Genomic DNA, 48,635 nt, shown 5'->3' with positions numbered 1-48,635 from the left:
CGAACCCTGCAGATGCAGACTTGCAATGGTCAGGCGCTCTTCAGGCTGAAGTTGCTGGTACTGAGTTCTTTCGTGCATCGCAACACCTTATACGAAACAGGTGTTGCACTTCAGATTTGAGGCCGCCCTGCAAATCCTGGAGTCGACGCATCGGCATGCGCTTTCTGGAAGCGCACCATGCTCGCGTAGAGCGTGTCTTGCCCTCCACGGGAAAAGCCCATTAGCATCACGCGGCTCGCGTCGACATGAGGGTTTTTGGAAATAAGGCTGAGCGCGCGATACGCGTCTTCTGTCTGGGCGAGTCTGCCAAGCTGACTCTGGTCATTGATTGTGTTTTCTATGCCTCGGCTCGTGAAACTGTCGACAACGAAAGTGGCAACGCCCAACGACAGGAACCACTGCTCCCAGTCCGCTATCTGGCCGCCGATACCCCCAGACGGGTGCAGCAGTATGACGGCGGGCAGCCTGTCGGTCCCGGATCGAGGCAGCCGCAATTCACCGGCTATCGTCACGCGCTTGCCGTCTTCGCTTCCGGCCAGAAATTGCTCGTCTGTGAGCGTCATCGACTCGAATGGAATGACTTCCATTCGCGCCACCTGCGCGTAGGGGACGCGCGGAATGCAAAGGAGCACAAGGACTAGCAAAAGGAACGGCAAGCCTCTCACACTTGCGAACATGGCCGTCTCCCATGAGTACGGACAGAGTTATTTATGCAGCGTTATAGGCGGTCCGGGCAGGAATGCAATGCAAATGACAGAATTGTCGTGATACGACAGACGGTGACGGCAGACGGCAGACGGCAGACGGCAGACGGCAGACGGCAGACGGCAGACGGCAGACGGCAGGCACTTTATCGATTCGCCGGGTCGCGCATGTCCAGAAAGTCGAGGATTCGAGTCGCTTTAGCCGTTCGGAATCACCGAGCGCGGTCGGCGCGCGAGCGTAGCGCCCATTTCACTTCGCCGCCCCCAGGTTGATTCCTGAGCGGGAGAGGAGCAAAAACGCGAAGAAAGCCACCAACAGCTGTTTGGCCTGAATGTCGTCGACTCCGCGAGCAGGAAGAAAAGCTCAAGCAGTATCAGCACGTCGACGTATTGTTCATCAGCCTGACTATTAATAAAAAGACCCATAAGTTTCTCAACTTACGGGCCCGTTTTTCTCAGGTTATGCGTCTACCTACACACACACCTGTAGCGAGACCCATATGGTGAGATTTTTGGCCACGCCAGATAAGACTCTGCGGGGCGTGGGCGGCATCGGGTGAGATTTTGGGAGGCATCGCGTGAGATTCACTTCCTCACGGCCGCACCTGCCTCACCAACCTGAGTCTTCTTCACGAAGTTCTCCCATCACCATCCCCCATCATGTGAACAAGAGCGTCAGCGCCCAGGACTGCCACCTCGGTATCGCTTTTGCGCATAGCAATGCGCTGAACTACCGCGCGTCGCAGTTATGGTTGCGCTTCGAGGTAGGCTTTTGCCTTCTCAATATGGGTAGCCAGCACCCAACGAGGGGGCTGCGCTGGATGGAAATCTTCCCGTTAAAGTCACCGAAAATGTCCTGAGCCTCTTGAGATAGCACCTTAATAGGCTGGCCAGCGATATTTGTCGACATTGCACTGATACAGAGAGCTTTCTTCAAAAGCCGGCTCCCCGGGCCTCCCTGTACCAATACCAGACGGTCTTTCTGCTTCTTGAACAGTTCACCATGCATGACGTGAAAGTTGCCACCGCAACGTCGGCGCACCTCGTTTTCAGGTAAGTCAATGGCAAGCCCTGCCCACTCCACGACGAAGTAACCCACGATGTAGAGCGCTGGTGCGCGCTCATGGTCCCAGCCCGATAGGCCGGCATAGAACGCCAACAAATCCCCCTTCTGGAGTCGACGCAGTCCGGCCTTGGGCGGAGTCGGGTCTCCGTACGTGAAAGACTCGAACTCCGGGTCGACATGCATCGCCAGGCTTTCGACCGTATTCCACCGGCTTGTCGGAAAGTAGGCTGAATAGGGCAAGCCCTTGATTCCCAGTGTGTTTCCGTAGGTTCGCAATCCGACGCCGGAACCATCAGGGATGGGGATGAGTTCGAAGGAGCCGTCGTCAAATAGAGGGCCCTGGATGCCGCCTGAGCCAGAATCCACGCCAACACGCAGCAAAACAACATTCATTTCTGCACCGCCTCCAGGTCGTCGAGGATAGAGGTCAGAGTCCACTTTCGATACGGTCGTGTTGGCCCTGGACGGCGCCGGCGCACCAACGGTCGGGTCCACACGAAACTGAAGTTCCGGTCACCCACCAGCATTACGCTTTGCCCGCCGCCGACGCCAACGTAGTTGACGTCGTCCTCCCATCCAGCGTCCTCGGCCGTACTCCGGTGGGAATGGCCCACCATGGGCGATAAATATGCTGCGGGCAAATATCTGTCGTTCCCGGCGACCATGTCAGAAGCTGGAATCATCAGGTCTCCAAGCCGATGTCGGGTCGAATCTTTGGCATCAACCACCTCTGACCTGCCTGACTGACGGAAGGCCTGGACCAATTCTGCCTGCGACGCATAGGCTTCGCCTACCCGCATGAAATAGACGAGTGACTGCTGTTTCCCGAATGCTTGGTCCCAACTGGTCAGGCCAGCGACCCAGACACCCCGCTCCCATTGCTCTGGGGTCAGCGTCGCACGCATACCGTGCTTGCAGGTGCAGAGCGTGATGAGCCCACCTTGGAAATTAGGTGCACTGCCCGTCTGCACGTACTCGCCGTTGGCTGGTCGAACAGAGCGCACAACATAGGCATAAACATCCTCATCCGATGCGCCGACTTGTGCGATTCGCCTGCGCCACTCTTCGATGGACAGGTCCGTGGCAACAGACGCGACGCTATCCATCACCATCCCGTTTGACCGGTTTGGCCTGCAAGTAGACTTTAGCGGTGAGGTTGATAATCCGGGGGTGCTGCGAAGCGTGCAACAGGCGCCTTTTGCCATAAAGAAACCTCGGGTACCAAGCAGTCGGTTATGGTCGGCGTCGTGTGAGGCAGACAACAACACCACAAATTTTCGCCATTCTTATTTGGTGCCGGATAGCGGTGCATTGCCACGTCCGCCGCCCGACGGACTGCGTGTCTTACTTGGCCAGTTTCCGCCCTGAAAGCCCGTCGGTGGTCGGCTACTCCCACTCGAAAGCGCCTCTGGGCTTCCGCTTCGTCCTCCGCCTGGATTGTTTCCGACGCCGGCACCTTTTCCGCCACCGCCGCGCTTGACCATGATTTCCTCCTCATGAAGTCGGCACGCACCGACAAGAGGCCGTCTGCGTCATGGAGACTCTGCTTCGAATTGCTCGTCGGCTTAATGCTAAGGTTTCGAGTTCTGACGACGTCGCCATTCCTTTTGCTGCAAAGGTCTCGGATGGCCCAAATCAAGTTTGTCTGGTATTCGATTTCATCCGTGGGTTCGCAGATTCATGGGTTGGCGGATTGGCAACACGAGCCGCGCCGTCCGAGTATCGAAACTGCCATGGCCAGCGGGTGGGCTATTTCGGGACAAATACACTCAAGTAGACCTTGATGATTTGTGCACATATCGACGCGTACGCGAAGCCGGCGACTTGGGCGCTCAGTTCGAAATGAGCAAAAGTGACGAAGGTGTCAGCCACGTATTTCCGTTGAAGTACCAGTCGCTTCAGCGAACGCTTTGGTAAATCAAAGACGAGCTCACTCATCTTGAGGCTACGCCACGCCTTCACGCCGGCGACGGGGGTGGTGAAAAGCAGCAGCGCAAGCACGAAGTTAGTCACGAGCGGGTCAGCGCGATGACGGAAGGGTGCTACTTCGGTCGCGTAGGTCTGAACTACGCTACTAAGGAGTGCGATGCCAAAGTAGAGCAACCCGAGGACGGCCGCGCCGGTTCCGCCAAGAAAGACAATTGCCCCAAGGAGACGCTTACGGACGTTCTTGCTGTATTTCCTAAAAGACCGTTGACTCCGGATAACAAAGAGCGGCGTGAATCCTGCAAAGGCCGCGATAACACAATCGATGGCCGTGACGCCCGTCTTCACCACGAACCAAGCTGCAACTATGGCCAAGGACCTCGTGAACAGTTCCCAGCCGAGCTTTCGGTCCTCGCTCATGAGGCCCCAGTAGTCTTCAGTGATGCCGCGTTTCACGATTGCTGTCATTGGTCTTCGTATTTTTAACTGCTCTATTGTGGGAGTTCCGGCACAAGGGGAGGCCCGGGGCTTTCGTCTGGCCGCTTTGAGTTGAGTTGAGTGCGCGTTACCCGTGCGGACGATTTACTACACGGGCATTGTCTGCCCTGTGCTTGGGGCCGTCGCTAACCATCGGTTGACTGCACCGCGCGGCAAGTCCCGTGCGGAGAAACGGATGGCCCTACGCCTTCCTCGACGTTAGTCTGACCCTCGAGGGCCCGCACTAGCGTCTCTATCGACGTAGCCCAGTACAGGCGCTCTTGCTCAAGACGGAGGCGCTGCCCCCAAGTACCAGCGCGTAGGTTGTCGTACACGTGCCGCTCTTCGGCCGTCAGCTCATCAAAGGGGACATTGGCACACAGCGAAGATTCCTCCACCCAAAGCGGGCGGTGCGAAACCAGTGTCGCTTCGTCCATAAGTACCGACCGAAGCTGAGGCATGACTCTGCGGGCGCGGTCTAGGATTGCAAAGCCGTGAGTGTCGATGTCACCCCAGTAGACAATCTCCGGCCCTCGCAACCATCGCAGGACATGCAACGCGCTCACCGCATTACCAAGGCGCATGATTGCCACGGTACCTGGAACGTCCGGGAGTGCTACGCCCGTCTCAAGATTCTCGACGATAACCACTGCCTTGGGCTCAATAGGCAGCGTCGCAAGTTCACCTATAGGTGCCTCGATGTCACAGAGGCCGCCGACTCGTTCGCGCAAGGCTGGGCATAGAAGTCGGATTCGGACCCTGTGCGCAGGCTTCCTCAGGCCGCACAAGGCATGGAAGTCGCTGTCGTCGACAGTGACTTCGCGCAACGACCGAAGGAGCCCCGCCACCAGGCCGGTTCGCTTCTCCAACCACTTCGTGTCGAGCCCTTCGACAGGAAGTTGTCGGAGGTAGAGTCCGGAATCGGGATTCGCTTCCAGCCATGTCAAGAGCGTTACCAGCCGCTCGAAGTCTTCCGGAGTGTAGTCGGCTAGCACATCGAACTTCGATGCCAAGACCTTGCTTTGTGCGAGCACTGGCCAGCGATTCAGCATCTGCTGGTAGCGCTCAGTTGCCGTTTCCCAGCGCCTGGCCTGACCCACGGCAGTCGCAACGGCAGTCGCATTCGCGAAGCTCAGGCTTACAGGAAGGCGATGCCTGCCAAACCGCGCGAATTGCCGCTCTTCAAAGATAACTTCACCCGGACCGCTTCTCGACTGCCAAGCGAAAGCCCATGTGCGGACCGCCGAAGCATCCTCGGCGATGTCTTTGTCGGTGGGAGCACCCAGCGCGACGACCAGCGGCCAAGCTCCCTCCCCAGCAAGCCAGTTCTCGTGCTGGTTATTGAAGCGACGAACAAGGAAGTCGCGCGCCGACTCAGGAGACAGCAGTTTCTTCGGCATTGCGTACGTCCTGAGTCAACTTCAAGCGATTGGACTCGCTGTCGTACTCGATGGGTATGACGGCAGATTTCTTGCGGTCCTTTATATGCACGAAGCATGCTCCCCCGATGAAAGGTTCCAGTGTCATCACGGATTTCAGAGGGGTGGCCACAATCATCTGGAACCCGAACGCCTTGAAGATGTTCATCGCCATCGCAGTGAACTCTGCATCGGCTTTATCGAAAGCTTCGTCGAGCACCACGGTGGAGTAGCTCGGAAGCGCACGGTCCTGGCCGCCAAGCTGATAGCGCAGGGCGGCCGCCAGGCAGGTAGCAGCCAGCTTCTGGCGCTGTCCGCCCGACTTACCTGCGCCGCTGCGGTAGACCTCCACCTCGACGTCGTCCTCGTCAAGCTCGCGAGCAACGAACTCCACGTGCTGCCTGACGTCGAGCACCAGATTTCGCCAGTTCTTGTCCACAGTTTCTTGGCTGGCGAGGCGCTTAACCAAGGCAGCCAACGTCTTGAAGCGCTCTTCGGCCAGGTCGCGGTCGTTCGAGAACGAGTGGCTGAGCGACTCCTTCAAGCTCGCGCGGAAGAGCCGCACATCCTCGAGCGACTTGTCGGTCGTTTCGATGACGAGGTGCGTTCCCGGGTTGAACGGCGCTGTCTCCAGGCTCTCATTGACCAGTTCCATGCGCGAGCGAATTGCCGAGCGCTCCTCGTCGAGCTTGGTAGCCAGGAGAGTCAGGTTCTGGTCGCTCTGCTCGCGTAGCAACCCAAAGAATCGGTCTTCGAACGCTGGAAGGTTGTCATCTTCCAGCCGCTTGAGCTTTGCCAGATAGTCGTCGGCGCTGGCCAGCGTAGCGTCCAGACCACCAGCAACCGAAGGCCACAAGCGGTTGAACTCTACGAAGCGCTGGACGATAGCATTACGCAACTCGCCCAAGCGACTCTCAATCGCACGCAATTCATTGCTGAGGCCGCGGTCCACCTGCCCGTTCACCTGGTCAAGGTTATCGAGAGTAGCCTCTTTACCGGTGGCCGCATACCGAGCTGCGATTTGGGCGGCGAAGGCCGGTGGCCTGTCAGAGGCGGGCCACAAACGAGCCAGCTCGGCCAGCTTGACATTTAGCTTCTCGATGTCGCACTTGATGGAGCGACCTTTGGCATCCTCTTCGTTCTTCTTGCCAACGGCCCTGGAGTGAACGTCCTCCTGCGTCTTGATGCGGTCATCCAGGATGGCAAGGTCCGGCCTGGCGTCCCGCTCCGCATTGAGGCGTGTCGTCAAGTCGTCAATGCGGGCCAGAAGTGCGCCGACGTCGACGTCGTTCCACGTCAGGTTCGACAGGTTCTGGCACTGCAAGAGCTGTTGTTGCTGGAGGACTTCTTCATCCCCAATCTTGTCCAGAGCCATCCGCAGTTCAGCGATGCGTCCGCCGAGCTCCGCTGCCTTGTTTTTGTACAGAGTGAGCTTGTCCTTATTGTCGAAGCCCAGTACCCACTGGCTGCGGTCGTTGACCGAGTGGCGGTCGTTCTTCTCGTGCCGCACCGTGTTGTGCTTGACCAAGCCCTCACGGGTGACGGCACGAGGGGCATTGCGGAACGCCTGTAGCGTATCGGTGCATTCAAGGTCGTATGAGTGCTTTAGCTCTTCCCGCACCCATTCACCAAAGCTTCCCTGCGCGAAGTTGAGCTTTCGCACTAGAGAATTGGGACCGGGCGTGCGTCCGGATGTCTGCTGGACAGTCCGAAAGTACACCAGTCGCTCGCCAATGTTGCGCTCGTTCAGGTACGCCGAGACCGCCGGGTAGAGCTTCTCATCGACGAGGATGGAGCGCGCGAAACCGCCGAGGACGCGCTCAATGGCACCCCGCCATTCGCTCGAATCAGAACGCACTTCCACCAGTTCGCCCGCGAAAGGCAGCTTCGCCTCGGGTATCGAAAGGTCGCGGGCCATGCGCTCACGCAAGTCCACGAGCCGTGCCGGAAGGTTGGACCTTTGACGCTCCAGGGCTTTAACCTCGGCCACCGCCGTGGTGAATTCTTCGCTGACCTGCCGATGGTCTGCCTTGAGCTGGTCCTTACGGTCCTCTACTTCCTTCGTCAGGTCGTGAGCCCTGAGGACACGCTGTTTGGCAGCTTCGACTCGCTGGACGAACCAGACCACGCTGTCAGGCATCGCCCATCCCATGACTTTGCACGCGACTGCCGCCTGGTCACGCTTGTTCATCCGGACGAGTTTATCTGCCTCCGCCGCCTTGATATTTTCTTCGAGACGGACCAAGACATCGGCCCCCATTTTGAGCTTCTGACGTTGTAGGTCCGTCAGCTTGACGGACTCGTCATCGGCAATCTGCGAGAGACGTTGGACTTCCTGCCGCGATGCTTCCCCATCGACCTCCAGCTCTGCAATCCGCTCGTCCACGAGGACCTTGCGACGGTGCTCTCGATACTGGTCAATGGCAGTCTGGATTGCCTGCAGCCCGTTGCGGTCGTTGTTGCCATGTTCAAGCTCCATGTGCTCTTCCCGCGCCGGCTTGAGCATCTGGATTTGGTTGCGGGCAGCCACTACCTCGTGGTGTGCCTCGTTCAGTTCCCCGAACTCGTTGATTAGGCTGGTGGCGATGCCGAACGTCTCAGGCTCATCCAGCATGAAGTCCCGCAGGAACACGTTGAGGTCGCCGAGATTCTTCGCCGACTGCGTCTTATGCAGAAGGCGGAGGGCGCGCTCGTTGTCGATGTCCAGCATACGACGAAAGCGCTCCTGATATGCGCTGAATTCGGTGTACACCTTCGCATCGAGCAGGTCGTGTTTGAAGCGGCGGGTGTCGAACTCGTTCTTGGCGAAGAACTCCAGCTCCTGAATCTCGAACTCACGCTCGAGGGTGAGGTACAGCCGCTTGGCGTCGCTTGACGCCGTGGTGTTGCCCTTGACCCATAGGACTTGAGCGAGCACGACCACCCGACCTTGTCCATCGCGGTAGGTCTCTGCAATGGCGGACCAGGTCGTGCCGCTGCGAAGGTATTGTGAAACGTATTCGCCACCGTCTCCCGTTTGCTGCGCCCAAGCACCCCTGAGGTAGGTCATGGCGCTGCGGTCGCGCCCATGCCGCTCTGCTTCACGCGCTGCAACGTTGAAGTCCAACCACTTCGGTGGCGTCAGCAGCGCCGCGTGAGCGTCCAGAACCGTCGACTTCCCCGAACCAGACGGCCCCACGAAGAGGTAGCCTTCCTTGGGGATTGGGAAGTCGAAGACGTTGGAGAAGGTTCCCCAGTTGAACGTCTGTATGCGCGTAAGGCGGAACTGGTCACCGCTGCCGTCCAACAACACGGGCTGGTCGACGTTCATAGCGAGTCCTCCTCGTTTTCGGCACTGCTGGCCGATGCATCGTCTTCAGCGGTGTTGCCCTCGTCCGTGTTTATCGCGTAATGCGAGGACGCCAGAGCGGCATAAGTTCGTGTCAGGTCTTGAATTTCTTCGGCCGAGAAGAGGAGCTTGAGCGTCGGTGAGACTTCGTACCTCTCACCAGAGCCACGAACGAATTGCAGCAGGCTGAGCTTCTTGGCCTTGTCGACGGCGTTGACGATTTGCTTCTCAAATTTTGCGTGGTCGGGGTTGTTCCCCCGTTCGAACACCGACAGGTGTTCTTGCATGTCATCGCGCGACACGACAGCCCGTTCGCCCTGCGCGTCGGCCTGGGTCAGGCGCTGTCGCAAGAAGAGCAGCAACGCTGTATCCAGGAAGGTGAGCGATGCCTTGCGAAGAAGGATGGGGACATCGATGTCCTCGGAGACGACCTGCCGCGTGAACGCGACTCGCTGTTCGTGGTCAATGACGACCTCGAGAAAGAGCTCATGCATGCGAGAGCGGACGACGGCTTCATCGCGAAGCAGCACTGGCCAGAGCTTTGACTGGCGCCGGGCGTCCACGGAAGGGCCCAGAAGCAGTTGCACCAGTACCCTCCTGGTATCAATTGGAAGCGAACCGGTGTCGCCTCGGAACGTCGCAGTGTCAGCAACTGGCGCATCGGGCGCGAGCTCGTCGGCCACGCTTTCGTCGGTGGGGTCAGTCAACGAGTTCAAGATAGCGCTCCCTCAAGAAATAGATGGTCGGAATCTTGGCGCGACGCTGGGTCGCGTCGTCGCCTTCCCATGAGACGAGCTCGGTGCCTTCCGTGACCTCGCCGTGCTTGGCACCCAACGCCACATAGCCAACGACGCTGCCAAGACCTTGTTCCGCTGGAAACTCGGCCAGTGTTTGACCAATGGTGACCTGCGACTGGCGCTCGAGAATGGTCCGCAAGTGGGCTTTGAGCGTTCGAAAGTCGATTTCCGACTGTCGCACGAGCTCGCTCACGGTTTCCAGGTCCAGCTCAGAGGGTTCCGCAACCCGCATTGACGAATCGGTCACTCGTTGCGTGGGGTCATAGAGCACCCACTGTGATACTGACCGGATGCGACCGCTAGACTGCATGAGCTCGAAACCAATCTGCTCATTAGGGCGAACTGCATTCTTGGCGGTGAGCGCTGCCTGCGTTGCTTCTTTCAGTAGGCCGTGCAGGCGCCGGTGCTCAAGAAACTCGCGGCTCTGCACGAAGCTCTTGAGGCTCCGTGCAAAGTGCTGCAACACGTCGTGTACCCCTCGTCCTTCGTTCAATAGAGCGCCCGTTAGCCCATGCAGGAATTTGCGTTCGTGCGATTCCAACTGTCGCGCAAAGGGCCGGCTCGTCACTTCGTCCAACGACTCTCTAAGGGTGGCGGCTTGCTCGCTGTCTGTCAGCAAACGCCAAAACGCGTTGAAGGTGCGACCAGCATCGCTCTCGCCGATAAGGTCAACGCCAGCAAAAAGCTGTTCAAGCACGTCGCCGCGGCTACCTTCGTTCTCCATCAGGCTCTGCCGCAGCCCCCGGTTCAATCGCTCGAACTCGTCTCGGACGCTTCGGAAGTCGGCGGCAAGCTCTTGGGCCAAAGCGATGACTTCGCGCGCGCTCTCGATGGCACGGTCCGGGGGCAGAACCTTCGCGCCGCCACGCTCGACATCAGCGATGGCCGTGTCGATACGCTCGTGTTCAGCGCGCAGCGCTGCCAAGCGTGCTTCGGGGTTGGTATTGGTCTCTTCAGCCAGTCGCGACAGTTGGTGAATGACCACTGAAAGCCGACTCTCTGTGGCGGTCGTTCTTGGCGTCAAGAGTCCCGTGACAAAGCGCACCGAAGTAAGCGCTTCGGCCGACAATTCGTACTCTTCTTCGGGAGCCCCGATGGGAAACCGGCGCGTCAACCAGCCTTGATTGAGCCACTCGGAGACGTACGCCTGGGGTGTCTGGGGGAGGTCTTCGCCGGTTGAGCGAAGCGAATCGATGTCACGACCGAGGCGCTCATGAAGCACCGAACTTGGTAACGCTTTGTCAGTACCCGCGAAAAGCGACTGGAGCAAGGCAATTATCACGGGTGCCTTGGTGGCTGCCAACAGGCGCCAAAGGGGTTGCTCGCGCAGATTGCGCAGGGCCGCTGCGCCCCGAAGCGCCTTCACGCCCATCTCCCAACGAAACGGTAACCAGTGACGCTATCCACTTGGACCTCCGAGGCAATCTGCTGGAGCCACTATACGACTAGTTTTTATACGAGTCTAGTTTTTATTCATACATATTTTTACTACTCGTGAGAGAATTCTGATGATGCCCGAACGCTTGCCCACCACATCGGACCCAACAGGGTCATCCAGTAGCCGCGCCCCTGGTCGGTGGAGCCAGGACCGTCGCCTGGAATTCATTGACTTTCGACTTCGGTGGGATGGCCGTCTCAACCGCAGTGACCTGACAGAATTCTTTGGCATTTCCGTGCCTCAAGCGTCGCTAGACATCGCTAAATATACGGAACTGGCGCCGACTAACTTAAATTACGACCGCAGCTCCCGGGTCTATATAGCGTCTGCCGACTTTAAGCCGCTGTACCCGTCGAGCGACTCTGGTCGCTATCTCAACGAGTTGTTGTCGCACGCTTCCGGGCTGGACTCAGAGGAAAGCGGCTTCATCACTTGGGCGCCTCCGGTCGCAACAGTGCCACATCCTGGTCGAACCATCCGCGTCGATGTATTAGTCGCGCTTCTTCGAGCCATTCGCGAGCGCTGTGCAATACGCGTGTTGTACCAATCGATGACGCGCCCACAGCCTTCCCCACGTACGATTTCTCCGCATGCCCTTGCCCACGATGGCTTCCGCTGGCACGCACGCGCCTACTGCCATATGCGCAACCAGTTTCTGGACTTTGTTGTTGCGCGCATGCTGGAAGTTGACAGCTTTGAGCCGGCCGCCGCAAGTCCGGACGATGATGTGAAGTGGCACACCATAGTGCCTTTGGTATTGATTCCGCATCCCGAACTGAGCACGTCGCACAGACTTGCCATTGAACTTGATTTTGGAATGGAGGACGGGCAAGTCGAGTTCCATTGCAGACAGGCGTTTCTCTTCTACGCTCTGCGACATCTGCGACTAGACCTTGAAGGCGAAGCCAAACCGGAGGCGCAGCAGATTGCTCTGAAGAACCGCTCAGAAGTTGAGGCGTACATGTTGAGCGAAGGTGCGTTTTGACGCGCCTTCTGCCGGACATCAACGTTGCCGTTCGGCTCCACCCGACGAACGCATCGATGCCGGACTACCACCTGTTGACACATCTGGATTTCGGGCAACCTCGCATCCACCTCGCCGACCAGAGCCCCATCGAGCTTGAGAGTCATCGCTTTGATACGCAGGACTTCCACTTTGGCGTGGCTGAGCGCGACCGTCTAGGGGGAGTAGCGTAAACGCGCGGCAACAGCCCGGAGAAATCCGGATGGCCCCCCGTCTCCCAGATTGAAGTCATGAGTACAAGCTCGTGGAACAGACCTATAGCCCGGACGTGTTGAATCTGGTGGTCGCGAAAGGATATCTCGCCAAGCACCTTGAGAACGAAGCTGCACGGCAGTACGTTGCGCAGCACCATCAGAACCTGATGGTGGAGTTCGAATCAATCATTGCAACGATTTCTTTGCACCAGCAGCAATTCAGCGCGGTCCCCTAACGCCTTGTCGCGAATTCAGCGCCCCGCAACGTCCAAATGAATCGAGGTCCGTCAACGCCAGTTGACAAAAATCTCTCGTTTGAACTCCGACGTTTGCGCCGATATTCAGCGCGCGAACGATGCAAAACTCTTTCGGGCGGGCTGACCGCATGGCAAATTCATTTGCAGCCGTGCTAGTATTGTCGCGTCATGGGGCGGTAGCTCAGCTGGGAGAGCGTCGCGTTCGCAATGCGAAGGTCGGGAGTTCGCGCCTCCTCCGCTCCACCAAATTTAATCCTGAGTACAGTAAAGGCCGGAACTCTTTATCTGATAAGGATTTCGGCCTTTTTACGTTGAGCGTCGTCCAGCCACATCTGGTGGCAATCCAGCGCGGGTGGGGGCAGCATAGGGGCATCGGACCGCTGCCCCCTATCCCCCGAGACGCTCTCACGGACATCGCCAGCAGGAATGCAAGGCCTGGAGCAAAATCCAGCGCCTCTGGGACGGTGGCGGGCTGTATCTGGAGGTGCCCGTTGGCGGGTCAAAGCTCTGGCTGCTGGGTGTCGATGACGGCTCAGTTGCGAACGCACTCCTGAGCACCGCTTGAGCGATGGTTCTGCGAGCGCTCAAGTTCAAAAGCGTATGGCCGGGCATTGGCGATTCGCAACGAGTCAAACTCTGCTCTGGTCAATGCCCCGACAAGAGGCTCAGGTAGCGCGAATCGACATTCTCATAGGTCGTCGGGGACAACCATGCACGACCGCCAGTGTCGTTCGCTACCTTGTAACTCCACGTGGCTACACGCTGGACAATCTCTTTGTCACCTGAAACGCCAGCGAGCAGTCCGATTTCGGCGAGCTGCTGCTCTTTGAGTACAAGACGTTCGAGCCAGCGCTCCAGGTGTGGTCTCGCCGCGAGAGAGTCAGACTTGCTGCGATTACAAACTGGATGAGCCAAGACGAAGTTGTTGGCTAGGTCCCTTGAGTAAAGCGAGAATGGGACGAAGTGGTCGACGTCTACGTTCGTGAGTCCTTCCCCGCAGTAGAAGCAACGTGAACCATCCAGCTTGCGCAATTGGGTGCTGATGACGGCGAGCGACTGCCGCGAAGACGAGAAGAGAAAATCCTCAAGGTCGTCAGCGTTCCCAAGAATGGGGTGATTACGGCGATTTGCCTTTATGTGCGCGACCCATCGAGTCCGCGCCATCTGCTCCACGAGGGTATAAAAGCGACGCAGGCAATAGCTGACGCCCGGCTTCAGCGTCACCGAGCCTCTTGACTGCCGCTCATACAGGAACGGGTCAGTCACCCCGGCAAAGTTTTGAAGGTACGTCAATGGCTGCGCGGACACTACGGATGCTACCTTCGACAACAGTGGCCCATAGCTCGGTAAGCGGGATGCTTGTAGCGCTGATGATGCTGAGGTGCCTGCTCTGAATTCTGAGATTGCGTTCAGAATCGCGGCTTGGACCCCAAGATTTTGAACCAGAACACCGGGCTGGCTGCCCACACGACCAGTTCCATACGGGGTCGAATGTTGCCAGTAGAGATAGACGAACCGCTCTGAAATTTGACGGGTCGTCAATGTGAGTTCGGCCCCGTCGTCGGCGCCGTGCTCGACCGCCAATTCTGCGAATGAAATCAGAAGCGCGAATTTATACGTCGCGGTGAAGTCGCCCTCGGCGAACAGTCGTTGAAGCTTCGCGAGGAAAGCTAACTGCACTTCCGGCGATGGTGGAGGTGCGTTGAAACTCAATCGCGTTGGCTCCAGTAGTCGGCCTTTGCAGGTAATACCCACCGAATGCCGCCGCGCGGGTCTGCTACATCGCCTGTGAAACGAGGTATTAGATGAATGTGCAGGTGAGGCACGGTTTGTCCGGCAGCCGGACCGTCGTTGATGCCAATGTTGAATCCGTCCGGATGGAGGGACGCGAGTGCATATCCCTTGGCGTGGTCCAGAAGGGTAAGAAGGTCATCACGCTCTTCAGCGCTCACCTCGAAGAATGAACGAACGTGGCGCTTGGGAATGACAAGACTATGTCCAGGTGAGATGGGAAACCCATCCAGAATCCACATGGCATGTCGGTTTTGACCCACGATGCGGCCAGTCGGAATCTCGCAAAATGGACAGGTCTGTGACGACATCGAGGGATTCTTCGAAGACTTGATGGAACAGCGCATTTTACCTACTTTACTGTTGCCGCGGACGTGCCAAATCCCCTCAGACCTTCAACGCAGACCACTAAGGATGTGCTGCCTAAAGTGAGCGTCGAGCCGCTCGGCTACGGAGACGCCACGGCAACCGACCGACGGTCGAACGGCCAATTCGTGTCATCAGTACAATTGGTCCGTGCGAGCAATATGATGCGAATGTTCAATGAATATGCTGAACTAATCGGAAACCTACGCAATTGAAAGATAAAAACCGCGACCTGACATCCGACACCGCTTTAACCGAAGCAATCACAGCCTGTATGGCGCCGGCTACCGCTGCTGCGAAGTCGTGGTATCCGAGGCTTAAGGCTCACCTCGGCCGAGTGAAGGCTGCGACGCGCGCCGACTTTGCGAACCGCGATTTTCTGGATGAGTTGTGGAGCGACGAGTCAGTGTCCTCCACAGGAATGGGGAGCGTGAAAGTCGCACCGGCGCTCGATGACCCGGAGTTCCGCCAGTGGTTCAGCCAAGCGTTCACCGAGCCTCTGCCAGAAGACCCGACGCAGGCCGAGGCGCAGCTAACTACTCTATATAAAGAGCTTGTGCGTCGACTAGGGGAAAAGTGCGGACGCGTCGCACGTCTGAAGCTTAATCGTGTAATGTGCGCAAAATTCCCCGAATATTTCACAACGCTGGCGGATGTCGGTGCGCTCAAATTCCTTCACCGGGCGCTGGGCGGGGCCTCAAGCGACCATCCAGTCCATGCACATATCGCGATTAAACGCCGCCTCGACGCACTTCTCGGACCTGTCGCTTCTGACAATCCAACCGGTGAACTCGACCGACTTTCGTTGCCGTGGTTTCTCTATGAACATATCGCAGATGAGCCAGAATCGGTCACTGAGCCGTTGTCTACGGGCGAAATCGCTTCCTCGACGGACGGACTACACCCATTACCGGCATCTCTCAGACGGAAAGGATTGACGGCCATCAAGGGCAACTTCGGAACGCTCCTGGAATTTGTGCAAGTGCTGCAGGACGGCCTGACCCGAGAGGAGTTCGCCGACGAGGTCCGACGAAGTAACCCAGACCTATCGGAAAATAGCCTTGGCACGGTCATTAATACGGTCGCTAGGGAGTTCGATTTGTGCGTCAGAGACGGTGACGTGTACCGCCTGAATGCTCGCGGCCTCAATCTGCTGGAGACCAGGGACCCGGACGAATTTGCCGACCACCTGCTAACCAAGATTCTCGGCATCGACCATGTCATAAAGGCCCTCGCACACGGGCCCATCGCTCTTGTGGACCTGACGGAGAGCCTGAAACGGGTGAACCCGGGCTGGACGTCGGATTTTATGCCGCGCTCAATAATTGCATGGCTGACGAGTCTCGAAGTTATTCAACAGAGCCCCACGCGCAAATGTTCTCTTACGGACCGCGGAACAACGTGGGCGAATAAAATCACATGGTCCCCCGAAGCACTGCAAATCTTCGATTTGCCAGTACCGCCGACGCTCGATGCTGTTAGCGCAACTGCCGAAGCGCCTCTTTTTGTTGAGGTCTTACAACGACTTGAACTCATCAATCAAGGTCGACTGCTTTTACCGACAGATTTGGTTCGGCAACTGCACGTCGGATTATGGTCAAATCCCGTGCGCCACTTCGCGGTACTGACGGGGATATCGGGCTCTGGAAAAACGCAACTCGCCTGGAACTATGGCCTCGCTGCCTGCGGAGCCGAGGATGGTCAAACCGAACGTGTGCGCATCGTTCCCGTACAACCGGGTTGGTTCGACCCGACTCCGCTTTTCGGATACGTCAGTCCGTTGAGCCAGCAATATTGCTCAGCCCCGTTTCTCGAGTTGCTACTTCGCGCAGCGCGCGACCCCGAACGCCCATACGTCGTCATCCTCGACGAAATGAACCTGTCACATCCGGAGCAGTATCTGGCTCCACTGTTGTCGACAATGGAAACGCGAGGATGGATTGACCTGCATGAAATGCCGGAAGATATAACCGATGTTCCTCGTCGGGTCCAATACCCGCCTAATCTCGCCATCATCGGAACGCTTAACATGGATGAGACTACGCATGGGCTATCTGACAAAGTACTTGACCGTGCATTTACGCTGGAATTCTGGAACGTGAGCGTTGACGATTTCCCAGGATGGGACAAATTCGAGCTACCGGCCGAGTTACAGACATCCGCGAGGAATCTGCTCGGAGATTTGAGCAAGGCACTCGCGCCGGTCAGGCTCCACTTCGGGTGGCGAACGATAGAAGATGTGTTGAGATACCTGCGACTGGCCATTGACGCGGGCGACACAGAATCCAATGCGCTTGACGCGGTTGTCTACGCGAAAATACTTCCCAAGCTGCGCGGCGAGAGCACAGAGCGGTTTCATCTCGCGCTCGGTTCTGTGCACGCAGTTCTGCTCAAACGCGACCTCACGCGTTGTGCGGAAAAAATATCGACGCTAATTGCGGACCTGAAGGAAACAGGCGCAGCGAGATTCTGGCGATGACATCCGTCAGGCAAGGCGGTACCGGGCCACGCTTAATTGTTCATTTGCCCTGCGCGTGGGACACGTCAGCGACGTACGGTCCGGGCGACACCGTCTTTGGGTTGCGGGAAGGCGAAAAGTGCATCTTGGAGGTCGCTGGAGTCAACAATGGGCGAGTATTTATAGACGACGTGGAAGTTTCACAGGGTGAGCATGGCCGGTATGAATGGACCGCGGCATTCTTCGCCGGACGCGTCCAGATTGTCGTGACATCTTCAGACGCAAGCGAAGCTGAGTATTTTGCCTCCGTTGGTCCGTCGTCTGAAAAGGTCGCCGACGAGCAGTTCAACGCAATGGTCGGCGAGATTCAGAAATTTCGGGCGTCCCTCCTTCTAGGAAGCTCGAGTGCTGCCCTGGCCTTTGACGACAGCCCAGGAAGGAACAAGCTTGATAGCCTCGTCGGATTGGCCCGGCTAAGACTCTATGCTCCGGGCTTCCTTCGCGAAGTCTGGGAAATATGCCGTGCCCCGCACAGGTCTCTTCTTCAGGCAGAACGCCGAGTTTCGCTCGCTCGCGTTAAACGCCTGCATCCACTTGCTTTGCGTGAGCCCCTGATAGCCGCCGCTGTCGCCGGACAGACGTCGGAGTCTCCGTCCCTCGAGTTACTGCATGTCGCAACATCGACGGCCGTGCAGACCTTTGACACGCCTTCCAATCGTGCGCTGAAAGCGCTGGTGACAAGATTGGCGGCGCAGGTGTCGACGTTGCTCGATACGGTGGTGCAAGGCGGGCTTGGCGGAGAGCTCCAGGAAGAGGAGTCTCGACGTCCAAGACGGGAGCACTTTCTTCGCCATCTTCTGAAGGAGACCAAGGTTCTATTAACGAGAGAACCCTTCTGCAGTGTGTCCCGACTGGAGACGTCAGCAGCCAGCTTGACGCAGATTTCCGCGCAACCGGCTTACAGTCGTGCCTACAGGCACGGTACGCGAGCACTCCTTCGCGGCGTGGAGGGCGCGCGCACCCTAGACCATCTGCACGTCAGCCCAACGTGGGGCGTCTACGAGACGTGGTGTTTCGTCCACATACTCTCGAAGCTCGCCGAGAGGCTTGACCACTTCGGCTGGAAAGCCATCAGGCACGGCGTTGTCAGCGCCGCCGAATCCTACGAATTGGAACTGAGTAGCGGGATTCGAATTGAAGCCCATTTCCAGGCAAACTTCACCGCTGGCGCTCCTCCCGCCAAGCGCGTCGGCTGGAGCCTCTCGCGCTTTCGCATTCCTGATATCGTCATCGTCGTCCAAAGCGCGGCCAGATTAGATTTCCTCGTGCTCGACGCCAAATATCGAAGTAAAAGAGATAACGTCCTCGAAGCTATGGAGTCGGCTCACATCTACCACGACTCCCTGCGGGTCAGACAGCAGAAGCCGAACTTCTCTGTGCTGCTATTACCGGCAGAGGCGGACGTGCCCCACCTGGACGCAGACTCATTTCTGTTCGAGCACGAGGTAGGCACAATTAGTCAATTCTCACCCGGGGAACCGGGCGTCGAACGCTGCGTGGACTTAATCGCTGATTGGGCGATGCGAGATGCTCCCTGACACCTATGCGCGTATTCATAGGTGGCAGCTCGTGTTTGGGGCTGACCGACGGAGCGGAGCACGACACTCATTAGCGCGGGTGTCGCGGCGTTAGCGATTCAGAGCTCTTCAGTCAAACGTAGACCTCCCTGCGGCCAGCTCGGATTGCCTTCAACGCGCTGCGAGACAGGCCTCTGTCTGTATCCCTGCAACCGAGAATGCTCATCAGGCGTGGTGAACGCCGCATTGCTCCTGGCTAGCTGTCGCCGGCGGCCGCTCGCTAGAATTCACCGTATCCCGCTGGAGCATTGTCCATGTCGTCCCACTGGCATTCGACAGTTGGGTCTAACCAGTCTGCGGCGCGGCGCAGCCATGTGGCGTCGACGGCATCGTCGAGCGATTTCAGCTTCTTGACTTCGAATTCCATTGCCAACGCTCGCAGGCGGTTCGCTCGCTCAAGCTTCAACGCCCATTCTTCGACACGCTTGAGTTGCTGAACCGCGGAACGGCGAATCGCAGCCAACCTCGCGCGCTCAGCTTCTTGGACAGCAGCGGCTGCTCGTTCCTCGACTCGCATCTCGGCCTGTACGGAACTGCGAATAATCAGATGCCGAAGCTTGCCAACGAATCCGTGAATCTTCGTTTCGACCAGGGCATTCCGGCTATCTGCAGTGGTCGCTGTTGCATAGTTGCTTCCAACATCGAAGGCCGATATCTCCAGTTCGTTTGTGGGATGATAGACGTAGGTCTGGCTGTTCAGGCTGTATCCGACGCGTTTGTTTTCTGCGAGTTGCTCCCGGGTTAAAGGAATATTTTCCTGGCGACTTCGCTCCCTCACGCGAAACGTTAGCTTGTTATCAAGCAGCTTCACGTAAGCCGCGTCTTCTTCTTTGCCGCCTGAGGAAAGCGTATATCCTGCGCCCGCCATTGTCTCGAGAAGCATGTTCAGCACGAGAAGTGCTCGCAGTGAGTTCTGCTGGGACACGGCGACCCGCATCAGTCCGGCACCGTCGCAACACGGCCATGCTCGCGAATCGCGATGCTTACCTTCTAGTTTTTTCGCCATCCGTTTGACAAGCGGCAGACATTCGTCGATGGAAGTGCGCACGCTGATGGTCGGCACGTCCGGCGCACGAGTGGCATCCTCATCGATTCGAGCCTGGGTGCGCAGTGACAGCTCGTCGTCCTGCGGATTCTTGAATACAGTACGTCTGTATGTCGTCGCTCCCTTGGTAGGCGGGAGCGTTGGCTTTTTCACAGCCTTGCCGGCGGCAAGTTTTTCCCAATAGCCACGAGGAGGGACGGGGATATCCAGGCTTACGCAAATCTTGCGAAGTCCCACGTCCGAGATTTCATACCTCTTCGATACCTTGCTGACCGGTTCGGACCAGATTTCCTCGTACAGCTTTTCGCGTTCGAAGTCTTGATGGACGTATGGCATGTGAGTTCGCGGTATGTTTGGCAGGCAGGCAACTGCCAGCATCACGTATCTCGTCGAACACGGAGTGTCTCAAACATCTTGAGAAGTTTTGAGAAATCGGAATCTCGTGAGCGAAGACGGTGCCCGTCGCCGGTGGTCTGGAAACCTACGATTCTCGGACAAATCTGGAGGTGAATCGCGCACTTTTCGGACAAGTCACCCACGCCCATGCCTGGAATCGCACAGGATTCGGACAGGACGAACGACAATTCGACGTTCGTCCGCTCATAGCCCGCGCGCGTTGGGACGGGATGGCAGGCCCGATGCGCCGAAGTTGAGTCGCCGCGCATGCAACCGACGACAATCTAGCTCTCGTCCGAAACGTCTTCAGTGCAGCGCAAAAGATTCAACCATGACAAATTACGCGGTGAGAAAACTTCGCTCAGGCCGAGTCAACGACGCTCGCCGTCGGCCCGCGGCCTTACCATTGCAAAGCCACGTCGAACACCGGCTCGTCTTGGCAAATAGCGTGTTGCGCGGTAAACCCTTTCCAAGGTTGACGATGCGTCGGTCGCCATCGTCGTTACCACCATTTATGCCGTGGCGCGGTTGTGAAATTCGGCTGAAGCCGTCAAAATGTTTGCATGCGTTTTTACACGCATTCTATGCTATATGCCTACGCGAAACCCTACGAAAACTGAGACCGTCGATGCGATGTGGGCCAAGCTCGCATCGCGCGCCATCCGCGTCGCGCTGGCGCGTCGGGATATGAGCTATGCACAACTCGCTGACGCACTGACCAGCATGGGTCTTGCCGAATCCGCGCGCTCGGTAGAGGGCAAAATCCAGCGAGGCACCTTTCGCTTTACCTTCTTCCTGCAAACGCTGGCAGCGGCAAACAATGAATACCCGCAACACTGGGCTGCGGCTCTTCAAGGCAAAACGACCTGGGAGGCTCGCGCCGCCTTGGTGATTGAAACAGAACTGGCGACCCAGCCATGGTTAGACGGCGTCAGACTTTCACAACGCCTTGCCGACATCGGCGTGCAGGTGGGAGCCGACACGTTATGGGGACAGATTGTCGGTGGAACGCTTTCCACTACCCTGTTCTTCCAATGCGCCGCTGTTTGCCGTTTCCCGAATCTTCAATTTTTTTTGGACGGCAGGGACTTGAATGACGCTGCATTAGCTGGCGCATCGATTCGGTGAATCGACGGTTGGGACGGAATTTTCTTGCTTTTCTTCGATGCCCGACTATATTTCGGCTTGCCCGCTTCGCGTGTGAAAACGCACGAAAAATTGATAGCGGAAGGGCGCGACTGTCGGCAGAGTCGTGTCGCCAGCCCGACGGACGTTCCCGCGAGGCGTTTGTTGCCTAAGTAGGCCGTGGAGCAGACGACTGTCCGGAGAGTTGCGTCTGTCGTAGCCGAACGAAATCGGAGATAGTCATGCCTGTCTGGAGCGTTCCCGGCATAAGTGCAGAGCCTGAGATGTCACTGTCCGACTGGCAAATCCTGGAGACACAACATGGCTCCAGGCATTTTGTTGGTTGCGACGTTCGCGATTGCACCGGGCGAGTCAGCACCGCGATTCAGGAATTCGACCCAACCGTGTTGCGAGGCGTAACTTCATCTGGTCGCGTGTATCAGCTGATCGGACCTCGTGGTTGCTCCGAGGACAGTCGATACATCTGGGAACGATGGTGCAGGGTCAACGACATAACGTCGTACACAGATGTCACGACCGCGTTCCTTGCGGAGAAGCCGTGATGACAACGCCGTCCGAGCGGACCAAAGCGGTGCTCGATACACGGGACTTTTTAGAGATGCTCGCGAACGCGGAGGCGGTCACGATTCCTGGTCTTGTGCAATCGGTGGCAACGTGTCTTCTCCAGCACTTCCCCCTACTCATCGACCTGGATATATCGGCGTCGACGCTGCCGACGGTTTGGGCACCGCCGTTATCGCCCGGACGTGAAAAGGGGCGAGTTGCGCACGTGTACAACCTGCCGCTACGTAGGACGTTGACCGATAAGAAATAGTCGTTCTACAAAGGAACGAAGATGACAGGTGACGAAAGCGACAATCGTCCGCATCACGATGCCAGGGCCGAGCAGGTTTTGCGTATGGCCGCCGTGGCGGCAGTCTTGTTTGACCCGACAGCTGCTCGGGCGCTCCTTGACCTTCCAGATGCCGAGCTCGGGAGACTTTTCAAAATCCGTCTAATGCGAGTTGCCGGCCTTTCCACGGCCTTAGACCTGGACGTCAACTCGATTCATGGTCAAAGTCAGCCGGCGTCGAGTGAAACCGGCCGCAGTTCGAAGCGTGGCCGGCCGACCCGTTACGTCCTCATCGCCAAGGGAAGGCTTCTGCACCTGTCAGATTTCCTCGCAGCCTCAGGCCTGTCAGAGCAGAGGCTGACCAAGGACCTGACCGCCGGCCGAATCTTCAGCGTTGACATCGGCACCGACACGTACTTTCCGGCGTTCTTCCTTGTCAACGAGCTCGACCGCAAGGCTCTGGCGAAAGTTGTGCAACGGCTGGGTGACCTCACCGGCTGGGCTAAGTGGAAATATCTGACGACCCCGAACATGGCGCTCGGAGATTCCACGCCGTTACAAGCGCTTATGCGTGGCGATGCGAAGCAGGTGCTACGCAGTGTTGCTGCATTTGTCGAAAAATAGAGGAGCCTTTGGCGGCGAGAGAATTCTACAATCACGCAATCCCCGAACTGCTTAACTTCATGCGAGCTTTGCAGTTCAGAGTTAGGCGTTGCAGGTCTTGCCAGCATGTTTTCTGGCTAAACGCTTAGGCGGAGTTGCTGCAAACTCCGGGTACAGTTTTGGCGTACGCACAGGCCGAGCGAAGAGACGGGGATAGCACGTGGAGAACAGCGAGGAAGTAAGGCAAGCAGCCAGCTGGATTCGCGACGCTGACGGAATGCTCATCACCGCCGGGGCCGGCATGGGCGTAGATTCCGGCCTTCCCGACTTCCGCGGAACAGACGGGTTCTGGCGCGCCTATCCGGCGCTGCGGCGTCAGGGATTTTCGTTCGAGGACATCGCCAACCCCGCTGGTTTTGTGAGCCACCCGCATTTGAGTTGGGGATTCTATGGGCACAGACTCGCGCTGTATCGTGCAACGGTGCCGCACGCCGGTTTCGGCATCCTTCGGAAGTGGGCATCGACAATGAAGCGCGGTGCGTTCGTGTTCACGAGTAACGTTGACGGCCAATTCCAGAAAGCGGGCTTCGATGTTGAACGCATCGTGGAATGCCATGGAAGCATCCATTTGCTCCAGTGCGTTGAAGCTTGTACCGATGACGCATGGTCAGCGGACGACTTCAACCCCGTCGTAAACGAAACGAGTTGTCTGCTCGAAAACGAGATGCCCAGGTGCCCTCACTGCGGCGGGCTTGCACGACCGAACATCCTGATGTTTGGCGACTGGAGATGGGTAGACAAGTACACAAACAGGCAGCAGAGGCGGCTCGAAACGTGGTTTGAGTCAACCGAGCAACTCGTCATTGTGGAGGTGGGGGCCGGGAAAGCATTGCCGACCGTCAGGCGTTTCAGTGAGCGCTATGGACCTCATGTCATCCGCATCAACCCCCGCGAACACTCAATACCGGGAGTCAAAGGGTTGGGCATCTCAGGAGGGGCGTCCGAAACGCTTCAGCTCCTCGATAACGTATTTCGAAGCTGGAAGTAGGTCAGGCCGAACGCAATATTTCGGTCCACCTGCTGACCGGATACGCACGTCCGCCCGAGCGGAATAGGCCAGATATGATTGCTGCATTTAGAACGTTACGGGGAAATCGAACGCACCAAACGATGCTGACCGGTCACGCAACGGTTCATGTTCGAGTCTTTGAAAGCCTCTCCATTAATATTCGGAAGAATATGCCGTAATATTGAGCAAATAGCCGTGACCGTCTGTCGGTTTCGACCGAGGCCGTCAGTTGGCTGCCGAAGCGCGTCTGGAGAGGGATGCGCCGAGGAAAACACGCTAACAGAACAAGCCCTTCACCGGGGAGACCGAAGTTGAACATCCAGTCGTTACTTGCTGGCGTACCGACGCCCGCACTTGTCACGGGCGCCTTTTTGGCAGCCCTTGTCGTTGTTGTCATCGCGTTTTTCTTCGGCCCAGCGATAGGGCATCTGTTTCGGTTGCGCTCTATCCAGCGTCGCATTGGAAGCTTCGACGACGGAAATTACCCTTCACAGTTTGATGCGGTATTCGCTGGTGACCGCCGGCTCGCCCACCTATGGAACGAGTATGCCGAATCGTTGCACGTTCAGCGTGAAGAGCGCGACGGACAGATGGTCGTGCGCGCCGTACGCGCCACTGTGCCCGCCGAGTTGTATTTCAACAGCCAGGTTGTCGTCGACAGCCGTTTGCGAACCGAATTTTTTAAGCATGTTCCCGGAATTTTTACTGGTATCGGTATCATCGGAACGTTCAGCGGCCTGATAGAAGGCCTTCACGCGTTTCAGATAAGCGATAACGCTGCCACTGTGCGCGGTAGTCTTGAATCACTCATGCATTCTGTGGGAGAGGCGTTTCTTGTGTCCGCCTCGGCAATCGCTGCGGCGATGCTAACCACGCTCTTCGAAAAGCTCCTCCTCGCCTCGCTGTATCGACGTACCGAAGAAATCGTACATGCGATTGACGCACGCTTTGAGGCTGGGGCTGGCGAAGAATACCTGGCGCGCCTGGTTAAGGCATCGGAGGAGTCGGCGAGCCAATCCAAAATATTGAAGGACGCTCTCGTCAAGGAGATGGGGGAGCTGCTGCGCGAGTTGACTCGCGCGCAAATAGAAGCCAGCAAAGAACAATACGCGCTGGTCGCCGAGGCGGGTCGCCAGAATAATGCCGCTCTTGGGCAGGTTATTGCCGATAGCATCCAGCAGGGTCTCAAAGGTCCGCTTGATGAAATTGCAGCGACCGTTAAAAGCGCCAGCGGTGACCAGAGCGCAAGCGCTGGGCGGATGCTGCAGGATGTGATGACAAGTTTCAGCCAGCGGTTGAATGACTTGTTCGGAGGCCAGATTACAGGCCTCACTGAGCTCAATCAACAGACGGCCCAGAGCATTCAGCAGGCTGTTACCACATTGCACACCCTGGTCGCGAACATCGAAGCTTCGAGTCAACGTTCGACGGATGCAATGGCGCAGCGCATGGCGGAGGCCATCGAAAAGATGGAATCGAGACAGGAGGCGATGAACGCGCAATCGGCTGCGTTCGTCGAGCAGCTGCGCCTATTGACCGCGACATCTCAATCGGAGACAAACCAGAAATTGCAGACGACGCTGGAAACGCTGGGCACGCACGTCGGAGAGATGCTGACCACGTTGAGCGGCGCGCAGAGAGATGTTTTTGAAAACAATCGGGCACGCGAGAGCGCCATGTCTGAGCGCGCGACCGGTGCGGTTACAGCAATGTCCGAATCGGTCGATGCCGTTGTCAAGGAACTGGGCATCGCAACGACGCAAATGGCCCAAAGCGTATCTGCCTTGACCCAGTCCACGACGTCATCGGTAGACCGCATGAACGCTGGCGCGGAAGCATTAGGCGCGGCATCGCGAAACTTCGCCACGGCGGGCGAGCGCGTCGCCGGCGTCATGGGTCAAACCGCCGACGTTTCGACCAAACTCGCCGCGACGGCTGGGAACCTGACGAGCGGTGCGGGAGCCATCCAGGAACTTCTGGGCGACTATCGCGCTCACCGCGACAGCATCGGCCAACTTGTCACGGAGTTGCGCGCCACCGTCGAATCCGCACGAAAAGAGGCCACGTTGACTGGCGACATTCTCAATCGAATCGAGACTTCCGCCGGCCATCTCGGCGCGGCGCAAAAGCAGGCCGACGAATACCTCGCTGGCGTAAGCCGCGTTCTCGCAGACGCGCACGGCGCCTTCGCGACTGAAGTGAAACGCACGCTGGATAAAGCGAATGCCGAGTTCCATACAAAACTGACTTCAGCAGTCGGATTGCTTTCGTCCGCAGTCGGGGAGCTGGAGGTGACGCTTGCCGCCATGGGAACCCTGACGCCGGCGAGGAGGTAGACGATGTTTGGAAGTCAAATCGTCGTCAAGCGAGGAAGCCGTGACGAGGCGGAGAAGCCGTTCTGGATTTCCTTTGCTGACTTGATGACCGCGCTGATGGTGCTCTTTCTCGTGGTCATGGGGGTGGCATTGCTCGCCGTGACGAAGAATGTAACGGAGAAGGAAACGCGCGAAGAGCAGCATCGCAAGGACATAGAACTTATTCTCGACCGGTTTCAAACTGCTGCGAAGCGGTACAACGGTATCAAGATAGACCGCGACCGGCACGTCATCGATTTTGGCGACCGGGCGCGTTTCGCGTTCGGGAAATCGAATCTGGCGCCCGAGCAGGAAGCGGTGTTGCGCCAGTTCGTTCCCGAAATCCTGACACTGGCGAACGACAACCTTGGCAAGCGCGTACTCAAGCGCGTGGTTGTCGAAGGCTACACGGACAGAACGGGCACATACCTGAGCAACCTTAACCTCAGCCTTCAGCGTAGCGAGCGCGTGTTATGCAGCATGTTTGCGACCGTTGGTGCGAGTCAGCTTCAAGAAGACCAGAAGCAGGACGTGCGAAATCTGTTTCTTGTCGGCGGATATTCATTCAATGACTCGAAGGAGACCGACGAGGAGAGTCGCCGCGTCGAGATGCGTCTCGAGTTCCTGGGTGTTGGCGAAGAGAGACCTTCGGTCCCGGCGCAATCGGGGAACTTCGGCGACTGCGCGCTGCGATGAACGCACTGAACTACCTGGCGTCTTTACTGCAGTCGTCCCTCAGCGAAGAGACGCAACCCATTCGCTCGAACGCTGAAATCGATGCACTTCTCGAAAAGCTGAAAACGCGTGCGAAATCAGGTGGCGGCCGGGAACCCGTGCATGACCACCAGCTGGATGCGGTCCGGCGGTACTGGCATTGCCAGGAAGTGCCCACATTCCGAGATGCATATTTGCTGTCGTTTGGTTTATGCATTCCGCATCGCCCCCAAGGCGAGTGCGTGATGGAGGACCGACCACGCTTGCAGCGCGTCCTCGACAGCGTTGACGGCTACATAGCCAAAACTGCTTCATACAGGCGCTGCTATCAAGGACTCGCAAAGAGCTACTTCACTTATGACGCGGACGCGCCCGAAACAGCGGCCGCCGGAAAGAAGAACTGGCTGACTCTGCGAGACTACCTTCACGACCGTAACCGCGAGATACGCGACAGCAGGCCGAGCCCCGCATGGGTCGACACGGCAATTGAAAATCGGCAGCTTTTCAACGAAGCCCCCTGCAGCCCCTATGTGGGCCAGCTGCTGCGCGGCGACGAATCGCATATCGACCGAATTTGTGAGCAGCTCCAAATCGGAAAGGAGTCGTGGTTTCTGCGCCAGCTCGTTCTGACGCAGGTTGAGGGAGCGACGAAGCTCGATGACGACGAGTTTGTGAGCCTGCTACCTCGCTTGCTCGGTCTGCTGGCCCACAACGAAGTGCTCCGCGACCGGGGAACGATACTGGTCCTTGACCGATACGCCCGGGTCTCCGGTAGCCCGCTACATCCGAGACTTCGCGACCATACTGTTTCCTGGTGGGGCAATCCGTGGCTGCCTTCGAATGCAACACGATGGGGTGGCGTGGCGCCCGCGGCTCGAGCGATGGTCTCCGACTGGTTGAAGCTCGAATTTATCGAGACGTTCTTTACGAAGCTGGCAGAGGATGGGCTCGCCGACCGTCGCCGAATGGAGTTCTGGAAGCGCTATGTCAAATCCATCGACGACATCGAGTTCGCATTAGGCTCGACCGCTCGTAATTCGCGTGAACCGGACCTCGTCGCCCTGCGTAGGAAAATGAAGGGCCTGACTCGCGAACTCGACGCCTCCGGTGCCAACAACGCTTTTATTATGACGATGGGCAAGTTGGTCGCCGTGGAATTCAGTGGCCTCGGAAACGCGTTTTACGGCTATGACGCCAGTCGCTCGCTGCCCTTCAATACGAACCAGACGTTGAAGCTCGGGAAAAACGAACGCAATTCGCTCAAGCAATCGAACCGCATGCTCTGGCTAAAGCATGGGGATGGCATTCATGGCTGGAATCGATGGGAGGATATGTTCGAAGCAACGCTGCGGGAGAGTTTTCAGATTCTTCCCTCAGTCGAGACGTCAGGTGCTTCAGTCAGAACCCAGGCCGCAAACGAACGTGCGAAGCCGACGAGTTTCTTCTCCCCTCGCGAGAACGCTCGCTCGTCGCAAACCCGAACTGAGACGCACGAATCCTACTCACATGTTGCGCTCCGAAGGTTCGCCGCGACATATGGCCTGGAAATCGATGACAGGACATCACTCGGCGGAAATTTGTGGGTCCGAGGAGACGACGGTGATGAGAGCGTTAATCGGATTTTGACGGGGTGGGGCTTCCAGGTGAAGCCGGGCAAGGGTTGGTGGAGATAAGGCAAAACCGTGTTCAAGCTATTCAGGCAAGCAAAAGAGCGAGACGTTGCATCCTGGAATCGGCGCTGGTCTGACAAGGGCGTCGTTCTGACTCGTCGAGTTGAAAAATCCGGCGCTTCCGTCGACGGAACTCTCATACAGGCCTACCTCACGCAACTCGCAGATGACGGTCTGGTCAGCACGGTCGAAGACGGCTTTTTGCTCGACTGGGAGTCGCTGTATGCCACTCTCGAGCGACCCGACTACGCACAGTTGCGTGACGTGCTTCGAATCCCTGCGTTCACCGATACCCGCCCTTCCCTGCGCAGCGTCCACTCATTGGCTGACCGCGAGTTCGCTATTGCGATAGATGGATGGCATGTCGATGGCGGTCGCGAATTCCGCGGCACCATCACCGGACCCATCATGGCGGAGGGCACCGCAGAGGCGCTGATGCGCCCAGCGCAATGGAAGCTTTTCAATGCCGTGGTCGCGTTCTCGCGACGCGCTGATGAGGACCGCTGTGATTTGGGCAACCGCCAGGGTTGGGGACGGATTCGCAAGCTCGCACTCGAAGCGGAAGCACGACTTGATGATTTCCTCTATCGGTCGGTAGTGCTAAGTCCGGAAAAGCTAAACATCGGACTTAGAAGGTCGGCCGACGTGGTAGATGACCATGTGATTGAAATCGAGCCAGGTTTCGAAGGAGCGCCTGACGATTGGCTCGATGCTTTTGACAGAGTGCGGGAAATTCGCGACCGGTATGACATCACCACCCGGGAGGGAATCGTCCAGGTTCTGGTCACGCCGAAAGTAAAGGCTGTGCTTCGCGAAATCAAGCGGTTACCTGGGCGACGCGTGGCAGGCTCACGCGCTCAGGCGTTCCTGCTCAATCCTTATGCCGCGCTGGGCGCCGACGCCAACGATGTCATTGAAGAGTCGCAGTTTGAGCGCGCTCGTGAAGACGCTGGCCTTGATTACGAGCGGTTCGTACCGACGTTCGAGCGTAGCGCCGCAGGCTATCCACTGCGCGTCGGCCTGCTTATCGAAACGGCGTCGGCGAGTGGACCAACGTCCTCGAAGACGCATTGGCTTGACGACGACGAACTTTCCGCGTTCGTCGCTGCCCTCTCCAGGTCCCTGGCGCTTGGCCACCAACTGCTTGCCTGGCACGGCTACGACCTTGCTCTGCAGGGAGATTCGGAGCAGCAACTCAAAGAATTGTCGGCCGCACTGGCGCAACGTCGTACGCCTCCGACGACGGTCTCATACGCTCAGGTCCACGACTTGGGAGGCTACTCTGCGCGCATCGAATCCATTGGCGTGGAAAAGCCATACCACTCGCCGTACATCGCGAAGAGGAACGAAGGTGAGGGATGGTTTCCCGAGAACATCCTGCCCGTCATTGTTTATCAGCCGAAGGACGGTGGCGAGCCGGTGGCCGTGCCCACCAACAAGCTGACCATTGAAAAACTCAAGAACGAGGTAGAGGCGGCCGACGGGAAAGGTGTGGCGCAGCTCGTCGTCCCTTGGCTCAAGGACCCTATTTCGGTGTCCGACGCCAAAGAAATCATCTCAACGTTTGAGAGTGTCTTTTCAGATTTGGAATCGGGCAAGTCGTTTGACCCGGCAAATGTACGCAAACTACCCAACGAACGCGGACCCAAGAAGCAGCTTGTTCTGCGCGCAAACATTCAGGCGCTCGAATACGAAGAACTGCGCCGTGAGGCGCTGCAGGCGGTCCCCGCTTGCCCCAAGCTCCCTCTAAGCATTCGGCCCGGGTTCGCCATGCTGCCGCACCAACAGACGGGCCTCGCCTGGATGCAGCACCTGTTCAGTTTGCAGACCGACTACCAGGTTCGCGGAGCAATCCTCGCGGACGACATGGGCCTCGGCAAGACCTTCCAGTTGCTGGCGCTCATGGCCTGGTTGCTGGAGCAGGAGCCCACCATAAATCCAATGCTGGTGGTTGCACCGGTCTCGCTTCTGGAAAACTGGGCCGAGGAGGCTGACAAGTTCTTTCAGCCTGGCGCATTGCCCCTGTTGACTGCGTATGGCGACAGTCTTGCCGAGTTTCGGGTACCGCGTGGCCAGATAGACCAGCGACTGCAGACCGAGGATGGCCTGGTCAAGTTTTTGAAGCCCAACTGGATTGGCGATGCCAAGGTTGTATTGACGACGTACGAAACATTGCGGGACCTGGAGTTCTCGTTCGCGGCGCAGAAGTGGTCGTTGATGGTTTGCGATGAGGCGCAACGTATCAAGAACCCGGCCGCAATGGTGACCCGGGCTGCCAAGAAGCAGAATGTTGCGTTCAGAATTGCATGTACGGGAACGCCGGTCGAGAACACACTGGCTGATATGTGGTGTCTCTTCGACTACGTCCAGCCGGGCTTGCTGGGTGCCTTGAATGATTTCGGCGAGCGCTACCGGAAGCCGATTGAGGCGAAGACTGACGAAGAAAAGTCTCGCGTCGACGAATTGCGAGCTCGCATCTCACCGCAGATTCTCCGCCGCCTGAAGACCGAGGTCGATACGGGCTTGCCTCCAAAAATCGTCGTCGAAGATTGTCGGCGGCTCTCAATATCCGGCGTTCAGCGCAACCTTTACGCGAAGGCGGTGGATGGCTTCAAACGACGCAAAGAGCCCAACCATACGACGCCATTCAAAAATCATCTCGGGTTGCTGCACTATCTCAGGCTGGTATGTACCGACCCAAGAGCGCATGGTCTGAGCGTGTTCAAGCCGGAGCCATTGGGCGACTATCGCGCGAAATCCCCAAAGCTTGATTGGCTACTCAAGCAGCTTACCGAAATCAGAGCGAACGGCGAAAAGGCAATCCTCTTTTGCGAGTTCCGCGAGATTCAGCGACTTCTGCAGCACTACATCGAAGCCGACCTCGGCTTTCGCCCCGACATTATTAATGGAGACACCAGTGCGTCGTCGAGTCACGTCGCAAGTCGGCAAAAGAGAATCAAGGCCTTTCAGGACGCGCCCGGCTTCGGTGTTCTTGTGCTTTCGCCAGTCGCTGTCGGATTCGGCGTGAACATCCAGGCGGCGAACCACGTAATTCATTACTCGCGCACGTGGAATCCGGCCAAGGAGGACCAGGCTACTGACCGCGCGTACCGCATCAATCAGAAAAAGCCGGTCTACGTCTACTATCCAACTGTTTGCGCGGACGATTTCACGACTTTCGACGTTAAGCTCGACCAGTTGCTTGCTCACAAGAGAGGGCTATCAGAGGACATGCTCAACGGCGCCGGGGACGTGTCGCCGGGCGACTTCAATATCGCAGACGTCGTGCCGCATTCGCAGAGCAACGACCTGGATGAACGAATCACTCTGGATATTGCGCTGCGTATGGGCTGGCAGCATTTCGAGTGCCTTGTTGGCGCGCTTTGGAACAAGCGTGGGTACGACTGCTATCGGACGCCGGGAACGAACGATAACGGCGTCGACGTCGTCGCCATCGACGGCAATCGAGGCCAGCTCATTCAGGCGAAGACCAGCGGAATTGACGGCACGAAACTAGGATGGGACGCCGTCAAGGAGGTCGTCGCGGGCGAAGCGTTCTACCGGCGTCGGCATCCGAGCGTGTCTTTCGAAAAGGTCTGCGTCACAAATCAATTCTTCAATTCACAGGCACAGGAGAATGCGAATTTAAACTTTGTCGAGTTGCTTGACCAGAAGCATCTCGGCGACCTGCTTCAAGCGCATGAAACGACCATGCTCGAGGTCGAAAGGATGTTGTTTGCCGAATGGCAATCGGCCGACTTAACGGATTAAATCGACGAAACGGCCAGAGAGATGATGTTGTCCCAAGCATCCCGGGCAAAGTCGCGGCCCTCGTCGTGCAGTCGTCGGGCCAATATGTATGAGCGACGCTGTGCCATCCACTGACTCGTTGCATGCCGTTGTAGCGGCCGGACGGCATCAGCGATGAGCCCCAGAGATAAATGCGGACGGCCTTCGCAGCAAAATCCACCATTATTTAAGCACGCAAAGTTACTCACGGTTTGAGCAGTGAGTCTGTCACCAGAGGGCGCAGCCGACCAATGAGCGCCTGGATTCTGGTCTCGACGGGAAGCAATCGCGTTCATGCTCACCGAGGATACATATACTTAAATGCAAGGACGCACATACCATCCGCCGCGCGCAATGCCGCCGGATAGTCGGGGCCGCCCCATCCAACGATGGGCTTCGGTGATGTCGTTTCTTGCCGCTCACGCTGGCGAGGTGCTGACCGCCAGGGCGTGAGGGACATCGAGCACTGGGGGGAAGCCGTGAGAAGCTCGACGCGCTGGCGAAGATAGAGGCGCGAGGCGAAAAGTCTGTCGGGCGAGGCCGGCTCCATACCGAAGCGGGGTGGCGGTGGCTGAGTGAAGGCGCATCCCGAGCAAACCTGCAGGGAGGGCTGGGCTCAGCCTCACCACCCGAAGCGAAGAAATATGCATCTGTTTTTTGGCTGAGCCATTCTGGAAAGCAGGCAAGCAACCGCGACATCCGTGGTCCAGCCCTCTGGTCGATGCAGGCAGCAACGGCGCCCCCTTGGCTGGCCCTGAAAGGCTGAACATGGCGGCGAATGGAACCTGACAAGTACCTGTAGTCGCACTCATTGTAAAAGCAGCAGCGCGCAATGTCGGTTCCATCGTGCATACACCGAGTTGCTCGAAACCGGGTGGGCTTTCTGCGTGTGAGTTCATAGCAGCGCTCCAATCGAATCTTGCGGTCGCCATTTCAGCGAGCTCCATTCGCCGCTGAGTCAATCTTCCTGACCGCGACGAAGAAACGATGGGCCAATGCGAGATACGCGCCACCGTGTTGCGACGCATCCACCTGCGCCGATAACTCACGGGCAACGCCGTCGGCCTTCGTGACGCACTCTCGAACGCGCGCTGGTACCGATGACACGTCGATGGCTGCCTTAAGCGCACGCCATTGAGCCAGCAAGGTTCGAATGTGGGCAGTCGCACCCTCTGCGTCGAGGTTGTTGTCGTGTAGGTGTTCCAGCAGAGATGCCACCCGTACAGTGCGATTCGTCAGGATGACGAGACCGGCGTACCACACCTGTTCTGCGAATGGTCCTTCCGGGTTTGTCGAGCCTCCAGGCACCTGCCCGCTTTCTTTGAGCGCGCCGCCGCTGGCCTCGTCGAGCGGCATTGCGGTTTCTCCTGCCGGAGGCATATCACGTGCTGAGGCGGACGAACGACAGAATAATTTCCCTTCCTGGATGTACCGCCTCTTGATGCGGATAAGCACCAGCGAAGCCACGAGTCCACACGCCGGGATGACCAGAAGGGCCGGATTTTCAAGCGCAAAGTTGAGGAGCTCTTTCATGATGGAAAATGCCGGACCGTGCGAACAAAGGCCATGTTGACGCATATCATCGACGAGATTATTTCGGCATTCGATGTCAAGGGCCCTCTCCCAACATCATGCGAGCGACCAATACGTTGGCATCGGAGAAGTGCCGAAGCTGTACGGCATATCCATAGAGCTGAAGCAGCGCGATGGCTACGCTGCACGAACTCGAGTAGCCGCTCACAATGAACGACCACCGAAGCGAGTCCTTCTGGCGGCGTTTCCAGGAAAACTCGAATGGCCCGTGCTTGCTCCTGCGTAAAGACATCGGCGAGTTTGCTCCTCGCTCGGTCCGATAGGTCTGGGTTCATGAAGTCGACGTCGGCGGAGCTCAGACGCAGGACGTGACCGAATTCACCAATATTGGCGGCCAGACGTACCGGCGCGGTGATTGAAATGACGGCAGTCGATACAAGCCGCGGGAGCTTTTCCGCGTCTGACCGCGAGAGTGCGCATACCTGACGCGTTCCATCAGTCGGTGGTCTGTACAGTCGCCCGAGAATGTGCTGCTGCCTCTGCGCCATTTCGTTCCTCAATCGCCATGTACCGTGACTTCATGCGATGAGGCAGGAGCGGGCACGAACAGGTCGTGTCCGGCTCTCGCGCCGATAACTGCCAGCCGGCCAAGGTCGGCGATACGAATCAGCCCGCCGCGCGTGGCGCCGTCAGGAAGCCGTTTAGCGCCAACCAGTTCGATGCCAGGCAGCAAGCGAGAAAGCGCCGAAGACTTGGTACCCATGGCTCGGGCCAGGTCCGCGAGCGGGACATAGCGTTGCCGGAATTCCAGCAACTGGTGCGGCAGCACGACGTGGCAAGGCTGACCACGTCGCTGAATCAGCTCCGACGCGAGCAGTCCTTTGTCCGCCCAGTTCTGGATGGATTCCCACTTCCACCCGGTCGCTTTGGCCAACTGCTGAATTGACATGCCGGCCTCGAGCAGCGGTGTGCCGAAATACTGCGACACATCCGACCTCAGGAAGGCCATTTCGCCCGGTGTCCGACCACGCGCGACGGCTTTGACCTTGCCGCTCGCGATGGCTAGCATCAGCGATTCGATAGCCTTGTGCTCCCCCATACGCCGGCAGGTTAGCGCCGCCCATGTGCACGTTGCACCGTCAATGACCGCAGCGTGTTGGGACAACCGTCCCACGCACTCATGTAAATCGAGGACGGATTGGCGGTTGACCGGACCGCCCTTCATCAGGTCTTCGCGCCAGCGAATATCTGACTGGATTACGCAGGCCGCTTTCATGCGCTCAAGCACCACGGGTGTAACGCCCGCCAGTTCGCAGGCGACGACGTCGGAAATCCACCCGGCACGTTGTCTCTGGATGCGCTCAACCTCGCCGCACGGAATTTCGAACAACTGGCCACGCGTGCCGGTGCGTCGTGCGCGGTGCTCACACTCGCCCGCGGCAATGGAGTCGTGAAGACGTGAGACGCTAACGCCGATAGCCTTTGCCGCATCCGGCGCGCGCATGTATCCACTCGCATCCTCAGCAATTCCTTTGGCTGAATCCAAGCCAAGGACACAGTCGGATTTCCGGGCCGCGACGTCGATAATGATTTCGAGCAACGGCTCGAGCGCCGTGCCCTGGCAGGCCTTTCGAAGACTAACGTACCAGTCGCCGAGCAACGTGTTCAGCGTACCCGCGTCTTTGCGGCCGGAGGCAATGCGCTGCTCGACGTGATTGCAGAAACCCGTTGGCCAGTCAGAGAGCAAGGATTCAAGCGGCGAGAGAAATTCGACCGCTTCGGTAACGAATTTTGGCAAGGCCGCGCCGCGCGGCAAACCTGGGCGCGTCGGGTCTGCGTATTGGCACAACGTTCGGACGACCTTCACCAGCACATTGATGTCCACGCCGCGTACAGGCGGCTTCACGCTGCCCGACTGCTGTCCGTTACTCGCAATCAGCGTCGACAGCCAATGCTGCGCCCGTGTCGCCGGCACACGGGGCAGGTTGCTCAGGTCGTGGCCGCACGAACACAAACCAATGTAGAGCCGCTCCGGCGACAGGTGCTTGCCACAGGCGTCACATTGGTCGACCAGCAGGAATCGATGATGCGCACATGCCGTGACATACGCATGTCCCCAGTGCTGTCGCAGGTGCGGCGATTCAGCTAGACACGCCGGGCACACAGCGTCAGATTGCCCGCGGTGCAGACGTCCCCAACCCTGACAGAAATTTTCCTGTTGCAGGGTAAATTCGGTCCACGCCAGTTCAAGGTCGAGGTTACGGGCCACATCGTCTGTGCGTGTAAGCAAGGCGCGACGATTACGCTCGACACCCGCCGTAATCGCGAGGTCGCGCCAGTTGAAAAGTGCATTGTCTGCGGCAAGGCGTCGGTAGTAACCCATTCCGGACTCGTCGTCCTTGGGCGCGTAGGTAAGAACGAGGCTCATTGTTTACCTCCTGATTTTTTGCGAACTGGCACTGACGATGCGTTACTGGTCAGCACATGAACGTACGCCTGCTTCAGCGCCGCCGGTTCCACACCCGAGCCGTCGATGCCAGCATCCTCGAAAGACAGCCTGTGAGGTGACCCGCCGTGGTTGACGGATTTAATCGCCTTCTGGCAGTCCGCATATGTAACTGCGCGCGGCGCTTCATTTCGCATGACGCGGGCCAGCTCCCGCATGAAGTCAGCGAGCAGCCCAATCAGGCCACCAGTGAGTAAATAGCATTGCTGCGTCAGCACGCGCGTAGGAACGTCAATGGGATAGCCCGCCGCCGAAAACAGGCGAGCGTAATTTACGACGCACGAGGCGTAGGCGGTCATCTGGTCAGCGTCGGTTGCGTCGTACGGCAGAAAGTTTAGTGCGGGACAAGCGCGGTTACGCAGTTGCTCATTTGCCGAAAAGAGCCGCTCAAGTTTCGGAATTCCGAAGAGAATCAGCGTCATGCTGAGTGTGTCCGAAAGACTCTTGAGCCAGTCACTTGCTGCGCGCGGAGGCACCCGTGCCCCGTCATCGACGAGGTGCGAAATCTCGTCGAAAATCACTACTCTTGTGCCGGCCAGGCGCAGCTGCGTCACCATCATGTCGAACATCGCGCCCGCCGTCATGCTGCCGGGGACCTGAATGCCCAAAGCCCGGAGCACGCTTTTAGGAAGAGTTTTCGCCGTTGCGCCTGGAGGCACCTCGACAACGAGTACGGGCACATGGCGCCGTCCGTCGATGCGTTTCCCGGGGTAATCACGAGAAAGACTGGCGATGAGCGATGATTTGCCCGCCCGGCTCGGGCCAGGAACGCGAACGATTTTAGGCGCAAACCCGGCGAGGGTGTCATCGATGCGCTGTTTGAGTGTATCAAGGTGCTCCATGAACATCGGATGCGGAAGCTCGCAAGTCTCGATGTCCCGGCGCAGTTGTTGAGCTGGCGTCACAGCAGTTTTTCTCCAGTGGTTCTGTTCACAATGTTCATCAAAGGTGCGTCGTCGTACGAGATGTCTTCGGACTGAAGGCCTCCGGTCGGCGACGATGGATTGGTCGAAGGCGCGGGCCCGAACGGCGCCGCCGCTGAAAGCGGTCGGTCGATGGCCCGCTGGACCGCCGAGTTGTCTTTGGCGCGGCGCACGGTTTCCTTGTTTTCCTCCCGCTTGCCGCGGGTCTTGCGCTTGCTGGCTTTCGTGCTTCCGGTGACCGCCTCGTCCATGTCCTGCTCGAACTGGCGCTTTTCGTCCGGAGTTGTCCAGTCCTTCATGCCCGAATCGAGTCGGGCCTTGGCTTCCGCAAAGGTCCACGCAGGCGTGTCGTCCCGGACGTGTTCGTGTGTTAGCGTGACAAGCGGAAAGTCATCGCCCTCGTACACGTACACTTGGCGAAAATCGTCGGGGTTGTAGACCATGTGGAGTTGCGCATGGTCGCCATACTTGTCGAGCAGGTACGACTTGGCATCGCCGCCGTATCTGAATCCATGCTCAAGCGAGATACCCGTCTTCGCGCTCAACACGCACGGCTTGTGTTCGAAAAGCGCAGCCATCCATTCGCGTCGCGGCGGCGGCATGGTGATGGGCTGTCCCAATCCTTCGGTCTGGTATGTCAGACGCTCACGCGGCGTCTTTCCCTTTACCGAATCGACGAGCATTTCGTCCCAGCGCAGCCGGTCGAGCGGGCTGTTGACCCAGTCCTCATACAGCCACCTGACAATCCACTTCTCGAGCGCATCGATGGTCATCAACTCGTCGCCCAGCGCCTCCGGGTCACGCACCCCATCTTTTCCTTCAAAGCGTGTGCATCCCGGGAGACGTTGCAGTGCTTCCTTGAGCGACCGGTTCAGGCGCTCGATGAATGGCTTGCCTTGTGCTTCCTTAGCTTTGCAATGCTTGACGTCCATTCCTAACCGCTCAAGGCGGACGATTCGTCCGCCCTTGGTCTCCGGGCCATTGTCGAAGATGACCTGTGCAGGCGTGCCATAAACATTCAGCGCATGAGCAATGCCGAGTTCCTTAAAACGGGCAGCCTTGGCAGGCGTCAGGTACATTTCGAGGCACAACAGAGAGTCCATTTCGCGCGGCGAACCAATGACCAGTCGCCATCCCACCGGATACCCTGTACAGACATCAATTGCGAGGACCAGATAGATGGTCCGGGCGGTGCCATGGGGGGTGATTACAACGAATGGCAGGTGCACAGCATCCTGCTCAACACGGGCGAATGGGAACGCCGCACGGATACGATTCTTTGCGAATGATTTGCCGGCGACCCGCTTGAGGGGGTCCATCCGGTCGTAGTCGGCATCGGGGGTCAGCTCACCAATCCTGGCGCACACGAACTTGCGGCTGATTGAGTGCGTGGCAACATGCAGGCCAATGCGACGAGCTTTACGGTTGATGTAATTCGTCAGGTCGAGGACAGTCCACCTGGATTCCGTGACCAGAAACCGGTCCTTGATAACCTCGTGGACGAATTCGACAAGCTCTACTGAATACCTGGCCGTTGCATTGCCTTTATTTTCATCGCCCTTGAGAACCGGCAGGCCGAGCTGTTGATTATTGCGAGCCCTGTACAGGGTGGCGCGCGACGGAAGCGGTCGGACCAGCAGTCGACCCACCCGCTCCTTTGCATAGGCATCGCGAGCGAGCGGAATGGCCGCATTAAATGAAAGACCGCGTTGCTCACAGATTTCATCAATGCGCCGTAGAACATAGGTAAGGAGGCGGATTTGGTCGTGCAATTCTGGATTGTCGTACTGGGCGGCAATGCTGACGCGCGGCATTCCTTTCCGATGCAGGACCAAAGCGCCCTCCGAAATCCGGGCGCGGATGTCGTCGTAGTCGACATACTGGTCCGCACGCTTTTCTGCGTCGAAGAGATGGATGGAGCCAGCATGCAGGCGAGTATCCAGCACCTCAAAGTAGCTTTCAGGTTTGCCGGGCAGCGCCAGCTTGTCTCCGGCGCGCAGGTCGGCCATCATGGCCGCAGCTCCTCAATCAGACAGAGATGGCTCAGGTCGCCATACGCGGCCGAGAGTTGAAGCGTGGCACAAATATGGTGATGCACGAGGTCTGCCTGCAACACACCCGTGGCGAGTAGCGGAGGAATCAGACCCGTCGGAATCTGAAGGTCTGCGCATAGCGCGCGCTGCAGCACGGGGCCCGATTCGCAGTAGCTTTCGACCCGGTTGATGATGTTTGGCGTTAGGTAATCGCGGGCGCGCATTGCCGCAGGCTTCAACAATTGCGCGTTGACGACGACCGGATGTCGTTCATTCCTGGGCACAACTACCGTCGATAGCGGATAGCAGTAAGCCTCCATAATTTCGCGGGCCCGCTCGACCTTGGCCCAGTACCGGTCGTCGCCTTCAAAGCCCTGAAGCTTGACCTCGTATGCGCGCTGCAGGCCGTCGGCCTGAACGGTTGAAAAGTCCGGCGTGTACTCGACCTCGCCGGCGCGACCGCCACGCAACCTACGCGCTTCCGACAGTTCTTCGGGCGTGAACAGGAGGCGTTCGCCAACCAGGTCGACGGTGAACGGTTGCTGCCTGAAAGAGCGCACGCGCGGGTCGACGCACAGCATGTGCGCTACCAGGCGCTCCGCGTCCGAGTCGACGGTAATGTGCCCGTCGGCCTTTTCCGCATAGGTGCCAATGCGGGCCTTACCGTACGTCCGCGCCGTGGGTCGAACGCCGGCGTTCGCAACGCTCCTGCGACTGCGGACGCCATAGGACGGTGCGCTTCTCATTTCGCGCCTCCGACCGGAGCCTGCAACCGGCAGCGCGTCTGGCTGATGGCTTGGGAAGCAATTGCGCCCCATCGGGAGGGCGAAGGGTGTTGTAACGTTTTTGTTAGCATTCTGTTCTCGTAAAAAATGACTTGCTGAGAACGTGTAGTGCTGCCGGTCTAGCGACCGGTCGTATACGACCGAAATTAATCGTGAGAAAATCCCGGCAGTGAAAGAGCGGAGGCTCGAATGAGACCGAGGAAGATTGGTGGAAGAACAGCCGAATAAGCTTAGCGGGCTGCAACGCGAGCCGTACGGGCAGTGGGAAGAAGAAGCGAAGGGGCTGATAGAGGAAGAGATGATGCGGCGCGGCATCCGCTACAAACAGCTTTCCCGGATGCTGGAGCGGTTGGGTGTCTACGAATCGCCCGACCAGCTGAACCGCAAAATTAATCGGAAGCGGTTCTCGGCAGCCTTCCTCATAGCCTGCCTGCGCGCCATGAGGGTGGACACCATCGCGCTCTACCAGTTCAATCAGGAGCAGAACAAGGAGGTGTAGGTGACTGGTTGCCCCCCTCGCCGAATTCGCTCGCAGCCAGACCTGTCCCATCGCCGCTCCCGCTGTACCCTCTCATAAAATGGGGGCCTGACCTGGCGGGCGGTCGTCGCGACTAATAAAGGCGCATTTCTGGTACTGCGTGCCGGCATTGCACCGGCCTCGATTTACCAACGTATGCGATGGCGGGGGGATTTTCAAGCTGCCAAATCTGTCCGGCAGTGAACACATCAACGCCGCTGAGCATAAGCGTACCCGCTCGGCCGAGCATTTCCCTTAGATTCTGTTTACTGCTGCATAACACTTCCTGCCGATAACATCGAGGCTCAGCATCAGTTGCTGGCCATGTTGGTCGACAGGAGTTTGGAGTTGAAACTTGAACGAGATGCAGGTCATCCTAACGCCCGCCGAGCGGCTCCATTACCGAGACTTGTTGAGGAGCGCGCGCTACGAGACGCTTGCGGACGCGGAGGGGTTTGAATCGATTTGCTTTGCGATTGAGCGCTTGGGTATGCGGCTGCACGGTCAGGTCGCGGCGATGGGAATCTACCGACCAGCTCTCAGAATTCTCGCCAACGAGTCAACAATTTTTAGCGAGCTACCAGCACAGTTTCCGCAGCTTTTTATGCCGTTTGATGCGCTGTTCGAGGCAATTCGTCGGGCACGTAACGACGCGATGCACACGGGTGTTTACGCTCGCAGCATCACGCATAAGGCGAACGAGCTTTGCCTCGGCTTGGAGGACGCACTTATGGCAAACGGACGCATGGACGACGAGGCAATCGTCGCCCACTTTATGGTTCGCTCTCCCATCGTGGTTGAGGGATGGCAGCCCGTGGCGCAAGCACGCCAGCTAATGCTTACCTATTCAATTTCGTACCTTCCCTGGTGGAGCGGCGAGAAATGGACGCTGCTTTCCGAAACGAGTGTCCTCCGGTACCTCCGGTCTGCACGAACGCCGAATGAACGCGTCGGCTTTCCGGCAAGGCAACTGCATACGGCGGAACTGGACCTTATCGATGCAGTGACCGTCGCGCCCGACACAAAAATCAGCGAGTTGCTATCGATGCTCCCGGCAGACAATGCGTCGAAGCTCTGGCTGGTCGTCGACAGCGCCATTCCAGAGCGACTGTTGGGAGTTTTCACCCCCTTCGACTTGTTATAAGACGGTTGAAACCATCATGCGGTAGCCGTGTGGCTGGCGTGACTGAGCGAGTCTAATGCACCCGTGCGACCTGACGACCGGCTGGACTTAATTGCACTACTCGAACATTGCTTCGATTGCGTCGGCAAATATTCGGACACGTTCTTCTTCCAAACGCTGGATTTCGAGCGTCCTTTCGTTGATAGCTCGAAGTGCATCCTTGGCCGCGGCACAAGCACGCGCCGAAGGAAGTGGAACGGCAAGTCCACCAAGGTCAGAAAGTCGGATGTTACGGACCGTACTTCCGGTGACGATTTGTCGGAGACGCTCTGCTCCAGTCCGACTTTTGAAGAAGAGGTACAGTGCTTCGGCGTAAACTGATGATTTCGGACGCAATATGAGGCAGGAGTTCGGCACAGATACAGGACCACCGTAGGCGGCCTGCACGAACCCCATGGCACCGACCGCCCCCTTCGCCACCATGACTATGTCGCCAGGTTGAAGGTCGGCAGCTGTATCAGGAGTCTTCTTACGTTCCGTCTCGCAAGTCTGGTCTTGCGTTATTTCGATAAATCGAACATACGGGGACGCGCGGAGTATGCTTTCGGTGCTCAGGCTTGCGCCCAATCTAACGGAGCCCATTGATATTGAGGATGGGCGAATAATCTGCGCGAGGTCACGCAGTGACGCGCCATTGTCGGCCGGTTCCTCCCCAGACGATGAGCCTGTGAGTATCATGCGTGGGAGAAGCGAGCCATTTCGCGTAACTTCTTCGCTGGTCAGTCTACGACTGGTATCCGCATTCTCGACGCGGCCGTCGATGCCATCGAAAATGCTGCGGGTGAGAGTGCGGCTAGACTCAACCTCAATTCTCCGACCCCGTCCCCTGGTGCCCGCAGTCGGACGCTCAGGCAGAGTCATCACGAACACGGATGCGTCGGCAGATGGCTCTCCAGAGAGTCGGAGAATCAGCACAGAATACTGGTGGGTTGCAAGCGGCGTCACGCCACTGGGAAGCTCGAGTACCGCTTCTACACGACCCGATGAGAGAAGCTCGTTCCGAAAATCAGCCGCCTTTCCAGTGCGATAGAGCATGGAACTCGGAACAAGCGCAATTAGCCGTTTGATACTGGAACCGACGGCCGAAATAACCCCGCGTAGGTCTTCACTGGCTGCATAAGGAAGCTGTTTTGCATGCGCACCACCCGAAACGCCGGCAATGAGTGGAAACGTCGCTATTGCGACATCGTTACTAGCATCCGCTTTAGGGACACGCTCGAACGGCAAAAATCCATTGGACTTAACGCCAACCACGTCTTCCGCCCCCCCGATGACGGTCCAGGTGGCGGCACGGGTGATTGCGACACATAGCGCCGGAATGTCAGACCCGGAGCAATACTGTTCGACCGACACGCCAGCGCCGTTCAATCGAGATGTCACAAGGCAAAGCGGGTCCTGCAGGACAACAGCCCGCGTATGCGCCCCCTCTATAACAAGGTCTGTCAGGAGCTGCGCAATATCCGGCGTCAGCGACGCCTCCCCACGGCGTCTCGCCGTGTCCGAAACCGAAACCCAATCAAGAATTTCAGAAAGTCGCGGCGTCGCCTGTTCCAGTAGCGCCCGCAAGTCCGCCTGGAGGACGGGCACCGCATTCGACCTGGGCAAATCGCCCCTTTGCGTGCCAGCGAGCATCGACAATGCAGCCTGATAGGCATCAGGAACGCCGTGGTCGCGCAGGGTCACCACCAAGTCCCTGAATTCGTCGGTCGGGTTCAAGGGACGATTCATCTAGTTGCGCTCCATCTGCGCGCTTCTGACCGACCCTTCGGGGTATGGACGGGTATCGAACGTAACGTGAAAATCTAGCTTCACCGGCGGCAAGTTCGCCGGGTGCAGCGCCAGGCCCGTAACGATAGCAACGAAAGCCGACCGCCGGGATTGGCGCGACTTGGGTGCAATTGACTCTTCTTCTCGCGTCAGATGTTTCATTTTCTCGTGACCTAGAGTTTCGACCAGCAAATCATGACATGATTTTCTGATGAGTGACAAGCATCTATTCACCTGTACGGAAAGCGGAAGAGCCGGGCCAAGCTGATGTCCAGCTGAATGAAAACGTGTTGTTGAGATGAGTCGCCCAACGCGCTTTGGCTTCCGAGGCCGTGAGCCCGCGCTTCGGCGAAGCACTCAAGAACATGAGGACCGCACGCAACCATCATCGTCGATGGCTTCCCGCTCTCGACCGAAGTTTTCGTGGAGAACACGATGGCGTTTTGCCCGGGAGAACAGCGGTTCAACGATACGCTAGGCGCGAATATCTGCTTAGGCTAACGGTCAATTCAGACGCGCATCCGTCGATGAAAATCTTCCACAAACCAGATGACGAGAAGCGCTCGGTCGTGATTGTGCCGCCGACAGAGTATGAGGGTCGAGTTGGCGGACGCTGCTAGCTAGATTCATTGACCGTACAATCCTGCGAGCAGCCTGGAGCACGCGCCATTCCCTTACCCCGCCGCCGCACCGTCAATTCTGGGGACGTGAATCCTTTTCTCCCGCCCCCGAGCGTGCCCGCAACGTCTCGTCGAGTTGCCCTGGTCCAAGAAGGATGTCCATTAACCCCTCACGCACCCGTTCAGAACCAAGCGCCTGCGTACTCATTGCACTATGAGCATCAAGCGCGTCCATGATGGCGTCCATCACCGCCACCTTTAGGTCCGGCGAGTTGGCAAACTGCGCCTTACTGTTGCTCGCGGCCTGCTGCAACATTCTCGGGTTCTCGAGCAGCTTGCCTTTAATAGCACCATTGACGTACACAAGCTGGTCGTCATCGGAGAGTTCACCCTCAAACAGGCCGTTGACCTTCTGGATGATTTCGTTGAGGAGCGCCTGCTGCTTCTCCTGGACCGAGCCACTGCCAACCGCGTCCATCGGCGCAAGCTTGTACGTCTCGTCCTGTTTCAGGTTTAGCGATTGCTTGCCAGTGTTTTTAAGAGTGTGGTGAGTCAACACCACCTTCGACAGGTCGACCGTATCGCGTTCGAGGCCAAATTCCAGCAGCGGTAAAAGCCGTTTGTAGAAAAGAAAGCGCTTCTCGATACCGGTATTGCCGTAGTTGAAAATCTGCGACAGGAACGCATAGAGGCGCACGAATACGCCCATGTCATTCCTAAACAGCACCAGCGCCTCAAGCGTGTCGCTCGTCGCCGGCGCGGCCTTATTATCGTGCTGCGCTTCGGCAGCCGCCAATACCTGCTGCGTTGCCTTGTAGCGTTTGAGCAAACGGTCAGCCACGGGCGCGATGGCCGTGCTCAGTTGCGCCTGCGTTCCCTTCGGGTCCAGCTCGACCGATGCCACCCGGTCCACTTCGAAATCATCGTAGTGCCCGCTTGCGTCAAGCTTGGCACGCAGGTCGTATAAGGCCGTGTTCACTGGGTCCTTCAACTTCACGAAGGCAGCGCAGCAGCGGAACGCCGAGGACGGCATGCTTGTTCGCGGCGACGAGGCGCTGACGAAGGCATATCTTGCGAACTGGGATAAGCGCTACAGCGTTTTTAGCCGATATCAATAACCCCGCGCGCAACCGCTTTGCTACGCATGGTGGTTGCGTTGCTCGTTTTCCTCTCGCTGACTGAGCCACACGACGCCAGCACGATTGAGTTCCGGCGTCGCGGATGCGACCTTTCGAGCCGGCAAGCCGAGAAGGAGGCGCTAGGGGCTTAGTCGCCGGAACGTCAGCTCGCCCCTCTGGTTAATCCGACGGCGATGCGGCGACTACGGTATAGCGAAGCTGCATCAGGTCGTCATGAGCGTATGCCCTGTCGGCGTGCCGGACACGATGATGTTCGCGCTTACTCCGAACCCGAACAGATATGTCGCATGCCTCTCCGATGTCCCCGGCAGTGAACTCATAAGTCCATGCGTTCGAATCGGTCCAGCCGCTATCAGCTGTCTGATGTAGCGTTTTGAACTGATATTCTAAGGGTTCATCTTTCGGGTCAATTGCTAGAGCTACGAGGTCGATACGTTGCCCAACTTCAACCGTCTTTCCCGTTATACGAGGGTGTGACCGCAAGTTCACATCAAAGGCTATCGTCGTGCCCAAATTGTCTTGCACAGACAACATTTGCGCGTACGGACTATCGTCTGCCAAAAGCGTGTTTTGCGGATTTATGGATTGATTTAACTCCAAAACTTGCTGGATGACCGGCTTGAATTGGGCGCAGATTGCGGAAAGGAGGCGATTGATTTCCGAATCCTCTTCACTTCCGCCGGGCAAGAAGTTGACCGTTTCGGTCCACACATCGACGGGCGGTCGTTTGTCCCGGGAAGTGCGATACGTTGCCGAGATTTTTGCAGACGCGGCGTCGTTGAAATCGCAATTGACGGTCATTTTCAACCGAGCGAACTCGTTGATTCCGTCTTCGCGCGGAACGGTGGCTTGCAGTTCACCGCCCCAATAGTAGTTGTCGACCTGTGCGCCCACTCCGATGAAATTCGCATTCGTGAGGGCGTCCTTAAGTTGATTAACCATAGGTCGAAGTTTTTCCCGTACGCGCTCACCGGTTTCGTTCACACGTTGCTGGTGCTCATTGCTAGCCGCCTGCGCGGCTTCCATTTGATACTTGGGTACGGCAAGAACCGGTGCAAGCTCGGACAGGTCGAGTTCCGAGACGTCGGGGTTATGGACGGGCGGGGCTAACCAGATATCAAGCTCGCGTGCAAAGGCAGCCATACTTGGCCTTTCACTCGCGACGTGTTTTGTTGCTGCCTCCAGAATTGCGTTAAGTAACACTGCACGAGCGTCGGACACATATGAACTCGCGCGCAAAGCTTCGATTGACGTCGACAAAGTCCCGGGAAGTGGGAAGTGTTGTCCAGTGACTAGGACCCACAACGTTTTTGCAAGGGAGTACACGTCGGCAGGCGCTCCGTCCGCGTCAGGCGCGTCGTTCAGCATCTCTGGTGCCATGTAAAAAACCGGGCCGATGCGTTCGCCTTCCAGCGTCAGTGATTCCTTACCCTCGAAGTCTGCGAGACCGAAGTCGCCTGCCGTCCATTTGCCTTCGTACTTGAACAAATTGTCGGGCTTGATGTCCCGATGGGTGACTTCGAGTGCATGCATCTCGGTCAGTAGATGCGCGATGTCCCGAACGCTGGTGACGACCTCCACAAGAGTGGGCGCGTCTCCCAAAGCATCCATCATGGGTTGGGCTAGCTGCATAGCGAACCACGCCGGGCGTTCATCTGAGGGATTGTCAGGCACCTCGTAATCGATTACAGGGATGCAACCAAGATGCTCGCACTTTTGCATCGCAACGATTTCATCGCGAAACCGAGCGACGCGCCGGGGTTGGTCACCTTTTGTCAAAATTTTGACGGCGGCTGTTTGGCCACCATTCGTGGCCAGGACTACCTTGCCGTTTCCACCCCTTCCCAAGTTCTTGCCTAGTTGCCAATTGCCTACCTTGGTAAGCGGCTTCCGTTTCGATGACATTGCCGTTTGGTCCTCTACTGTGGTTGATGATGCAACGAACCCGCGTGTCCTGGGAGTTTGATGTCGGCGGGAGCGGAATATATGATACGTTTTAAACTGGTTTGATACTGCGCTCGTCCTACTCCGACGTAATTAATTGGACGTTCTCTGCCCGAAATCGCATATCGCCTGCGGCGACACGGTAGCTGCGTAGCTGTATTTCGTGATACATCAGAACGAAAACGGCGACTTCTTATTAGCCACGTATGGGGGGCGCTGAGCGCGATAGGTGGCATTGATTTTATAAAGGTTAGGGATGTCCTACGCCGACGCAATTCGTCCGGTTCGCAACAGGATGCGAAAGTTTTCGTATGCCTCTGTACTCAGGCAACTATCCGCACATATTCAGCGGGCGGACGCTCTGACTGGCGAGAAGAGAGTCCGCCAGATGCCGTGGATTGCGGAGCGGCTTGCAGCATGGGTCCTGCGCGATAGGCCCTCGATGTACTCATCCGTGCCAATGTCTCCTGACGATAGCCAAGCATGTATGAACCTCGCATGGACGCAGATGGATACGGGGGTGACGTGGATGCGCCACGGCAATTCCCTTGAACCTTTCGATACGCATGATGCTGCTGTCTCAGTTGCCGCATCAGTTGCCGCATGGAAAAGGGGCGTTCGCTCGCCAGGTAGACCTGCTTCGACGTATCGGCTCAAACGCGAAGCTGCATCGCGAGTTGAAACGAGCACTAGGAATGTCGCCGGAAGAATATTTGCGCATCGCGGTTTTCTTTTGGAGTTTAGCTGACGAGCGCATTGAAGCTGTGTTTTCCCAGAAGTACCTGCGGGCGCTGACTCTAGCTTTTGGGCAGGAAGCTATTGCAGCGTTTCTGCGAACCATTATCGTGCCGCATGAAAGGCTCGCAGCACTATCGGCAGAGCACATAGTTGAAGATGAATGGTTCCAGCCAAATCTCCTGTATCGCTCGCCTTTTGTTGCCCATCGTGGCGAGCGCTTCTATTGGGGGCGAGCTTGCCTTCAGAGAAACATTGAATTCGCTTTCAGTGACGTTGTAGCGCGGTCTGAGAACGATGCAGTGCGTCGCACCTTCGAAGACGCCCCCCCGCGTCACAATGGTTGTCGCCTGGATAAAATTGGAATCTGGGGGCGATAAAGAGAGAACAAGTTGGCGCGTTACGGAAAGACATTCAAGGACAGAGCGGTGGCGCGGTTGCTGCCGCCGGA

33 protein-coding genes, 1 tRNA gene and 1 pseudogene are annotated in these 48,635 nt (G+C 57.7%); 16 read left to right on the top strand and 19 right to left on the bottom strand.

Annotation, left to right across the window (positions count from 1 at the left end; all coding sequences use genetic code 11):
* Nucleotides 1-110: 110 nt before the first annotated feature.
* The 8 genes from F6X37_RS30395 to F6X37_RS30360 all read right to left on the bottom strand — a co-directional run bounded on the left by F6X37_RS30395 (nucleotide 111) and on the right by F6X37_RS30360 (nucleotide 11,088).
* A complete protein-coding gene (locus F6X37_RS30395) occupies nucleotides 111-587 on the bottom strand; it encodes a dienelactone hydrolase family protein (protein WP_262420083.1) in 477 nt (158 codons plus the stop codon).
* 847 nt (nucleotides 588-1,434) lie between these two features.
* Nucleotides 1,435-2,163 carry a hypothetical protein gene (locus tag F6X37_RS30390; RefSeq protein ID WP_187613870.1) on the bottom strand — a complete coding sequence of 243 codons (729 nt, stop codon included), beginning with the start codon at nucleotides 2,161-2,163 and terminating at the stop codon, nucleotides 1,435-1,437.
* Entirely contained in the window at nucleotides 2,160-2,876 is a 717-nt protein-coding gene (locus tag F6X37_RS30385; protein ID WP_187613869.1) for a hypothetical protein, read from the bottom strand. The genes F6X37_RS30390 and F6X37_RS30385 overlap by 4 nt, the downstream gene beginning before the upstream one ends.
* A gap of 643 nt (nucleotides 2,877-3,519) precedes the next feature.
* Nucleotides 3,520-4,164 (bottom strand): hypothetical protein, encoded by a 645-nt coding sequence (locus F6X37_RS30380; RefSeq protein WP_187613868.1) that lies wholly within the window; start codon nucleotides 4,162-4,164, stop codon nucleotides 3,520-3,522.
* 155 nt (nucleotides 4,165-4,319) lie between these two features.
* Nucleotides 4,320-5,573, bottom strand: a complete 1,254-nt coding sequence (locus F6X37_RS30375; protein ID WP_187613867.1) for a DUF3322 domain-containing protein — start codon at nucleotides 5,571-5,573, stop codon at nucleotides 4,320-4,322.
* Nucleotides 5,548-8,901 carry an ATP-binding protein gene (locus F6X37_RS30370; protein WP_187613866.1) on the bottom strand — a complete coding sequence of 1,118 codons (3,354 nt, stop codon included), beginning with the start codon at nucleotides 8,899-8,901 and terminating at the stop codon, nucleotides 5,548-5,550. Before F6X37_RS30370 ends, F6X37_RS30375 begins: the two co-directional genes overlap by 26 nt.
* Nucleotides 8,898-9,635 (bottom strand): DUF4194 domain-containing protein, encoded by a 738-nt coding sequence (locus tag F6X37_RS30365; protein WP_187613865.1) that lies wholly within the window; start codon nucleotides 9,633-9,635, stop codon nucleotides 8,898-8,900. The genes F6X37_RS30370 and F6X37_RS30365 overlap by 4 nt, the downstream gene beginning before the upstream one ends.
* Nucleotides 9,619-11,088: a DUF3375 domain-containing protein gene (locus tag F6X37_RS30360; RefSeq protein WP_222944986.1), complete on the bottom strand. Its 1,470-nt coding sequence runs from the start codon at nucleotides 11,086-11,088 to the stop codon at nucleotides 9,619-9,621. Before F6X37_RS30360 ends, F6X37_RS30365 begins: the two co-directional genes overlap by 17 nt.
* A gap of 136 nt (nucleotides 11,089-11,224) precedes the next feature.
* Between F6X37_RS30360 and F6X37_RS30355 the strand changes: the two genes are divergently transcribed.
* The 3 genes from F6X37_RS30355 (at nucleotide 11,225) to F6X37_RS30345 (ending at nucleotide 12,875) form a co-directional block, all read left to right on the top strand.
* Complete coding sequence (locus tag F6X37_RS30355) at nucleotides 11,225-12,139, top strand: helix-turn-helix transcriptional regulator (protein ID WP_262420082.1); 915 nt, start codon at nucleotides 11,225-11,227, stop codon at nucleotides 12,137-12,139.
* A gap of 283 nt (nucleotides 12,140-12,422) precedes the next feature.
* Nucleotides 12,423-12,608, top strand: coding sequence for a hypothetical protein (locus F6X37_RS30350; protein ID WP_262420081.1), 186 nt, complete (start codon nucleotides 12,423-12,425; stop codon nucleotides 12,606-12,608).
* Nucleotides 12,609-12,799: 191 nt separating this feature from the next.
* Nucleotides 12,800-12,875 (top strand) — tRNA-Ala (locus tag F6X37_RS30345).
* Between the two features lie 399 nt (nucleotides 12,876-13,274).
* Here the strand turns inward: F6X37_RS30345 and F6X37_RS30340 are convergent.
* Nucleotides 13,275-14,342: an HNH endonuclease gene (locus F6X37_RS30340; RefSeq protein ID WP_187613863.1), complete on the bottom strand. Its 1,068-nt coding sequence runs from the start codon at nucleotides 14,340-14,342 to the stop codon at nucleotides 13,275-13,277.
* Nucleotides 14,339-14,731 carry an HIT family protein gene (locus F6X37_RS30335; protein WP_187613862.1) on the bottom strand — a complete coding sequence of 131 codons (393 nt, stop codon included), beginning with the start codon at nucleotides 14,729-14,731 and terminating at the stop codon, nucleotides 14,339-14,341. The genes F6X37_RS30340 and F6X37_RS30335 overlap by 4 nt, the downstream gene beginning before the upstream one ends.
* Before the next feature lie 266 nt (nucleotides 14,732-14,997).
* Between F6X37_RS30335 and F6X37_RS30330 the strand changes: the two genes are divergently transcribed.
* Both F6X37_RS30330 and F6X37_RS30325 read left to right on the top strand, forming a co-directional pair.
* Nucleotides 14,998-17,265: an McrB family protein gene (locus tag F6X37_RS30330; RefSeq protein ID WP_187613861.1), complete on the top strand. Its 2,268-nt coding sequence runs from the start codon at nucleotides 14,998-15,000 to the stop codon at nucleotides 17,263-17,265.
* Complete coding sequence (locus F6X37_RS30325) at nucleotides 17,262-18,842, top strand: DUF2357 domain-containing protein (RefSeq protein ID WP_187613860.1); 1,581 nt, start codon at nucleotides 17,262-17,264, stop codon at nucleotides 18,840-18,842. The genes F6X37_RS30330 and F6X37_RS30325 overlap by 4 nt, the downstream gene beginning before the upstream one ends.
* A 259-nt stretch (nucleotides 18,843-19,101) precedes the next feature.
* Here F6X37_RS30325 and F6X37_RS30320 read toward each other — a convergent pair whose 3' ends face one another.
* Nucleotides 19,102-20,304: a hypothetical protein gene (locus F6X37_RS30320; protein ID WP_187613859.1), complete on the bottom strand. Its 1,203-nt coding sequence runs from the start codon at nucleotides 20,302-20,304 to the stop codon at nucleotides 19,102-19,104.
* 651 nt (nucleotides 20,305-20,955) lie between these two features.
* Here F6X37_RS30320 and F6X37_RS30315 point away from each other — a divergent pair.
* The 8 genes from F6X37_RS30315 to F6X37_RS37710 all read left to right on the top strand — a co-directional run bounded on the left by F6X37_RS30315 (nucleotide 20,956) and on the right by F6X37_RS37710 (nucleotide 32,481).
* Nucleotides 20,956-21,450, top strand: a complete 495-nt coding sequence (locus F6X37_RS30315; protein WP_262420080.1) for a DUF6471 domain-containing protein — start codon at nucleotides 20,956-20,958, stop codon at nucleotides 21,448-21,450.
* Between the two features lie 559 nt (nucleotides 21,451-22,009).
* The gene (locus F6X37_RS30310; RefSeq protein ID WP_187613858.1) at nucleotides 22,010-22,282 is read left to right on the top strand and encodes a BPSL0761 family protein; all 273 of its coding nucleotides are present in this window, start codon (nucleotides 22,010-22,012) and stop codon (nucleotides 22,280-22,282) included.
* Nucleotides 22,283-22,303: 21 nt separating this feature from the next.
* The gene (locus F6X37_RS30305) at nucleotides 22,304-22,924 is read left to right on the top strand and encodes a hypothetical protein (protein WP_187613857.1); all 621 of its coding nucleotides are present in this window, start codon (nucleotides 22,304-22,306) and stop codon (nucleotides 22,922-22,924) included.
* Between the two features lie 199 nt (nucleotides 22,925-23,123).
* Complete coding sequence (locus tag F6X37_RS30300) at nucleotides 23,124-23,951, top strand: SIR2 family NAD-dependent protein deacylase (RefSeq protein ID WP_316252011.1); 828 nt, start codon at nucleotides 23,124-23,126, stop codon at nucleotides 23,949-23,951.
* Between the two features lie 332 nt (nucleotides 23,952-24,283).
* A complete protein-coding gene (gene zorA / locus F6X37_RS30295; protein WP_187613856.1) occupies nucleotides 24,284-26,308 on the top strand; it encodes an anti-phage ZorAB system protein ZorA in 2,025 nt (674 codons plus the stop codon).
* 3 nt (nucleotides 26,309-26,311) lie between these two features.
* Nucleotides 26,312-27,022, top strand: coding sequence for a flagellar motor protein MotB (locus F6X37_RS30290; protein WP_187613855.1), 711 nt, complete (start codon nucleotides 26,312-26,314; stop codon nucleotides 27,020-27,022).
* Nucleotides 27,019-28,713 carry an EH signature domain-containing protein gene (locus F6X37_RS30285; protein WP_187613854.1) on the top strand — a complete coding sequence of 565 codons (1,695 nt, stop codon included), beginning with the start codon at nucleotides 27,019-27,021 and terminating at the stop codon, nucleotides 28,711-28,713. Before F6X37_RS30290 ends, F6X37_RS30285 begins: the two co-directional genes overlap by 4 nt.
* Nucleotides 28,714-28,722: 9 nt before the next feature.
* Nucleotides 28,723-32,481 carry an SNF2-related protein gene (locus tag F6X37_RS37710; RefSeq protein ID WP_187613853.1) on the top strand — a complete coding sequence of 1,253 codons (3,759 nt, stop codon included), beginning with the start codon at nucleotides 28,723-28,725 and terminating at the stop codon, nucleotides 32,479-32,481.
* 951 nt (nucleotides 32,482-33,432) lie between these two features.
* On the opposite strand, the gene F6X37_RS30275 is transcribed toward F6X37_RS37710, so the two are convergent.
* The 5 genes from F6X37_RS30275 to F6X37_RS30255 form a co-directional block, all read right to left on the bottom strand.
* The gene (locus tag F6X37_RS30275; protein WP_187613852.1) at nucleotides 33,433-34,032 is read right to left on the bottom strand and encodes a hypothetical protein; all 600 of its coding nucleotides are present in this window, start codon (nucleotides 34,030-34,032) and stop codon (nucleotides 33,433-33,435) included.
* Between the two features lie 556 nt (nucleotides 34,033-34,588).
* The gene (locus F6X37_RS30270; protein ID WP_187613851.1) at nucleotides 34,589-36,460 is read right to left on the bottom strand and encodes a TniQ family protein; all 1,872 of its coding nucleotides are present in this window, start codon (nucleotides 36,458-36,460) and stop codon (nucleotides 34,589-34,591) included.
* Entirely contained in the window at nucleotides 36,457-37,443 is a 987-nt protein-coding gene (locus F6X37_RS30265) for a TniB family NTP-binding protein (RefSeq protein WP_316252010.1), read from the bottom strand. Before F6X37_RS30265 ends, F6X37_RS30270 begins: the two co-directional genes overlap by 4 nt.
* Complete coding sequence (locus F6X37_RS30260; RefSeq protein WP_187613850.1) at nucleotides 37,440-39,473, bottom strand: integrase catalytic domain-containing protein; 2,034 nt, start codon at nucleotides 39,471-39,473, stop codon at nucleotides 37,440-37,442. Before F6X37_RS30260 ends, F6X37_RS30265 begins: the two co-directional genes overlap by 4 nt.
* The gene (locus F6X37_RS30255) at nucleotides 39,470-40,240 is read right to left on the bottom strand and encodes a hypothetical protein (RefSeq protein ID WP_187613849.1); all 771 of its coding nucleotides are present in this window, start codon (nucleotides 40,238-40,240) and stop codon (nucleotides 39,470-39,472) included. Before F6X37_RS30255 ends, F6X37_RS30260 begins: the two co-directional genes overlap by 4 nt.
* Before the next feature lie 247 nt (nucleotides 40,241-40,487).
* Here F6X37_RS30255 and F6X37_RS30250 point away from each other — a divergent pair, with 247 nt between their 5' ends.
* Together F6X37_RS30250 and F6X37_RS30245 are read left to right on the top strand one after the other, a co-directional pair.
* Nucleotides 40,488-40,778, top strand: a complete 291-nt coding sequence (locus F6X37_RS30250) for a DUF6471 domain-containing protein (RefSeq protein WP_187613848.1) — start codon at nucleotides 40,488-40,490, stop codon at nucleotides 40,776-40,778.
* 373 nt (nucleotides 40,779-41,151) lie between these two features.
* Nucleotides 41,152-41,940 carry a hypothetical protein gene (locus tag F6X37_RS30245; RefSeq protein ID WP_187613847.1) on the top strand — a complete coding sequence of 263 codons (789 nt, stop codon included), beginning with the start codon at nucleotides 41,152-41,154 and terminating at the stop codon, nucleotides 41,938-41,940.
* A gap of 96 nt (nucleotides 41,941-42,036) precedes the next feature.
* On the opposite strand, the gene F6X37_RS30240 is transcribed toward F6X37_RS30245, so the two are convergent.
* From F6X37_RS30240 to F6X37_RS30230, 3 genes and pseudogenes are all read right to left on the bottom strand, one after another.
* Nucleotides 42,037-43,707, bottom strand: a complete 1,671-nt coding sequence (locus F6X37_RS30240) for a restriction endonuclease subunit S (RefSeq protein ID WP_187613846.1) — start codon at nucleotides 43,705-43,707, stop codon at nucleotides 42,037-42,039.
* A 732-nt stretch (nucleotides 43,708-44,439) separates the two neighbouring features.
* Nucleotides 44,440-45,333: pseudogene (locus F6X37_RS30235) on the bottom strand (type I restriction endonuclease subunit R); the annotation flags it as partial.
* A gap of 331 nt (nucleotides 45,334-45,664) precedes the next feature.
* Nucleotides 45,665-47,410 (bottom strand): serine/threonine protein kinase, encoded by a 1,746-nt coding sequence (locus F6X37_RS30230; protein WP_187613845.1) that lies wholly within the window; start codon nucleotides 47,408-47,410, stop codon nucleotides 45,665-45,667.
* A gap of 587 nt (nucleotides 47,411-47,997) precedes the next feature.
* Here F6X37_RS30230 and F6X37_RS30225 point away from each other — a divergent pair.
* Nucleotides 47,998-48,564: a hypothetical protein gene (locus F6X37_RS30225; protein WP_187613844.1), complete on the top strand. Its 567-nt coding sequence runs from the start codon at nucleotides 47,998-48,000 to the stop codon at nucleotides 48,562-48,564.
* The last annotated feature ends 71 nt before the right edge of the window (nucleotides 48,565-48,635 follow it).

This window comes from Paraburkholderia sp. 31.1 (genome assembly GCF_014397645.1).
Classification (GTDB): domain Bacteria; phylum Pseudomonadota; class Gammaproteobacteria; order Burkholderiales; family Burkholderiaceae; genus Paraburkholderia; species Paraburkholderia tuberum.
Note: the sequence above shows the minus strand (reverse complement) of the source record. Positions and strands in the feature narration are given on the sequence as shown.

Coding starts and splice junctions, on each gene's coding strand:
- F6X37_RS30395 (WP_262420083.1), bottom strand. CDS start 587: ATGGAAGTCATTCCATTCGAGTCGATGACGCTCACAGACGAGCAATTT.
- F6X37_RS30390 (WP_187613870.1), bottom strand. CDS start 2,163: ATGAATGTTGTTTTGCTGCGTGTTGGCGTGGATTCTGGCTCAGGCGGC.
- F6X37_RS30385 (WP_187613869.1), bottom strand. CDS start 2,876: ATGGATAGCGTCGCGTCTGTTGCCACGGACCTGTCCATCGAAGAGTGG.
- F6X37_RS30380 (WP_187613868.1), bottom strand. CDS start 4,164: ATGACAGCAATCGTGAAACGCGGCATCACTGAAGACTACTGGGGCCTC.
- F6X37_RS30375 (WP_187613867.1), bottom strand. CDS start 5,573: ATGCCGAAGAAACTGCTGTCTCCTGAGTCGGCGCGCGACTTCCTTGTT.
- F6X37_RS30370 (WP_187613866.1), bottom strand. CDS start 8,901: ATGAACGTCGACCAGCCCGTGTTGTTGGACGGCAGCGGTGACCAGTTC.
- F6X37_RS30360 (WP_222944986.1), bottom strand. CDS start 11,088: ATGGGCGTGAAGGCGCTTCGGGGCGCAGCGGCCCTGCGCAATCTGCGC.
- F6X37_RS30355 (WP_262420082.1), top strand. CDS start 11,225: ATGATGCCCGAACGCTTGCCCACCACATCGGACCCAACAGGGTCATCC.
- F6X37_RS30335 (WP_187613862.1), bottom strand. CDS start 14,731: ATGTCGTCACAGACCTGTCCATTTTGCGAGATTCCGACTGGCCGCATC.
- F6X37_RS30325 (WP_187613860.1), top strand. CDS start 17,262: ATGACATCCGTCAGGCAAGGCGGTACCGGGCCACGCTTAATTGTTCAT.
- F6X37_RS30320 (WP_187613859.1), bottom strand. CDS start 20,304: ATGCTGGCAGTTGCCTGCCTGCCAAACATACCGCGAACTCACATGCCA.
- F6X37_RS30315 (WP_262420080.1), top strand. CDS start 20,956: ATGTGGGCCAAGCTCGCATCGCGCGCCATCCGCGTCGCGCTGGCGCGT.
- F6X37_RS30310 (WP_187613858.1), top strand. CDS start 22,010: ATGACAACGCCGTCCGAGCGGACCAAAGCGGTGCTCGATACACGGGAC.
- F6X37_RS30305 (WP_187613857.1), top strand. CDS start 22,304: ATGACAGGTGACGAAAGCGACAATCGTCCGCATCACGATGCCAGGGCC.
- F6X37_RS30290 (WP_187613855.1), top strand. CDS start 26,312: ATGTTTGGAAGTCAAATCGTCGTCAAGCGAGGAAGCCGTGACGAGGCG.
- F6X37_RS30285 (WP_187613854.1), top strand. CDS start 27,019: ATGAACGCACTGAACTACCTGGCGTCTTTACTGCAGTCGTCCCTCAGC.
- F6X37_RS30275 (WP_187613852.1), bottom strand. CDS start 34,032: ATGAAAGAGCTCCTCAACTTTGCGCTTGAAAATCCGGCCCTTCTGGTC.
- F6X37_RS30270 (WP_187613851.1), bottom strand. CDS start 36,460: ATGAGCCTCGTTCTTACCTACGCGCCCAAGGACGACGAGTCCGGAATG.
- F6X37_RS30260 (WP_187613850.1), bottom strand. CDS start 39,473: ATGATGGCCGACCTGCGCGCCGGAGACAAGCTGGCGCTGCCCGGCAAA.
- F6X37_RS30255 (WP_187613849.1), bottom strand. CDS start 40,240: ATGAGAAGCGCACCGTCCTATGGCGTCCGCAGTCGCAGGAGCGTTGCG.
- F6X37_RS30240 (WP_187613846.1), bottom strand. CDS start 43,707: ATGAATCGTCCCTTGAACCCGACCGACGAATTCAGGGACTTGGTGGTG.
- F6X37_RS30230 (WP_187613845.1), bottom strand. CDS start 47,410: ATGTCATCGAAACGGAAGCCGCTTACCAAGGTAGGCAATTGGCAACTA.